This is a genomic window from Campylobacter sp. Cr9, assembly GCF_020138295.1.
Classification (GTDB): Bacteria; Campylobacterota; Campylobacteria; order Campylobacterales; family Campylobacteraceae; genus Campylobacter_E.
The window spans coordinates 1-57671 of record NZ_JACGBH010000005.1 but is presented as its reverse complement, the minus strand read 5'-3'; the positions used below and the strand labels follow the sequence as shown (position 1 = coordinate 57671).

General features: G+C 27.7%; 59 protein-coding genes and 1 pseudogene (1 of these 60 running past the window's edge). 45 read left to right on the top strand and 15 right to left on the bottom strand.

Going from position 1 to position 57671, the window contains the following annotated elements; all coding sequences use genetic code 11:
• The 6 genes from AVANS14531_RS03555 to AVANS14531_RS03530 all read right to left on the bottom strand — a co-directional run.
• Positions 1-1351, bottom strand: partial view of a Ppx/GppA phosphatase family protein gene (locus AVANS14531_RS03555; protein WP_336611349.1) — the 5' portion only. 107 nt of this gene lie to the left of the window's left edge; only the first 1351 of its 1458 coding nucleotides appear in the window; its start codon is at positions 1349-1351; its stop codon lies beyond the left edge, outside the window.
• Positions 1352-1360: 9 nt separating this feature from the next.
• Positions 1361-2500: a sensor histidine kinase gene (locus tag AVANS14531_RS03550; RefSeq protein ID WP_336611348.1), complete on the bottom strand. Its 1140-nt coding sequence runs from the start codon at positions 2498-2500 to the stop codon at positions 1361-1363.
• A 92-nt stretch (positions 2501-2592) separates the two neighbouring features.
• Positions 2593-3264 carry a homeostatic response regulator transcription factor HsrA gene (hsrA, locus tag AVANS14531_RS03545; protein WP_239817975.1) on the bottom strand — a complete coding sequence of 224 codons (672 nt, stop codon included), beginning with the start codon at positions 3262-3264 and terminating at the stop codon, positions 2593-2595.
• 74 nt (positions 3265-3338) lie between these two features.
• Positions 3339-3656 (bottom strand): dihydroneopterin aldolase, encoded by a 318-nt coding sequence (locus tag AVANS14531_RS03540; protein WP_336611347.1) that lies wholly within the window; start codon positions 3654-3656, stop codon positions 3339-3341.
• On the bottom strand, positions 3641-4285 hold the full coding sequence (plsY, locus tag AVANS14531_RS03535) for a glycerol-3-phosphate 1-O-acyltransferase PlsY (protein WP_442862393.1): 645 nt from the start codon (positions 4283-4285) through the stop codon (positions 3641-3643). Before plsY ends, AVANS14531_RS03540 begins: the two co-directional genes overlap by 16 nt.
• Before the next feature lie 2 nt (positions 4286-4287).
• Complete coding sequence (locus AVANS14531_RS03530) at positions 4288-5406, bottom strand: PilZ domain-containing protein (protein ID WP_336611346.1); 1119 nt, start codon at positions 5404-5406, stop codon at positions 4288-4290.
• 173 nt (positions 5407-5579) lie between these two features.
• Here AVANS14531_RS03530 and rplU point away from each other — a divergent pair, with 173 nt between their 5' ends.
• The 25 genes and pseudogenes from rplU (at position 5580) to recO (ending at position 24255) form a co-directional block, all read left to right on the top strand.
• Complete coding sequence (gene rplU / locus AVANS14531_RS03525; RefSeq protein ID WP_239817978.1) at positions 5580-5888, top strand: 50S ribosomal protein L21; 309 nt, start codon at positions 5580-5582, stop codon at positions 5886-5888.
• An 11-nt stretch (positions 5889-5899) separates the two neighbouring features.
• Positions 5900-6157, top strand: a complete 258-nt coding sequence (gene rpmA / locus AVANS14531_RS03520; RefSeq protein ID WP_214117382.1) for a 50S ribosomal protein L27 — start codon at positions 5900-5902, stop codon at positions 6155-6157.
• A 24-nt stretch (positions 6158-6181) separates the two neighbouring features.
• Positions 6182-7174 (top strand): GTPase ObgE, encoded by a 993-nt coding sequence (gene obgE / locus AVANS14531_RS03515; protein ID WP_336611345.1) that lies wholly within the window; start codon positions 6182-6184, stop codon positions 7172-7174.
• Between the two features lie 24 nt (positions 7175-7198).
• Entirely contained in the window at positions 7199-8107 is a 909-nt protein-coding gene (gene fmt / locus AVANS14531_RS03510) for a methionyl-tRNA formyltransferase (protein ID WP_336611344.1), read from the top strand.
• A complete protein-coding gene (locus tag AVANS14531_RS03505; RefSeq protein WP_336611343.1) occupies positions 8100-8837 on the top strand; it encodes a biotin--[acetyl-CoA-carboxylase] ligase in 738 nt (245 codons plus the stop codon). The genes fmt and AVANS14531_RS03505 overlap by 8 nt, the downstream gene beginning before the upstream one ends.
• Positions 8834-9595 (top strand): ParA family protein, encoded by a 762-nt coding sequence (locus tag AVANS14531_RS03500; protein ID WP_336611342.1) that lies wholly within the window; start codon positions 8834-8836, stop codon positions 9593-9595. The genes AVANS14531_RS03505 and AVANS14531_RS03500 overlap by 4 nt, the downstream gene beginning before the upstream one ends.
• Positions 9596-9599: 4 nt before the next feature.
• Complete coding sequence (locus tag AVANS14531_RS03495; RefSeq protein ID WP_336611341.1) at positions 9600-10481, top strand: ParB/RepB/Spo0J family partition protein; 882 nt, start codon at positions 9600-9602, stop codon at positions 10479-10481.
• A 60-nt stretch (positions 10482-10541) separates the two neighbouring features.
• Positions 10542-10967 carry a F0F1 ATP synthase subunit B' gene (locus AVANS14531_RS03490; protein WP_239817984.1) on the top strand — a complete coding sequence of 142 codons (426 nt, stop codon included), beginning with the start codon at positions 10542-10544 and terminating at the stop codon, positions 10965-10967.
• 9 nt (positions 10968-10976) lie between these two features.
• Positions 10977-11465, top strand: coding sequence for a F0F1 ATP synthase subunit B family protein (locus AVANS14531_RS03485; RefSeq protein WP_239817985.1), 489 nt, complete (start codon positions 10977-10979; stop codon positions 11463-11465).
• Entirely contained in the window at positions 11465-11971 is a 507-nt protein-coding gene (locus tag AVANS14531_RS03480; RefSeq protein ID WP_239817986.1) for a F0F1 ATP synthase subunit delta, read from the top strand. Before AVANS14531_RS03485 ends, AVANS14531_RS03480 begins: the two co-directional genes overlap by 1 nt.
• 11 nt (positions 11972-11982) lie before the next feature.
• Positions 11983-13488 (top strand): F0F1 ATP synthase subunit alpha, encoded by a 1506-nt coding sequence (gene atpA, locus AVANS14531_RS03475; RefSeq protein WP_239817987.1) that lies wholly within the window; start codon positions 11983-11985, stop codon positions 13486-13488.
• A gap of 9 nt (positions 13489-13497) precedes the next feature.
• Positions 13498-14376, top strand: a complete 879-nt coding sequence (gene atpG, locus AVANS14531_RS03470; RefSeq protein WP_239817988.1) for an ATP synthase F1 subunit gamma — start codon at positions 13498-13500, stop codon at positions 14374-14376.
• A gap of 8 nt (positions 14377-14384) precedes the next feature.
• Positions 14385-15782 carry a F0F1 ATP synthase subunit beta gene (gene atpD, locus AVANS14531_RS03465; RefSeq protein WP_336611340.1) on the top strand — a complete coding sequence of 466 codons (1398 nt, stop codon included), beginning with the start codon at positions 14385-14387 and terminating at the stop codon, positions 15780-15782.
• Between the two features lies 1 nt (position 15783).
• Complete coding sequence (gene atpC, locus AVANS14531_RS03460; protein ID WP_239817990.1) at positions 15784-16161, top strand: ATP synthase F1 subunit epsilon; 378 nt, start codon at positions 15784-15786, stop codon at positions 16159-16161.
• Positions 16158-16685, top strand: coding sequence for a MotA/TolQ/ExbB proton channel family protein (locus AVANS14531_RS03455; protein ID WP_239817991.1), 528 nt, complete (start codon positions 16158-16160; stop codon positions 16683-16685). Before atpC ends, AVANS14531_RS03455 begins: the two co-directional genes overlap by 4 nt.
• Positions 16675-17067, top strand: a complete 393-nt coding sequence (locus AVANS14531_RS03450; RefSeq protein ID WP_336611339.1) for an ExbD/TolR family protein — start codon at positions 16675-16677, stop codon at positions 17065-17067. The genes AVANS14531_RS03455 and AVANS14531_RS03450 overlap by 11 nt, the downstream gene beginning before the upstream one ends.
• Positions 17064-17852, top strand: a complete 789-nt coding sequence (locus AVANS14531_RS03445; RefSeq protein WP_336611338.1) for a hypothetical protein — start codon at positions 17064-17066, stop codon at positions 17850-17852. Before AVANS14531_RS03450 ends, AVANS14531_RS03445 begins: the two co-directional genes overlap by 4 nt.
• A complete protein-coding gene (tolB, locus tag AVANS14531_RS03440) occupies positions 17849-19018 on the top strand; it encodes a Tol-Pal system protein TolB (RefSeq protein ID WP_336611337.1) in 1170 nt (389 codons plus the stop codon). Before AVANS14531_RS03445 ends, tolB begins: the two co-directional genes overlap by 4 nt.
• Before the next feature lie 62 nt (positions 19019-19080).
• Positions 19081-19569 (top strand): OmpA family protein, encoded by a 489-nt coding sequence (locus tag AVANS14531_RS03435; RefSeq protein ID WP_239817995.1) that lies wholly within the window; start codon positions 19081-19083, stop codon positions 19567-19569.
• A gap of 3 nt (positions 19570-19572) precedes the next feature.
• A complete protein-coding gene (locus tag AVANS14531_RS03430; protein WP_239817996.1) occupies positions 19573-20409 on the top strand; it encodes a tetratricopeptide repeat protein in 837 nt (278 codons plus the stop codon).
• A 15-nt stretch (positions 20410-20424) separates the two neighbouring features.
• Positions 20425-21006, top strand: a complete 582-nt coding sequence (locus AVANS14531_RS03425) for an FKBP-type peptidyl-prolyl cis-trans isomerase (protein ID WP_239817997.1) — start codon at positions 20425-20427, stop codon at positions 21004-21006.
• Between the two features lie 230 nt (positions 21007-21236).
• Positions 21237-22211, top strand: coding sequence for an ACP S-malonyltransferase (locus AVANS14531_RS03420; protein WP_336611336.1), 975 nt, complete (start codon positions 21237-21239; stop codon positions 22209-22211).
• Positions 22208-22888: pseudogene (locus AVANS14531_RS03415) on the top strand (5'-methylthioadenosine/adenosylhomocysteine nucleosidase); the annotation flags it as partial. The gene AVANS14531_RS03420 and the pseudogene AVANS14531_RS03415, both read left to right, overlap by 4 nt.
• Complete coding sequence (locus AVANS14531_RS03410) at positions 22874-23656, top strand: tRNA 2-thiocytidine biosynthesis TtcA family protein (RefSeq protein WP_336611386.1); 783 nt, start codon at positions 22874-22876, stop codon at positions 23654-23656. The pseudogene AVANS14531_RS03415 and the gene AVANS14531_RS03410, both read left to right, overlap by 15 nt.
• Positions 23644-24255 carry a recombination protein RecO gene (gene recO, locus AVANS14531_RS03405; RefSeq protein WP_239817999.1) on the top strand — a complete coding sequence of 204 codons (612 nt, stop codon included), beginning with the start codon at positions 23644-23646 and terminating at the stop codon, positions 24253-24255. The genes AVANS14531_RS03410 and recO overlap by 13 nt, the downstream gene beginning before the upstream one ends.
• 128 nt (positions 24256-24383) lie before the next feature.
• Here recO and AVANS14531_RS03400 read toward each other — a convergent pair whose 3' ends face one another.
• From AVANS14531_RS03400 to fliP, 4 genes are read right to left on the bottom strand one after another with little or no spacing between them, the layout of a single operon-like run.
• The gene (locus tag AVANS14531_RS03400; RefSeq protein ID WP_336611335.1) at positions 24384-27401 is read right to left on the bottom strand and encodes an efflux RND transporter permease subunit; all 3018 of its coding nucleotides are present in this window, start codon (positions 27399-27401) and stop codon (positions 24384-24386) included.
• Positions 27402-28133: an efflux RND transporter periplasmic adaptor subunit gene (locus AVANS14531_RS03395; protein WP_336611334.1), complete on the bottom strand. Its 732-nt coding sequence runs from the start codon at positions 28131-28133 to the stop codon at positions 27402-27404.
• Positions 28134-28141: 8 nt separating this feature from the next.
• Positions 28142-29398 carry a TolC family protein gene (locus AVANS14531_RS03390; protein WP_336611333.1) on the bottom strand — a complete coding sequence of 419 codons (1257 nt, stop codon included), beginning with the start codon at positions 29396-29398 and terminating at the stop codon, positions 28142-28144.
• A gap of 8 nt (positions 29399-29406) precedes the next feature.
• Entirely contained in the window at positions 29407-30141 is a 735-nt protein-coding gene (gene fliP / locus AVANS14531_RS03385; RefSeq protein ID WP_336611332.1) for a flagellar type III secretion system pore protein FliP, read from the bottom strand.
• 73 nt (positions 30142-30214) lie between these two features.
• Here fliP and glmU point away from each other — a divergent pair, with 73 nt between their 5' ends.
• From glmU to AVANS14531_RS03350, 7 genes are read left to right on the top strand one after another with little or no spacing between them, the layout of a single operon-like run.
• The gene (gene glmU, locus AVANS14531_RS03380) at positions 30215-31501 is read left to right on the top strand and encodes a bifunctional UDP-N-acetylglucosamine diphosphorylase/glucosamine-1-phosphate N-acetyltransferase GlmU (RefSeq protein ID WP_336611331.1); all 1287 of its coding nucleotides are present in this window, start codon (positions 30215-30217) and stop codon (positions 31499-31501) included.
• Positions 31501-32664 carry a bifunctional phosphopantothenoylcysteine decarboxylase/phosphopantothenate--cysteine ligase CoaBC gene (gene coaBC / locus AVANS14531_RS03375; RefSeq protein WP_336611330.1) on the top strand — a complete coding sequence of 388 codons (1164 nt, stop codon included), beginning with the start codon at positions 31501-31503 and terminating at the stop codon, positions 32662-32664. The genes glmU and coaBC overlap by 1 nt, the downstream gene beginning before the upstream one ends.
• A complete protein-coding gene (locus AVANS14531_RS03370; protein ID WP_336611329.1) occupies positions 32657-33232 on the top strand; it encodes a hypothetical protein in 576 nt (191 codons plus the stop codon). Before coaBC ends, AVANS14531_RS03370 begins: the two co-directional genes overlap by 8 nt.
• Positions 33229-33900, top strand: a complete 672-nt coding sequence (gene uppS / locus AVANS14531_RS03365; RefSeq protein WP_336611328.1) for a polyprenyl diphosphate synthase — start codon at positions 33229-33231, stop codon at positions 33898-33900. The genes AVANS14531_RS03370 and uppS overlap by 4 nt, the downstream gene beginning before the upstream one ends.
• Entirely contained in the window at positions 33890-34660 is a 771-nt protein-coding gene (locus AVANS14531_RS03360; protein WP_336611327.1) for a prepilin peptidase, read from the top strand. Before uppS ends, AVANS14531_RS03360 begins: the two co-directional genes overlap by 11 nt.
• Positions 34639-35658, top strand: a complete 1020-nt coding sequence (locus AVANS14531_RS03355) for an LptF/LptG family permease (protein WP_336611326.1) — start codon at positions 34639-34641, stop codon at positions 35656-35658. Before AVANS14531_RS03360 ends, AVANS14531_RS03355 begins: the two co-directional genes overlap by 22 nt.
• Positions 35658-36488, top strand: a complete 831-nt coding sequence (locus tag AVANS14531_RS03350) for a 1-aminocyclopropane-1-carboxylate deaminase (protein WP_336611325.1) — start codon at positions 35658-35660, stop codon at positions 36486-36488. The genes AVANS14531_RS03355 and AVANS14531_RS03350 overlap by 1 nt, the downstream gene beginning before the upstream one ends.
• Positions 36489-36562: 74 nt before the next feature.
• Here AVANS14531_RS03350 and AVANS14531_RS03345 read toward each other — a convergent pair whose 3' ends face one another.
• Positions 36563-37900 carry a sodium/glutamate symporter gene (locus AVANS14531_RS03345; protein ID WP_336611324.1) on the bottom strand — a complete coding sequence of 446 codons (1338 nt, stop codon included), beginning with the start codon at positions 37898-37900 and terminating at the stop codon, positions 36563-36565.
• 222 nt (positions 37901-38122) lie between these two features.
• On the opposite strand from AVANS14531_RS03345, the gene AVANS14531_RS03340 reads away from it, so the two are divergent.
• The 8 genes from AVANS14531_RS03340 to AVANS14531_RS03305 are packed head-to-tail and all read left to right on the top strand — an operon-like array spanning position 38123 to position 50070.
• On the top strand, positions 38123-39256 hold the full coding sequence (locus AVANS14531_RS03340; RefSeq protein ID WP_336611323.1) for a metallophosphoesterase: 1134 nt from the start codon (positions 38123-38125) through the stop codon (positions 39254-39256).
• Positions 39257-39302: 46 nt separating this feature from the next.
• Positions 39303-42749: an acyl-[ACP]--phospholipid O-acyltransferase gene (locus AVANS14531_RS03335; RefSeq protein WP_336611322.1), complete on the top strand. Its 3447-nt coding sequence runs from the start codon at positions 39303-39305 to the stop codon at positions 42747-42749.
• A 1-nt stretch (position 42750) separates the two neighbouring features.
• A complete protein-coding gene (locus AVANS14531_RS03330) occupies positions 42751-43707 on the top strand; it encodes a 3-oxoacyl-[acyl-carrier-protein] synthase III C-terminal domain-containing protein (RefSeq protein WP_336611321.1) in 957 nt (318 codons plus the stop codon).
• The gene (locus AVANS14531_RS03325; RefSeq protein ID WP_336611320.1) at positions 43692-44630 is read left to right on the top strand and encodes an NAD-dependent epimerase/dehydratase family protein; all 939 of its coding nucleotides are present in this window, start codon (positions 43692-43694) and stop codon (positions 44628-44630) included. The genes AVANS14531_RS03330 and AVANS14531_RS03325 overlap by 16 nt, the downstream gene beginning before the upstream one ends.
• On the top strand, positions 44615-45445 hold the full coding sequence (locus AVANS14531_RS03320) for an MBL fold metallo-hydrolase (protein WP_336611319.1): 831 nt from the start codon (positions 44615-44617) through the stop codon (positions 45443-45445). Before AVANS14531_RS03325 ends, AVANS14531_RS03320 begins: the two co-directional genes overlap by 16 nt.
• Complete coding sequence (locus AVANS14531_RS03315; RefSeq protein ID WP_336611318.1) at positions 45438-46694, top strand: F390 synthetase-related protein; 1257 nt, start codon at positions 45438-45440, stop codon at positions 46692-46694. The genes AVANS14531_RS03320 and AVANS14531_RS03315 overlap by 8 nt, the downstream gene beginning before the upstream one ends.
• Positions 46694-48865, top strand: coding sequence for a hypothetical protein (locus AVANS14531_RS03310; RefSeq protein WP_336611317.1), 2172 nt, complete (start codon positions 46694-46696; stop codon positions 48863-48865). The genes AVANS14531_RS03315 and AVANS14531_RS03310 overlap by 1 nt, the downstream gene beginning before the upstream one ends.
• Positions 48866-48906: 41 nt before the next feature.
• Positions 48907-50070: a multidrug effflux MFS transporter gene (locus tag AVANS14531_RS03305; protein WP_336611316.1), complete on the top strand. Its 1164-nt coding sequence runs from the start codon at positions 48907-48909 to the stop codon at positions 50068-50070.
• A 38-nt stretch (positions 50071-50108) separates the two neighbouring features.
• Here AVANS14531_RS03305 and AVANS14531_RS03300 read toward each other — a convergent pair whose 3' ends face one another.
• The 3 genes from AVANS14531_RS03300 to AVANS14531_RS03290 are packed head-to-tail and all read right to left on the bottom strand — an operon-like array spanning position 50109 to position 53438.
• Positions 50109-51134: a hypothetical protein gene (locus tag AVANS14531_RS03300; protein ID WP_336611315.1), complete on the bottom strand. Its 1026-nt coding sequence runs from the start codon at positions 51132-51134 to the stop codon at positions 50109-50111.
• A gap of 53 nt (positions 51135-51187) precedes the next feature.
• Positions 51188-52339 carry a hypothetical protein gene (locus AVANS14531_RS03295; RefSeq protein WP_336611314.1) on the bottom strand — a complete coding sequence of 384 codons (1152 nt, stop codon included), beginning with the start codon at positions 52337-52339 and terminating at the stop codon, positions 51188-51190.
• 7 nt (positions 52340-52346) lie between these two features.
• Positions 52347-53438 (bottom strand): amidohydrolase, encoded by a 1092-nt coding sequence (locus AVANS14531_RS03290; protein WP_336611313.1) that lies wholly within the window; start codon positions 53436-53438, stop codon positions 52347-52349.
• Positions 53439-53515: 77 nt separating this feature from the next.
• On the opposite strand from AVANS14531_RS03290, the gene AVANS14531_RS03285 reads away from it, so the two are divergent.
• Both AVANS14531_RS03285 and AVANS14531_RS03280 read left to right on the top strand, forming a co-directional pair.
• Entirely contained in the window at positions 53516-54172 is a 657-nt protein-coding gene (locus AVANS14531_RS03285) for a nucleoside recognition domain-containing protein (protein ID WP_239818023.1), read from the top strand.
• Positions 54169-54636, top strand: a complete 468-nt coding sequence (locus tag AVANS14531_RS03280) for a YjiG family protein (protein ID WP_239818024.1) — start codon at positions 54169-54171, stop codon at positions 54634-54636. Before AVANS14531_RS03285 ends, AVANS14531_RS03280 begins: the two co-directional genes overlap by 4 nt.
• A 29-nt stretch (positions 54637-54665) precedes the next feature.
• Here the strand turns inward: AVANS14531_RS03280 and AVANS14531_RS03275 are convergent, their stop codons facing one another.
• Complete coding sequence (locus tag AVANS14531_RS03275) at positions 54666-54968, bottom strand: c-type cytochrome (protein ID WP_336611312.1); 303 nt, start codon at positions 54966-54968, stop codon at positions 54666-54668.
• A 167-nt stretch (positions 54969-55135) separates the two neighbouring features.
• Here AVANS14531_RS03275 and AVANS14531_RS03270 point away from each other — a divergent pair, with 167 nt between their 5' ends.
• The 3 genes from AVANS14531_RS03270 to AVANS14531_RS03260 all read left to right on the top strand — a co-directional run.
• Entirely contained in the window at positions 55136-55798 is a 663-nt protein-coding gene (locus AVANS14531_RS03270; protein ID WP_336611311.1) for a response regulator transcription factor, read from the top strand.
• The gene (locus AVANS14531_RS03265) at positions 55788-56750 is read left to right on the top strand and encodes a sensor histidine kinase (protein ID WP_239818027.1); all 963 of its coding nucleotides are present in this window, start codon (positions 55788-55790) and stop codon (positions 56748-56750) included. The genes AVANS14531_RS03270 and AVANS14531_RS03265 overlap by 11 nt, the downstream gene beginning before the upstream one ends.
• Before the next feature lie 69 nt (positions 56751-56819).
• Positions 56820-57671: cache domain-containing protein (locus AVANS14531_RS03260; protein ID WP_336611310.1), on the top strand; the 852-nt coding region annotated here is incomplete at its 3' end.

The following is a 57671-nucleotide window of genomic DNA, read 5'->3' as shown; positions in this document are numbered from 1 at the left end:
TTTTGTTTTTGTAAGTAAAGTTGCAAAGTTCGTTTTCTTTGCCTTTGTTTAAAGTATTGCAAAATGCTAATATGAAATTAAGCCAGCTTATTGTGTTTTCGTCTGGTAAGAGCTTGTTTAATTTGAGATTTTCATAATTTATTTTTTTGCCGTGTTGTTCAATAATCGTTGCTATTAATGCCTTATCTTCATGCTTTATGCAAAAATTTAATCCACTCAATATGCAATAGGCACTATGCTTGTGGTTTGAATAAAAGCTTAGCAATAAGCCACTTTCAATGAGTCTTGCAGCATAATTTAGGTGTTTTTGATATTTTTTATCTACATAATGAATATCTTCTAAAACATTAAAAAGTTTATTTACATTACTAACTAATGAGCTTGATTTAAACTTAACTAATCTATCTTCTAAACTCTTTAAACTAGGGTTAAAATTAACAGGAAAGCCCTTGTGATGCTTGAATAAATCCTTTAAAAATACACCTTCTCTTACTCCTGCACCACTTGTTATTATGTTTTTTATTTGAAGTTTTTTAATGATTTTATAAAAGACTAACGCCCCCATTTTTATGGTATCGTGGCGTTCTTTTTTAATACCTAGCGAGCTTAATTCTTGATTTTTACAATTTATAATTTTGTCTATAAAATCAATCTCATCATTAGCTTGATATGAAAAAGCATGAACTTGATTTAATGGATAGTTGTTTTTTTCCATAATTGCATTGCTAATTGCTCTTAAAGAGCCGCCTATTGTAATTAGGGTTGAAGCTTTAAAATCTTGCGGGATTTTATCTAAATACGCATCTATGTGTTTTTCTAGTTTATTAAACTTATCTTTAAACAAATCTTTTAGCCTAACTGTTCCTAAATCAAGCGAGAATGTTTTTATTATTTTTTGATTTTCACAAAGACAAAGCTCAGCACTTCCTCCGCCTATATCAAGGCAGATTGCTTTTTCTTCAAGTTTTGGAAGTAGATTGATTGCACCAAAACCACTTAAATATGCTTCTTCTTCGCCACTAATTGTTTTTATGTTTAACTTTAAATCTTTTTTTAATAGATTTACTAATTCATCTTTATTTACTGCATCTCTTAGGGCTGATGTGCCTATGCAATAAATTTTATTGCATTTAAAATTAAGGGCTTGGTTTTTAAAATATTTTATTATTTCATAAGCTTTTTTGATTTGTTTTTCTAAAAGTATATTATCTTGTTCGTAAGCACCTTGAGCTAGGCGAAATTTTACTTTTTGCTCGTTTAATATATAAAATCCATATCTTGAAGTTTTTTCATAAATCGCCATTCTAATGCCATTTGAACCTAAGTCAATAATTGCTGTTTTTTTTGCCATATTTCTCTCTTAATTTTTTTTGATTTTCATTGAAAAAATAGCTCTTGTTCCTTGCATATCTTTTCTGTTTTCAAGTTTTATTTCAGCTTTTAGGGCTGTTGCTGCTGATTTTGACAAATAAAGCCCTAATCCTACACCTTCTTTATTCCCAAATCGTTTAAAAGGTGCGAAATAATCTTTATCTTCGCTAATTCCACAACCCATATCATCTACATATAAATAAAATGTAGAATCTTTAATAAAAGTCGTAATTGTTATTATTGTATCTTCTCTTGAAAATTTAAAAGCATTTTGTATAAAATTTTGTAAAATTTGTGAAAATAGTGTTTTTTGTATTTTAATGCGAAGCTCGTTTGGGCTTAGATTTAATTCTATGCGTTGGCTTGTTTTTGCGCCTAAAAGACTAAAATTTTTGCTTTCATTTTTTATATACTCAATTAAGTCTATTTCATCAGGTTCTTCAAATTGAGCACCTTCTAATCGTCCTATTTTTAGAATTTCATTTATGATTTTGTTTATATTATCTATGCTTTCATTTGAATTTTTTATTGTATTAATGTAATACTCACTATCTCTTGGCTTTATTAGAGTTACATCATTTTTTGCTTTTATTACTGCTAATGGGGTTTTTAATTCGTGTGCAATTCCTATAAAAAGCTCTTTTTGTGAAGTGTTATAATTTTGTATTCTAGTAATTAGATGATTTATGCTACTAATTATGTCTTTAAATTCTAATGGATAGTTTTTAGTATCAAGTCTATTAGTAAAATTATCATCAAATCTACTTATTTTTACACTTAATTCTTTTAAGTGCATTGAAAGTATTCTTGATAAAAATAAAGAATAAAAAATAATCAAACTAATAGCAATAATAATTATTAAAAACAAGCTTATAAATATAGTATCAAGTATTTTTATTGATTGAGTTATATCTTTTTTTAAGATTATATAATCTCCTAATTCATTATATGGATGAGTAAGAATTAGGATTTTTTTATCATTTTCATTGACTATTTTAAAATTAGGCTTTGCGTTTTTTTTATCTAAATGAATGATTTTATAATCTTTAAATATTATAAAATCAGAATTATTATTTACTTCTATTATACTTATTGCGTTTTTTATGAGATTATCAAATTCATTTTGCATAATATTAATCTTTAGAATCTGATAAGACAAAATTGAAAAAATAACAACTAGCACCGTAATAGTTGATGCTAGTTGTAAGAAAAACTTATTTCTTATGCTTTTTTGGGAAAGCAAAATCTATAGCCTCTTCTTCTAATTGTTTCAATAGTTGAAATCCCTAAAGGCTTATCCATTTTTTGTCTAATTTGATTGATTGCAACTTCAATTACATTAGGGGTTACTAATTCAGGTTCTTCCCAAATAGCGTCTAATAATTGCTCTTTTGAAACTATTTGATCTGAATGTCTTGCAAGGTGAGTTAATACTTCAAAAGGTTTTCCTTTTAGTTCTATTTCTTTACCTTTGTATGTGATTTTTTCTTCATCTGGATCAATTTCAAGATTGTCAATTTTAATTGTATTTGAGCCACCAAATCTAAGTCTAGCTTCAATTCTAGCTAATAAAACATCAAAATCAAATGGCTTTTTAATATAATCATCAGCACCTGCTTTTAATGCTGTTATTTCACTTTCTTTATCATCTTTTGCTGATAGAATGATAACTGAAGTTCTTGAAGATTTTTGTTTTACTATATGAATTAAATCAGTTCCATCTCCATCAGGCAACATCCAATCAGTTAAAACCAAATCATAATTTCTAATTCCTACATAATAAGCAGCATCATTGCAATTCTCACAAGAATCTATTTGATAGCCGTATTCAGTTAAGCCTTCGGCTAAAGTCTTATTTAAAGATATTTCATCTTCTACAACTAAAATACGCATTTTTTTTCCTTAAAGTAAAATTAAGGGAATGCTAACACAATTTAAGCAAACATTCAAGTTTTTTTAAACTTATTTTAATATTTTTTTTTGTATTTAGCACCCAAAGTTGCATTTTTCATAATTTCTAGTTTTTTAATTTTTATTTTAATCTTTTTTAATTGTGGAAATTTATTTTTAATTTTTTTAGCAAGTTTTTTATTTGCCTTTTCTAATGTGTAGAATTTCTTTTCTTTTAGATATTTTTTTGATAATTTTGCTACTTTTGCATAGTCTAAAAAGCTATCAGCCTTAGCATCTATTTCTAGGCTTATTTTTTGTTTTTCTAATCTTTCAAACTCTAATAAGCCTATTATACATTTAAAATCAATTTTGATTATTATATGACTTTGCATTCGTCTTTTAAAATCAATCTTTTAATATTAGGTATGTGTTTATAAAAAATAAAAAATAATATCAAATAAAGCGGTGCATGAGAATTAATACTAAGGTCAGCATATAAAAATTCAGCACTTATTACACCTATGCTAAATCCTATTAATGAAGCTAAACTTGATATTTTAAATACTTTACCTATGATAAGCCAGCAAATTAGTCCTATTATTACAGAATAAGGAACAAGTAATATTAATGCACCTGCTCCACTAGCTACTCCTTTACCGCCATCAAAACCTAGATAAATACTATAACAATGTCCTATAACACTAAGAACTGCCATAGCCCAAATTGTAGCAATATTAACATCATTTATTAGTGCAAAAGCAATAGGTAACATTGCTTTTAAAAAATCGCTTAGCATTGTTGCTATTGCTAATTTTTTAGCTAGTTTAGGATTTACTTGTTTTACCACTCTTAATACATTAGTTGCACCTATACTTTTTGAGCCTGATTCTTTTATATTTACTTTTGCAAATTGCTTTGCGTATATTAATCCAAAAGGAATAGAGCCTATTAAATAGGCGATTAACATATAAATTAAGTTATGGTTAGTAAATAAATCTATTATAAATACATCAAGACCCATTATTAATCTCTTTTATAAAGGCTTAATTGATTTTTTAGTTCCACTAATGTTTCATCTACTCTTCTACTTGCAAATTCTTGAATTTTTTTAGCATCTTCTTGATTTGGTAGAATTTCTAAACAATATCTATAAGCATTTTGATATACGATTAAAACAACAAGTTTAAATTTTAAATTAAATTCAACTGCTTCATTTGAATACGGCATATGTAAGTGTATATAAGATGATAAGATATCTCCACTCTTAAATCCTACATCTTCATTAGATACAACACCAATTCCGCCTTCTGAAATATCAAATAGTTTTCCATTTGCAACTCTTCCATCTTCGTGAGTTAGAGCAATTTTTGTAAATTCATTAGGATGAACCCTAGGATATGCTCTTTTTAAAGCATGCATATATGGTTGGCTTTCAAAATTGTTTAGAGTTACTGTGCAATTTACTATATTTACTGATAGTATGTTTGCTTTGATATTTTTTTGTAAATATTGATTTTGAATAATATAAGCACAATCTTCTTCTTTCATCGCTAGTATTTGCATTAAATCAACTTTTACTACTATACTAGCATCTTCAACTTGTAGTATTTCTCCATAAGTTCTTACAGGAACACCATTGTAAAGATTTAAAAACTCTAGTTTTTCGCCTACCGAAATCATCTTTTTAAATGTATCTATGAAGTTTTCATGGATAAAAAATCCACCTGAGCTACTAGCTGAAAATACATTAATAGAGCTTTGTGCAGTTGATGAATCATGGCAAATTGTGCAAAAAATAGAACCATATCTTTCTAATGCAAAAGCTAAATTTATAACTAGTTTATGATTTAAATTATTGCTTAATACATGTTTTGAGTAATCAATATAAGTTTTTAGTAAGAATTCAAAAAAACAAGCCTTGTTAAAATCTTTAGTTTTAGCAATTTCTTTACCTCTTTCTGTATCAAAATCTTTTGTTAAAAGCATCGAGAAAAGCTCTTCATAGGCTTCTTCGCATTCTTTTGATAAAAATTTGCCTTCGCTTCTATAATGCGTCTGAATATTATTTATAAATTTATGTGTGTATTTTTCAAAATAACTAATACTAGAATTAACTAGTTCATTTCTACCTTCAAAACCCATAACTAATTTCCTTTTTAATTAAAAATTCCTATAAGTGTAGCAAAAAAAATAAAATTTTAAATAAAAATTAATGATTTTTTGATAGTATTCGCTTTTTACAACTCATTTAAGCTTATAAATCTTTAAAATTTTAAAGTGCTTAATGGGACTTACTAAATCAAAAAGGATGAAATATGTATGCTATTTTTAAACATAGCGGTAAGCAGTATAAAGTAAGTGTTGGCGACGAGTTAAAGTTAGATCGCTTTGAAGCAGAAAAAAAGTCTATCGTAGAAGTTACAGAAGTTTTAGCTATTAACGATAAAGAATTAAAAATAGGCACACCTTTTGTTAGTGGAGCTAAAGTTGTTCTTGAAGTTATTAACGAAGGTAAAGATAAAAAAGTTGTAATTTTTAAGAAAAGAAGAAGAAAAGATTCTAAACTAAAAAGAGGTTTTAGAAGACAATTTACTCGTGTAGTAGTAAAAGAAATTAAAGCGTAAGGAGAAATACAATGGCACACAAGAAAGGTCAAGGTTCAACTCAAAATAATAGAGACTCGATAGGTAGACGTCTAGGTGTTAAGAAATTTGGTGGCGAGTTCGTAAGAGCTGGTAATATTATTATTCGCCAAAGAGGAACTGCAACACACGCAGGAGCAAATGTTGGAATGGGAAGAGATCATACAATTTTTGCTTTAGTTGATGGTTTTGTTAAATTTGAAAGAAAAGACAAAAACCGCAAAAAAGTATCTGTATATCCTGCAGTTTAATTAATATAAAAGGAGCTTGGAATAATGTTTGTTGATAGTATAAAAATTAGGCTAAGCTCTGGAAACGGCGGAGCGGGTGCTAGCTCATTTCGCCGTGAAAAACATGTTCCGCTAGGTGGTCCTGATGGTGGAGATGGTGGCCGTGGTGGAGATGTTGTAATAATATGTGATAATAATCTTCATACTTTAGCTCATTTTAAAGGTAAAACTCACTTAAAAGCTGATAATGGTGATGTTGGTTTGCCAAGAAATAAGAATGGTAAAAAAGGTGCTAATTTAGAAATTAAGGTTCCTATTGGAACTCAAATTATTAATTTAGAAAATAATGAAATATTGCATGATTTTACTACTTTAGGAGAGCAAATTGTTTTACTAAAAGGTGGTCTTGGTGGTCTTGGAAATAGACATTTTAAAAGTGCAGTAAATCAAAGACCAACTTATGCACAACCTGGTAAAAAAGGTGAGAGTATAGAAGTAAGACTTGAATTAAAATTAATCGCTGATGTTGGCTTGGTAGGTTATCCAAATGTTGGTAAATCTACTTTAATTAGCATTGTAAGTAATGCAAAGCCTGAGATAGCTGATTATGAATTTACTACCTTAACTCCGAAATTAGGAGTTGTTGATATTAACGACTACTCGTTCGTTATGGCTGATATTCCTGGAATAATAGAAGGTGCTAGCGAAGGTAAAGGGCTTGGTTTTGAGTTTTTAAAACATATTTCAAGATCTAAGTGCTTGTTGTTTATGCTAGATAGTTTTAAGCAAATGAGTGTTAAAGAACAATTTATTAACTTATATAAAGAATTAGAAACTTACGGATTAAATGATTTTAAATTTGCAGTTGCAATTACTAGATGTGATGTTGCAAAAGAGAATTTAGATCAGGAAATTGAACTTTTAAATGAATATTTAAAAAGATATGATAATTTAGTTTTTGTTACAAAAATATCTTCAGTTACAAATGATGGTATAAAAGAATTAAAATTATCTTTATCAAAAATGTTATTTGAATAACAAATCTTAACTTTTAGGTATATCATGAAAAAAAATATTATATTTATGGGAACGCCCGAATTTTCGGCATTTATTTTAGAAGAATTAGCAAAAATTCATAATATAAGTTTAGTTTTAACGCAAACAGATAAAGAAGTTGGAAGAAAAAAAATATTAACTCCTAGCCCTGTAAAAGAAGTTGCTTTAAAACTAGGCTTAGAATTAATTCAACCTAAGACTTTAAAAAATAATGTAGAAGTTTTTGAACTAATTAAAAGCAAAAAACCTGATTTTATAATAGTTGCAGCTTATGGTAAGATACTACCTAAAGATATTTTAGATATAGCACCTTGTATTAATACACATGCTAGTTTATTGCCTTATTATAGAGGAGCTTCTCCAATTCAAAGTGCGATTTTAAATGCAGATGAAATAAGCGGAGTAACTCTTATGAATATGGATGTAGGGCTTGATACAGGTGATATTTTGTATCAGCAAGAATTAAATATCAAAGATTTAACTTCACCTGTTGTATTTGATAAAATGTCAAAATTATCAGCAAAAATGTTGCTTGAATTACTTGAAAATCCAAGTAATTTTAAAGCTATTAAACAAGATGATAGCTTAGCAACTCATACAAAAATTATCAAAAAACAAGATGGGCTTATTGAATTAAAGGATGCAAAAGAAATTTATCAAAAATTTTTAGCATTTTATGATTGGCCTAATGTGTTTTTAGAAAATGGTTTAAAATTTAATGAGTTGATTTTAAATGAATATGAAAGCTTTAATGATGAAGGTATTATTAAAAAAATAGGTAAAAATTATTTTATTTTAACTTGCAAAAAAGGTTCATTAAAAATATTAAAGCTTCAAGAAGCTGGCAAAAAATCCCTAGATGCAAATGTATATTTAAATGGTAAAAGATTAAAAGAAGGGGATAAACTTGTTTAAGTTTGCTCTAGCTAAGACAATAAGCTCAACTCAAACTGAGCTTATTGCAGCAATTAAAAAAGGCTTTAATGAAAATTCTTTTGCTATTGCAGCTCTTATGCAAACAAATGGAATTGGCTCTTGTAATAGGGTTTGGAATAGTGAAGGTGGTTTTGTAATTCCGAATTCAAATTCTAGTGTAAAAAATGATGATTTTTCTAATGTAGATTTTATTTTTTATGATGATTATTCTAAATTTAATTTAGATATTCAAAATAATTTATATATTTCTTTTTATTCTGATAATATTCCTAGCGATTTACCTATTCAATCTGCTAGCATATATTATTCAATGATTATGAAATTAGTTTTACAAGAAAATAATTCTAAAGTTTTTATTAAATGGCCTAATGATTTTTATATAGCTAATAAAAAAATAGGTGGTTTAATAACTTCAAAGGTAAAAGATAAATTAGTATGCGGTTTAGGTTTAAACATTACTAATGCACCAAATGAAGCGATGGTTTTGGATATCAACATAAGTTATTCAAACTTGCTTAAAGCTTTTTTTGATAAAATTAGTTATGGTTATTCTTGGAAAGAAATTTTTGAGTATTATAAAAGAGATTTTGAGTTAAGTAGAGCTTTTTATTTTAAAAGTGATGAATGTGTTCATTCTTTAGAAGATGCGAAATTATATGAAGACGGCTCAATTTTAGTAGATAATAAAAGGATATATAGTTTAAGATGAGTGAGATTATAACGATTGCTAACCAAAAGGGTGGCGTAGGAAAAACAACAACAGCAGTAAATCTAGCAGCATCTTTAGCAGTTGCGGAAAAAAGTGTATTACTTATAGATATGGATCCGCAAGGAAATGCTACAACAGGATGTGGATGTAAAAAGAGCGATTTTAATATTTATCATGTTTTAAGTGGTAAAAAAACTCTTGATGAAATTATTTTAAAGACTAGTTTGCCAAAACTTGATTTAGCTCCATCAAATATTGTTTTAACAAGTTTTGAACAAGAACTTGGCTCTAATCAAAGCAAACAGATTTTATCAAAAGCTTTATCTAGTGTTGTGGATAAATATGATTATGTTATTATTGATTCTCCACCATCATTGGGAAATATTACTATTAATGCACTTGTAGCAAGCACTGATGTTATAATTCCTATTCAATGTGAATATTTAGCTTTAGAAGGTTTGGTATTGATTTTAAGAACTATACAAACAATCAAAAAAACATTCAATTCAAAGCTAAAAATTAGAGGAATTTTACCTACTATGTATAGTCCGCAAAACAATTTATCTAAAGAAATTGTAACGGAATTAAAAAAGCATTTTAGTGAGAAATTATTTAAAAAAGATGGTGAAATTGTAATTATTCCTAGGAATGTAAAATTAGCAGAAAGTCCTAGTTTTGGAAAGCCTATAATTTTATATGATATAAAATCACCAGGCTGTGTGGCTTATCAAAGCTTAGCAACTTCTTTAATAGGATAAAAAAATGGCAAAAAAATCTTTAGGTGCAGATTTTAGTAGTATTTTAGATGATATTTCACTTGTGTATGATGATGAGATGAGTGGAGTATTTCATAATGAGTTGGATACAATAAAAGAAATTGATATAGATGAAATTACTCCAAATCCATATCAACCAAGAAAAAATTTTAATGAAGATAGCATAAACGAGCTTGCAATTTCTATTAAAAATCATGGTTTATTGCAGCCTATTGTTGTAATTGATGCAGATGAGTTGTGTGAAAAAGCAAAAGAAAATGGAGAAGTTTTAGAAAAAACTACTAAATATTTTTTAATAGCAGGGGAAAGAAGATTAAGAGCTTTTAAAACTCTTAAAGAAACAAAAATAAGAGCTATTATTGCAAATATTGACTCAGGCAAAACAAGAGAATTGGCTTTGCTTGAAAACATACAAAGAGAAGATTTAAATCCTATTGAATTAGCTTTAGCTTATAAAGAATTAATGAGAGTAAGAAATATAACTCAAGAAGAACTAGCTCAAAGCATACAAAAAAGTAGAGCAAATATTGCAAATACTTTAAGACTTTTAACTCTTAGTGAAGATACACAAAAATTAATTATTGAAGGTAAATTAAGCGCAGGACATGCAAAGGTTATTGCAGGACAAAAAGAAGATGAAAAAATTTTAGTAAATACTATAATAGGTCAAAAGCTTAATGTAAGAGATTGTGAAAAATTAGCAAATAAATTAAAAGGCAAAAGTTTAAATCATTTACTAGATGAACAATTGTTAAATAAATTAAAAGAATTTGAAATAGACTTTAAACTACAAAATGGTAAGCTTATATTAAATTTAAGTCAAGAAAAGACCAAAAATTTTATTGAAAAAGCTATAAAAAACTTATAATTTAAATATTGTTTGATTTTTTTATGTTAATATAAACTTTTATCAAAATAAGGAGAATGTATGTTTGATGACTTAGATCTTAAAATGATGTTATTAACAGCTACTTTGTTTATAATATTGTTTTGGATTTTAGATTCAATCTTATATAAACCATTACTCACTTTTATGAAAAATAGAGATGATGGAATAAGAGAAGATGAAGCAAAAATCCAGCAAAATAACACAGATGCTAGTAATAATGAAACATTAATTGCTAAGATTTATGCTGATGCAAGAGCTAAAGCTCAAGCCATCAAAAGCGAGCAGGTTGCTATAGCTAAAGAAAAAGCTTCTAAAGCTATAGAAGAAAAAAAGGTTAGTTTTGATTTAGAATATCAAAAATTTTTAAGCGAACTTGAAGTTAAAAAAACTCAATTTAAAAATGAATTAAGAGCTGATTTAACTCAATATGAAAATGCTTTAAAAACTAGCATTGAGAAAATTTAAGGTTGTTTTATGAATAGATTGATTTTTATTTTATTACCAACTTTTTTATTAGCTAGTGAGAGTGATATTTTTCCTAGAACAATAAACTTTATAATATTCGTAGTAATTATGTATTTTTTACTTGCAAAACATGTAAAAAAAATATATAACGATAGAATTGACAACATTAAAAATAGACTAGTTAGTATAGAAAAAAGTTTAGATGAAGCTAAGAAAAATAAAGAAGATGCTATTAAAAGAATTGAAATAGCAAATAATGAAGCAGATAAATTAATAGTATTAGCTAAAGAGCAAGCTGTTAAATTAAGTGAAAATATTTTAAAAGATGCAGAAAATGAGATTGAAAATATGAAAAAATCTTATGAAGAGCAAAAAATATTTGAAGAGAAAAAAGCTAAAGCTGAAGTTGTAAATGAGCTTTTAGATGAGCTTTTAAACTCTAATATTAATTTAAAACAAAATGATTTATTAGATATTGTTTCAAGGAAAGTTAGCTAATGGAAAAGTATGTAGATATTATAATGCAAAGAAATGATAGAGAAGATTTCGTAAAAGCACTTGAGATTTTAGCTAAAGCTTTTGAAGACAAAAATACATTAGTAATTATTAATGCAGTAGGTATTAGCTTGGATAAAAAAGTTGAATTTTTAGCTAGTATTTGCAATACTAATAAAAAAGAAATAATTAATTTGTTAAAAGTATTAGGTATCAATTCAAAATTAGATAAAATTCCTAGTCTTTATAGTAGATTAGTTAAAAAAATAGCTTTAGAAAACAATATTTATTATGCTGATATATATTCTAAAGATAAAATGAGTGATAGTGATATTTCAAAACATGAAAAAGAATTATCAAATTATTTCAAAAAAGATATTAAATTAAGAAATATTATTCATGATAAAAATGAAATCAAAATTTATATTGAAGATTTAGGTTATGAAATAATAGTTTCTGAATTGTCTTTAAAAGAAAAAATCAAACAACATATAATGAAAGCAATTTAAGAGGAGTAACAGTGAGTTTTAACGCAAATGAAATTAGCTCAATTATTAAAGAAAGAATTGAGAATTTTAATTTAAATTTAGAAATTGAAGAAACTGGTAAAGTTATTTCAATAGCTGATGGTGTTGCTAATGTTTTTGGATTAAAAAATGTTATGGCAGGAGAAATGGTAGAATTTGAAAACGGCGAAAAAGGTATGGCATTAAACCTTGAAGAAAGTAGTGTTGGTGTCGTTGTTTTAGGAAGTTTTTCAAATATTAAAGAAGGAAGCTCTGTTAAGAGATTAAAGCAATTATTAAAAGTTCCTGTTGGAGAAGAATTAATAGGTCGTGTTGTTAATGCTTTAGGTGAGCCAATTGATGCAAAAGGTCCTATTAATACTACTAAATCAGCTTTTGTTGAAGAAAAAGCTAAAGGTATTATGGCAAGAAAAAGCGTTCATGAGCCATTACAAACAGGTATTAAAGCAATCGATGCTCTTGTTCCAATTGGTCGTGGTCAAAGAGAATTAATCATCGGAGATAGACAAACAGGAAAAACAACGGTAGCAGTAGATACAATAATCAATCAAAAAGGTCAAAATGTTGTATGTATTTATGTTGCAATCGGACAAAAACAAAGCACAGTTGCTCAAGTTGTTAAAAAATTAGAAGAGCATGGAGCAATGGAATATACCATAGTAGTAAGTGCAACAGCAAGTGATTCGGCTGCACTTCAATATCTTGCACCATATACTGGTGTTACTATGGGTGAATATTTTAGAGATAATAGTAAGCATGCTTTAATTGTATATGATGATTTAAGTAAGCACGCAGTAGCTTATCGTGAAATGAGCTTGATTTTACGCAGACCTCCAGGACGCGAAGCATATCCGGGCGATGTATTCTACCTACATTCAAGATTATTAGAAAGAGCTTCAAAATTAAGTGATGCTTTAGGTGCAGGTTCTCTAACAGCTTTACCTATTATTGAAACTCAAGCTGGCGACGTTTCAGCTTATATTCCAACAAACGTTATTTCAATCACAGATGGACAAATCTTCTTAGAGACAGATTTATTTAACTCAGGTATTCGTCCAGCTATTAACGTAGGTTTATCAGTATCAAGGGTAGGTGGTTCAGCTCAAATTAAAGCTACTAAGCAAGTTTCAGGAACATTAAGACTAGACCTTGCACAATATCGTGAATTACAAGCGTTCGCACAATTTGCAAGTGATTTAGATGAGAGTTCAAGAAAACAATTAGAGCGTGGTCAAAGAATGGTTGAAGTATTAAAACAACCTCCATATAGCCCATTAGCTATTGAAAAACAAATTGTTTTAATTTATGCAGGAACAAGAGGTTTCTTAGATGATGTTTCAGTAGATAAGATTAATAAATTTGAAAATGATTTATATGCTTATATTGAAACAAAATCTCCAGAAATTTTTGAACAAATTAGAACTAAAAAAGCTTTAGATAGTGATTTAGAAGATAAGATTAAAAATTTATTAAATGAGTTTAAAGCAGCACAAGCGTAGGTTTTAATAATGGCAAATTTAAAAGAGATAAAAAGAAAGATAAAAAGCGTTCATAACACACAAAAGACTACAAATGCTATGAAGCTTGTTTCAACTGCTAAATTAAAAAAAGCAGAAGAATTAGCAAAAAAGTCTAAGGTGTATGCTAATAAATTACAAGAAGTTATGCATGAGATTTCATACAAGCTTAATCAGTTTGATATGGCAAGAGACAGCAGATTTTTTGGTAAGCATGAAATAAAAGTTGTGGATGTTATTTTTATTACTTCGGATAAAGGTTTATGTGGTGGTTTTAATATAAAAACTTTAAAAGAAGTTAGTAAAATTATTAAAGAAAATAAAGAAAAAGGTATTAAAACTAGATTAAGAGCGATAGGAAAAGTAGGTATTGAATTTTTTAATTTCCAAAAAATTGAAATTCTTGATAAATACACAGGTGTAAGCTCATCACCTGATTACGAAAAGGCAAGAGAAATTATAAACCTAGCAATAAATGATTTTGTTGCTTGCGAAACTGATAAGATAGTTTTAGTTCATAATGGTTATAAAAATATGATTTCTCAAGAATTATCAGTATGTAATTTATTGCCAGTAGAATCAGACAATTTTGAAATTCCGAATTCAAATTCTTTATTAGAAATTGAGCCGGAAGAAAAAGAAGTTTTAGAAGAACTACTAAAACGCTATATTGAGTATAGTATGTTTTATTCATTAATTGATAGTCTAGCTGCAGAACATAGTGCTAGAATGCAAGCAATGGATAATGCAACTAATAATGCTAAAGCAAGAGTAAAAGAACTTAATTTAGCATACAATAAAGCAAGACAAGAAAGCATAACCACTGAATTAATTGAGATTATTAGTGGTGTTGAATCAATGAAAGAATAGGAGAATAGATGCAAGGATTTATATCTCAGGTATTAGGACCTGTTGTAGATGTTGAATTTAGCGACTACTTACCGCAAATTAACGAAGCAATTGAAGTAAATTATGAGGTAGAAGGTAAGCAAATTCGTTTAATATTAGAAGTTGCTGCTCATTTAGGCGATGGTCGTGTAAGAACTATTGCTATGGATATGACAGATGGTTTAGTAAGAGGAACAAAAGCTACTAGTTTAGGTGCTCCTATTAGTGTTCCTGTAGGCGAAAAAGTATTAGGTAGAATTTTCAACGTTGTTGGAGATTTAATTGATGAAGGTGCTCCTGAAAATTATGAAACAAAATGGGCAATCCATAGAGAACCACCTAAATTTGAAGAACAAAGCACAAAAAGTGAAATTTTTGAAACAGGTATTAAAGTAGTTGATTTACTTGCTCCTTATGCAAAAGGTGGTAAAGTAGGATTATTCGGTGGTGCTGGTGTTGGTAAAACCGTTATTATTATGGAATTAATTCACAACGTTGCATTTAAACATAGTGGTTATTCAGTATTTGCTGGTGTTGGTGAGAGAACTCGTGAAGGTAATGACCTTTATAATGAAATGAAAGAAAGTAATGTTTTAGACAAAGTTGCCTTATGCTATGGTCAAATGAATGAACCACCAGGGGCAAGAAACCGTATTGCTTTAACCGGTCTTACAATGGCTGAATACTTTAGAGATGAAATGGGACTTGATGTTTTAATGTTTATTGATAATATCTTTAGATTTTCTCAATCAGGTTCAGAAATGTCAGCTCTACTAGGTCGTATTCCATCAGCTGTTGGTTATCAACCGACTTTAGCAAGTGAAATGGGTAAATTCCAAGAAAGAATTACATCAACTAAAAAAGGTTCAATTACTTCAGTTCAAGCGGTATATGTTCCAGCAGACGACTTAACTGACCCTGCACCTGCGACTGTTTTTGCTCACTTAGATGCAACAACGGTTTTAAATAGAAGTATTGCAGAAAAAGGAATTTATCCTGCGGTTGACCCACTTGATTCAACTTCTAGAATGCTTGACCCACAAATTATCGGTGAAGAGCATTATAAAGTAGCTCGTGGAGTTCAAAGTGTATTACAAAAGTATAAAGACCTGCAAGATATTATTGCTATTTTAGGTATGGATGAGCTTAGTGAAGAAGATAAATTAATTGTTGAAAGAGCAAGAAAAATTGAAAAATTCCTATCTCAACCATTCTTTGTTGCAGAAGTTTTCACAGGAAGCCCTGGAAAATATATAAGCCTTGAAGAAACAATAGCAGGATTTAAAGGTATATTAGAAGGTAAATACGATGATTTACCAGAAAATGCGTTCTATATGGTAGGAAATATTGAAGAGGCTATACAGAAAGCAGAAAAATTAAAGGCTTAATATGGATAAATTAACTTTAGAAATAGTTACTCCGCACGGAGAAATTTTTAATTCAGAAGTTAAGTCGGTTTTAGTTCCAGGAAGCGAAGGCGAGTTTGGTGTATTACCAAACCACGCTTCTATTATTTCTTTATTACAAGCTGGAGTAATTAGCGTTGAAAATTGCGATGGTTCAAAAGAATTAATTGCTATTGATTCAGGCCATGTAAAAGTTGATGAAAATGGGGTTGTTATTTTAGCTCAAGGTGCTGTATATCTAGGTGGAAAAGAAAACTCTATTAGTAAGAAAAAACTAGAAGAAGCACAAGAATTATTAAAATCAGCTGGTGCTAATTCAGCCACTTTAGCAGCCACTTTAGGGAGATTGGATTCTAAATGAATTTGATTTTAGATTTTGACTTAGCTACTTTATTAGCGGTTGGGATTTTAGCTTTTTATTCTATTATTGCTTTAGCGATTTTTATTTATCGCTTAAGCAATATTTCAAAGTTTTATCAAGAAGAATTAAAATCATTAGATAGGTTATTAAAAAACCAAGATTTATCTTTTGAATCTTATTTTAAACCTTGTGAAGGTTCAAAAACAAAGCTAGAAATATATTATAACGAAGCAGGTAAAAACCTTAGCGAAGGTCTTACTTGGCTTAGTATTATAGCTACCACTTCGCCTTTCATAGGATTATTTGGAACTGTTGTTTCAATATACTTTACTTTAATTTCTTTAAATGGTAATGCAGATATAAATCAAATTGCATCTCCAATAGGTCATGCCTTAATAGCAACTGCAAGCGGTATTATATCGGCGATTTTAGCTTATACTTTTCACTTAATTGTTAAAAGAAAAGTATTTGAATGTTTAAATATTTTAGAGAGTGAAATAAAGATTTTAAACAATGAAAAATAATTTTTTAAACGAAGAGCCAGAATTAAACATAACACCTTTAGTTGATGTTATGCTTGTTTTGATTGTAATTTTAATGTTAGTAATACCTAATTTAAAATATGATGAAAGCATAAATCTTCCAAATGGCTCTAAAACAAATGTAAGCAAAGCAAAAAAAGAAGATATATTTGTAAGTATCACAAATAATGAAATTGTATTAAATAAAAAGAAATATTCATATACTAGCTTTTTTGATAATTTTGCTTTAATTAAAAATCAATTAGATAAAGAAAAAATAATTTATATAGCAGGCGATAAAGACATTAGTTATGATAAGCTAATGCAAGTTTTAACTACTTTTAGCAAAGCAGGTTTTGTAAAAATTTCTCTACAAACAAAATGAGTAAAACAAAAGCATTTTTATTATCTTGTTTGATTTATATATTAAGCATATTGATTGTAATTTTATTACTTAAATTATTTGCTTCAAATGATGAAATTGTAAAATATGGAAATAGCGATATAAATATTTTATTCGTTCAAGAAGATACTAATATAAACGAAGAAATAAAACAAGATTACACAAAAGAAGTTTCAAACAAAATAAATGAAAATATTGCAAATAATAGCAATGAAAATTCGGCAAAAGAAACACAAAAAGAAGAAGAAAAAAAAGAGAATTTGAATTCGGATTTTAGCGATTTGTTTAGTGATTTAAATGTAGCTAAAACAGAAACTAAAAAAGAAGTAAAAAAACAAGAAAATACTTTTAACGATGAACAATTAGCAGCCTTAAAAAAATTACAAAATCAATTATCAAACACAACAATTAAATCAAATAATAATTCAAAAAATACAACAACTTCAGCAAAAGTTTCAGGGATTTATGATGAATATTTTGGCAAAGTGAATGCTTATTTAAAAAATGTGTGGAGTTTAGTTACTGCAAATAGTAGTGGTATAAATGATAAAGAATTTTTTGAAGTAGCATTTACAATATCAAAAAATGGTATAATCAAACTTCATGATAATGGTTTTAATGAAAGTTCGGTATTAAGACAATACGCAAGAGTTTTTATAAAAACAATTAATCAACAAAATAAAAATTTAGGTATCCCACCAAATCAGCAAGATTATAGTGGCAATTTAAGACTTTCAGTCGTATTAAGTATCAAGGAGATAAAATGAAAAAGATAGTTTTATTATTTTTTAGTTTAGTTTGCTTAAGCGCCGATATTATTATGGATGTAGTAAGCGAACAACAGGTTTTACCTAAGATTAGAATTACAACTAGTAGTTTAGTTAATTTTGATTTTGATAAGGTGATTAAAAATGATGTTTTAGTAAGTTCTAAATTTGAAGTTACAGATAGCACAGATGCTAATTATGAGTTAAATTATACTTTAGTTCCTAGTGGAAATAATTATGATTTAACTATTGTCTTAAAAGGTGAAAATAATATAAGCAAATATGAAAATAAATTTTCTTATCCAAAAAATGCTTATGTGTTTTTATCTCATAAAGCAATATCAACTATGCTAAAAGATTTAAAGATAGCAGATATTGATTGGATGAATAGAAAGATTTTAATAACAAGAAAAATAGCTGCAAAGCAAAGCCAAATTTTAATCGCTGATTATACTCTTAATTATCAAAAGATAATTATGCAAGGCGGACTTAATTTATTTGCAAAATGGGCTAATGAAGAGCAAAATGCTTTTTATTACACAGACTATAATAAAGATACTTTAAGTATTTATAAATATAACTTATTAAACAATCAAAAAACATTGATTACTCAAGGCGTTGGAATGCTTGCTTTAAGTGATATTAGTAAAGATGGAAGTAAGGCATTAATTACTAAAACCATAGAAGATCAGCCAGAAGTATTTTTATTTGATTTAAATACAAAAGCTAGTAAAAGACTAACAAGCTATAAAGGAATTGATGTTAGTGCTAAGTTTTTAGGAGATAATTCATTTGCTTTTGTTAGTGATAGAAGTTCATATCCTAATTTATATATGCAAGGACTTGATAAAAATAATGCTACTCAATTAGTTTATCATGGTAAAAACAATTCAGCATTTAGTGTATTTAATAATTATATAGTTTATTCAAGTCGTGAAAAATCAGGGGATTTTAATCTATATGTAATGGCAACTGATTCTCAATACGTAAGACAACTTACATTAAATGGAAGAAATATATTCCCCAATTTTAGCAATGATGGAAAGACAATTATGTTTATAAAATTACTAGGAATGCAAAGTTCTTTAGGGATATTAAGACTTGATGAGAATAAAGTGTATCATTTCCCTTTAAAAGTTGGCAAAATTTCAACTTTAGACTGGTAATTAAATAAATTTAAAGTTTTTAGAACTATAATTTACTTTACTTTTAATTGAAAGGAATAATAATGAAAAAATTAGCTTATGCGGTTGCTTTAGCAGCTTTAGTTGTTGGTTGTAGTCAAAAGGCTACAGTTGAGGCTCCAAAAAAAGTTGAGCCAGCTCCAGAAATCAATGTAGATGTAAAAGAAGATATTAATACTAAGATAGATAGAATTAATAATTCTTTAGGTAAAGTTTATTTTGATTTTGACAAATACGATATTCGTTCAGATATGTATGGCGTAGTATCAAACAATGCTGGTTTATTAAATGGCGATGGTAAAGATTTAAATATCGTTGTTGAAGGTAACTGCGATGAGTGGGGTAGTGAAGAATATAACCAAGCTCTAGGTTTAAAAAGAGCAAAAGCTGTTAAAGATGGCTTAGAAGCTCAAGGCGTAAATAGCTCAAGAATTACAATTAAGAGCTATGGCGAAAACAACCCAGTTTGCAATGATAAAACTAAAGAATGTGATGCTCAAAATCGTAGAGCTGAAACAAAAGTTCAGTTTTAATAAATGATAAAAAAAATAATATTTTTAGGGGCTTTAGCCCCTATTATTTATGCTGAAACTTCAGCCTTTAATGCAGGCAATATAAATCTTAAAGAACCTTATGGACTTACAGAAAACGAAAAAGTATTGTTAGAAAATAAAAAAAAGGTTGAAACTCTTAGTAAAGATTACACTGGCGTTGATTTTAAAACAAACAAAGCTTTAGAGAGAATTGAAGGAATTCAAAGCGTAATAGATGATTTAAACAATAAAACTTACAATTTTGAAGGTAAGTTATTAGAAGTTGAGAAATTCTCAAAAGAAAAATCAGAAAGTTATGATAAAGAACTTGCAGATATAAAACAAGAATTAAAAAATCAAAGATATGCGATTAATCAATTAAAAAAGGCTTTAAGTGAACTAACTAATTTAGTGGGTAGTTTAGGAGAGAGTAAAGCTGCAAAAATCTCAAATATAGAGCTTAATACAAATAATGTAACAGCTCAAACTCCAGCACAAAAAATGGATAATGCTATAAGTTTATTTAATAGCAAAAACTATGATGCTGCTGCTAAAATATTTGAAGAATTAGCAAACTCAAGACATAAACCTGCTCAATGTAATTTTTATTTAGGTCAAATAGCTTATGCAAAAAAAGATTATAATAACGCAATTTATTATTATAAAACAAGTTCGGATTTATATAACGCACAAGGGGTAAAAGCTCCTAATATGCCTTTAATTTTATTAAACACAGCTAATTCATTAAAAGCAATTAATGAGCTAGATAAGGCAAATAATTTTTATGCTGCACTTAAAAAACAATTTCCAAATTCAAGTGAAGCAAAAAGTATAAATTAATAGAAAGGATAAAGTATGGCTATACAAAAAGATAGTGTTGTATCACTTAATTTTATATTGCGTGATGCTAAAACTAACGAAGTGTTGGAAAACAATACTGATTTTCATCCTATTTCATTTTTATTAGGAAGAAATCAAGTATTAGAAGCTTTAGAAGAAGAAATCGCTAAATTAAATGAAGGCGATGAAAGTGATATCTTAATTACAAAAGATAAAGCATGGCAAGAATATGATGAGAATTTGATTCAGGAATTACCAAAAGAACAATTTGCTGGAATCGAGCTTAAAGTTGGATTAGAATTATTCGGCGAGAATGAAGATGGTTCAACCGTAAGAGTTGTTGTAAAAGAAATCAAAAATGATACAGTAGTAATTGATTATAATCATCCTTATGCAGGAAAAGATTTATTATTTACAGTAAGCATTAAAGAAGTAAGAGAGGCAACAGAAGATGAGCTAGCAAGTGGTGTAGTAGCACAAGCTGGTGGTTGTGGTTGTGGAAATCACGGACACGGCGGATGCAAAGGCGATGGAAGTTGCGGACATCATGATCATGATGAAGAAGAACACCATCACCACCACGGCGGCGGTTGCTGAAGAAGTTAATTAGGGCTAAGGTTTAGCTAAACTATAACTTTTTAAGGCGACCAAGTCGCCTTAGCTTAATAAGACAAGGATTATTATAAATCTTCATTATTAGTTTTGATTATTGTTTGTAATAATCGTTTTCTTGTTAAATCAGATTTTAGTATTGTTATTAATATTTATAAGATTTTTAATTAGAAAATTTTAGTCATTTAGCTTAGAATAAATTAAAAGGAAAAAATATGAATTACGCTTTTATTTACCCAGGACAAGGCTCACAAAGTGCTTTTATGGGGAAGGATTTGTATGATAATTTTGAGTTTGTAAGAAAAACTTATGATGAAGTTAGCGAATTTTGTGGTATTGATTTTAAAGAATTAATTTTTAGTGAAAATGAAAGATTAAATATAAGCGAATTTACTCAACCTGCAATATTGCTAAATAGCATGATGTATTATAAGGTTTTTGAAAAACTATTAGATGAAAATAGAATTTCTTTAAGAGAGAGTAATCACGCAGCATTTATAAGTAAGAAAAATACCCCTTCACTAGGTCATTCTTTAGGAGAGTTTTCAGCTCTTTGTGCAAATAAAGCAATTGATTTAAAAAATGCTTTAAAATTAGTTAATATGCGTGGTAAATTTATGCAAGAGTGTGCAAGTAGTGAAAATCCAGCTTCAATGATGGTAATACTTGGCTTAAATGATAGTGATGTTGAGATGATTTGCAATAAAGCAAATGCAGAAAACAAACAAATCTATGCAGCAAATTATAATTGCGATGGACAAATTGTAGTTGCAGGGATTAAAAAAGACTTAGAAGAGAGTGCTGAGCTTTTTAAAAGTGCTGGTGCAAAAAGAGCAATGATGCTTAATATGAGTGTTGCAAGTCATTGTCCTTTAATGCAAAGTGCAGCTAATAAACTTGAAGAGTTTTTAATATTTAATGATAATTTTACTCCTGTTATTTCAAATGCTACAAAACTTGCTTATAGTACACAAAATGAAGCAAAACAAGCAATAAAAGAGCAATTAATTAAGCCTGTTTTATACAAGCAAAGTATTTTAGAGCTTGAAAGTAGTGTTGATGGCTTTATAGAATTTGGTAGCAATGTATTATGCGGTTTAAACAAAAAAATCACACAAAAAGAAAGCGTAAGCATAAAAAGCTTAGATGATATAAATAATTTTATAAAAGCAATTAAGGAAAAATTATGAAAATAGCAATTTTAGGTGCTATGCGTGAAGAAATTGAACCGATTTTAAAAGAGTATTCATATAAAGAAAGCAAATACGCAAATAATAATTATTATTTTATTGATTATGCAGGGCATGAGCTAATTGTTGCAAACTCAAAAATAGGTAAAGTAAATGCAGCTATTAGTGCAAGTGTTATGATAGAAAAATATAAGGCTGATTGTTTATTATTTACAGGTGTTGCTGGTTCGCTAAATCCTGAGTTAAAAATCGGAGATTTATTAATAGCTAATGAATTAGTTCAGCATGATGTTGATATTACTGCATTTGGTCATAAGCCTGGCTTTGTGCCTGATACAAGCGTTTATATTAAAACAAACGAAAAGCTAAATAATATCGCTAAAAAAGTTGCAAAAGAATTAAATCTTAGTGTAAAAGAAGGAATTATTGCAACAGCTGATCAATTTATTTGCGATGAAAATAAAAAAACTTGGATAAGAGATACATTTAACGCAGATGCTGTGGAGATGGAAGGAGCTAGTGTTGCTTTAGTTTGTGAAAGCCTTAATGTGCCTTGTATGATTTTAAGAGCGATTAGTGATGATGCTAGTGGAAATGCTGATGTGAGTTTTGATGAGTTTTTAGAACTAGCTGCAAAAAATAGTGCTAATTTTGTTTTAAAAATGTGCGAACATTTGTTTAAAAACGAGCTTAGTAAAAGACTTATAAAAGAAGTTGCAAGAGCTTGTGATAAGTTTGACTTAATAGAAGAAGGCGATAAGGTTTTAGTAGGTCTTAGTGGCGGAAAAGATAGTTTAAGCTTATTAATGCTACTAAAACATATGCAAAGAGCTGTTCCTTTTAAATTTGATCTTGAAGCTGTAACGCTTAGCTATGGAATGGGCGAAGATTATAAATATTTAAGTAATTATTGCAAGATTTTAGGCATTAAACACACTATAATTGATAGTAATATTTACGAGATTTCAAGTGAGAAAATCCGTAAAAATTCAAGCTTTTGTTCGTTCTTTTCTCGTATGAGAAGAGGGTATTTATATACTTACGCAAAAGAAAATGGCTTTAATAAATTAGCTCTAGGTCATCATTTAGATGATGCTATTGAGAGCTTTTTTATGAACTTTACTTATAACGGCGCTTTAAGAACACTTGCAGCGAAATTTACTTCAGCTCAAGGAATTACCGTAATTCGTCCTTTAATTTTCGTTCGTGAAAGAATGCTAAGAGAAAATGCTATAAAAAATGGGCTTAAAACAATAGGCGATGAAGCGTGTCCTGCTATGAGATTTGATGTGAAAATGCCACACGCAAGAGCAGAAACAAAAGAGCTTTTAGCAAGTCTTGAAGCACAAAATCCAAAATTATTCAAAAGCCTTGAAAACGCATTTTTTAATATTCATTATGATACATTCTTTGCAAACGAAGGTGCTAATTATTGCAAGGAATAATCTTAAATACAATAAGTGTAAGGGATAAGGATTTAATAGTCTTTATCCTTGATAATAACGAGCTTATTAAATGTTATAGATTTTATGGAGTTAGACATTCTCATTTAATAATCGGAAATATGATTGATTATGAGCTTGATATTAGACCTTTGTTTTTACCTAAACTTCATTCTACAATGCAACTTGCTTTGCCTTTAAAATCTGTTGAAATCATTAAAGCTTGGCAGGACTTTTGCTTTCTTTTATACGAGCATTTAAAGGATAATCAAGAGTGCGGAGAGTTTTATTATAATTTATGCCTTAGAATACTCAAAAGACTTGAAATTCAAGATTATAAAAGGGTTTTTCTTGACGCTTATTCGCTTATGATTGAGCATGAAGGAAGGCTTAATTTTAGTCAAAATTGCGTTGAATGTGGCAAGGAGCTGAGTGATTATTTTTTACTTGGAGAAGGCTTTTTGATGTATTGCAATGGCTGTAAAAATAGTGTAAAAATCAATAAATTTAAAATGAAAGATTATTTACAGCATAAAACCTCATCTATTTTTGAAGATGATGAGATTGATTTGCTTTATAAGGTATTTTCTAAAAAACTTTAATTTATATTTTTTAAGAAGTTTCCAAGAATTTGAAATAGGAATTTGATAAAAATAATTTTTAAATTCCTAATTCAAATTCCTTGATTTAAAAGCTTAAAATGTTTAAGAATTTGATTTAGGAATTAGATCTAAATCAAATCTCTTTTATAAATGCTTTTTAGTTTTCTATCTAGTTTATAGCAAACTTCATAAATTGCTGGAATTGCAAATAAAGTAAGTATTGTAGAGCTTATTAGACCACTAATTACTGCTACTGCCATAGGAGAGTTACTCTCATATCCTGCTCCATGAGAAATAGCTAGTGGAAGCATTGCAAAAATCATTGCTATTGTTGTCATTAAAATAGCTCTTATTCTGCTTTTACCTGCTATTTTTAGAGCATGTTTAACTTCCATTCCATTATCGCATAGTTTGTTAGCAACATCAATTAATAAAATAGCGTTTTTACCAACCATTCCAAATAATAATATTAATGCAACCAACACAAACAATGAGAATGTATTTCCTGTAATAAATAATCCCACGCAAGCTCCAGCAAAAGCAAGTGGCATAGTAATCATAATAACAAGTGGAACGATAAGGCTTTCATAAAGTGCAGCAAGAACTAAATAAATCAAAGTAAATGCCAAAATCATAACAATAGCAAAGCCTATTATTGTTTCTTTTAATAAATCAATAAAGCCTGTAAAGGTATAGCTTACATTTGAATTACCCAAAATCTTATCCATATTACTCTCAAGCTTAGCTTTAACTTCGCCTAAAGAGATTTTATCAGCACCTGCTGTAATTCTTACAGAACGAGTTTTATTAAGTCTATTTATGCTACTACTATCTTTTATAAGCTTAACATTTGCTATGCTTAATAGACTTATTATCCTACCATCCATTGTTTTAATTTGGATTTTTTCTAAGCTTTTTAAATCTTCTTTTTGTGGTTTGCTAAGTTGTAAATAAATATCTTTACTTCCCTTAACATCATCTAAAACTCCAGCATTTACATTCGCAAAAGAAGTTTGAATTACTTGGGCAAGTTCTTGGGTATTTACATTTAGTTTTCTTGCCTTTTCTTTATCTACAAAAACAGCTAAAACATCAGCATAAGCATCAATATCATCAGTAATATCAACAACGCCTTGCAATTCGCTTAAAACATTTTTTGCTCTTCTACTAGCACTAATTAATGAAGCAAAATCATCGCCTAATAATACAAATTGTATAGGCTCATCAACTCCTGCTCCTTCAAATTTAGGTATTTCTAAAACTTTTATTTTTAAATCATCAAATACTAAATCTTTTCTTAGATTTGCTACAACTTCTTTTTGTCTTATATCTCTTTGATTAAGTGGTTTTAGTTTTACATAAATTTTTGCTTTTTTTCTATCTTTTGCATCATCGTATCCTATTAAAACATAAGCAAATTCTACATTTTTATTCTCTTTAATTTTTTTAAGGATATTTAATGATGATTCTTCCATAGCTTCTATTGATAGGTCTTTTTTTGATTCAATTTGCACTTGCAATTCGCTATCATCTTCCATAGGTAAAAAATCAAGTCCTATTTTTGGTGCTAAAGAAAACGAAACAGCACATAAAACAAGGATTATTCCTATAAAAATCTTTTTATAATCTAAAATAGTATCAAGAGTATTTTCATACCAAAGTTCAAGTTTTTGAAAATATATTTCTGTTTTATCGTGGAATTTGCTTTCGTTTGTATTTAAAAATCTAGCACTTATAGTAGGGACTAAAAACACACAAACTAAAAACGAAATAATTACACCAAAAGCAACGCTCATTCCTAAAGCGTTAAAAAATAAGCCCGAAATACTATTCATAAATGAAATCGGAATAAATACGCAAAGTAAAACAACACTAATGCTAAATACCGAAAAGGCAATTTCTTTAATACCAACATAACTAGCCATTAAAGCGTTTTTTTCTGTTTTGATTTTTTTGCTTATGTTTTCTATAACAACGATAGCATCATCTACGAAAATACCTATTGATAGGGTTAAAGCGATTAAAGTTAAACGATTTAAATCATAGCCAAATAAATATATTAAGAAAAAGCTTGATATGATTGAAGTAGGTATTGCAATACTTGCAATGATAGTTGCACTAATATTTCTTAAAAATAAAAATACAATAAAAATTGTTAAAACTACACCCAAACACATATCAAAAACAACTTGCTTTATGTGTTTTAAGATATTTTCTGATTTATCATATACGATTTCAAATTCTATATCTTTATGAAATTCTTTTATACCAACCAAAGCTTTTTTGATATTTTTTACTGCTTCTAAGCTGTTTTGACCTGCTATTTTTTTAAGTTCAAATAATACCCCATTATCGCCTTTAAAATAAGCAAAGCTTTCTTTTGTATTGTAGTCTGTATTAATCTTAGCAACATCTTTTAAAAATACACCTGGACTAACCCTTAATTCTTCTAATTCTTTTATGTTATTTGAATCAAAATATCCTTTTAGAGTTATATTTCTTGATTTATTTTCAATATTGCCTAAATAGCTTTTAAAATTTTGCATTTTGATAAGTTTTAAAATATCTAAAGAATTCAAATGATATTTATTTAACTCATCTAAGTCTAAATCTATTTTTATATTATTTTTTAAAAAACCTATCATTTTAACTTCACCAACGCCTTTTATGCGTTGAAAGTCGTTTTCTAAATCATCTTCAATTATTTGCATTAAAGCATTATCATCTAGCTCTTTTGAAGATACGAAAATACTCATAACAGCACCAGCATCACTTGATACTTTTTCTACACTTGGAGTAAATTCTAATTTCATTTTTGATATTTTTTCACGAATATCATTTACTGCTATTTCAAGGTCTTTTCCTAATTCAAATTCCACAGCAATAACGCTTAAATTATTAAAGCTTTTTGAAGTAATTCTTTTTATTTGGCTAACGCCTGAGATTTGATTTTCTATCTTTTTTGTAACTTGAGATTCTACATAGCTTAAATCAGCATTTGCAAATGTAGTGATTTTTACTAAAGGAATATCTACACTAGGATATAAGTTAATTGGCATTGTAAAAATTGAAATAACTCCAAATATTAACAAGCCTAAAAACGCCATTAATATCGTAATCGGTCTATTTATCGCTAACTTTAACATTTATTTACCTGTAATTATATAGCCTTCACCAAATGAGCCTATTTTTAAATCTTTTGCTAAAACCTCAGCATAAACCTTTCTAGTTTTTACATCTATGCTAGGATAAACTTTACTTATTTTTCCGCTTGTTTTTAATCCATCAATTATATACTCGTAAGTATCTCCTACTTTTACTTCATTTATATATTTTTCATCAAAACTTAAAAGTAATTTAACATCAGGATAAGAATCAAGTATAAAAAGTGCTTGAACAGGACTTGCTACACCTTCGCCTAATTCTATTAGTTTTGCAGTTATTAAGCCATTAAATGGAGCTTTAAGCTTTTTTTGAGAGATTATAGTTTCATATTTTTTACTAGCCATATTAGCTGATTTTAATCTTTGTTCTGCTTCGTTTTGCTTAAAGTTAATCTCATCTAAGGTTTGTTCGTTTAGAACTGATTTTACTTGCTGGTATCTTTGCTGTGTGCTTGTAGCTAGTTTTAATGCTTTGCTTGCTAGGGTTTGTTGCACTCTTGCTTCTTCTAAACCAACTAATTCTAAGTTATGATCTAGCTCTAATAAAACATCTCCTTTTTTTACATATTGTCCAATTTCTACATTTATTTTATTTACAATACCAAGTGCTTGCATTGATAATTTTGCACTTTTTTGAGCTACTACATCAAAACTTGCATAAATTTGTTCAGCATATAAATTAAAAGCTATAAATAAAAATAATAATTTTTTCAAATTAACTCCTATAAATCAATAACAAAATCGCTAATTTTTAAACCTTTATTATACAAAAGTTCTGCTTTTGTTATTTCTAATTTTGCCTTAACAAAGCTAAGCTTTGCTAAAGCACCTTGAGAACTCTCTAAAGCGTTTAAATATTCTACATAACCAACAAGTCCAGCTTCATATTTTTTAGCAATACTGCTAAAAGCAAGTTCGCTAGCTTGCAATACTTTTTCATTTGCAATTATTTCTTCTTTTAAATTATCAATTTTTAAATTTAATAATTTTTCTTTTTCACTAGCATTTTTTTTACTAAACATATAAAGCTCTTTAGCAGAAAGCGAAGCAAGTTTAGCGCTCTCATAAGCTTTTTTATCAGCTCCAAAAGCAAAAATATTCCAAGAAAATCCTATAAATAATACATTTGAAAACATTTTATCTTTTACTCTTGAAGTAAATGTGCTATTAAAAGGTGTATAAAATGTATATCCTATATTATTTTTGCTAAGTCCTGTGATATTTTTAGCAAAAATTATAGGCTTAAAACCCGCTAAAGATAATTCCTTATTTAATTCCCCCATTTCATCTTTTAAGGCACTAATTCTTACATCGTAAGAATTGTTTTCTTTATCATTTAAAAGAACTGCACTTCCTTTTAAAGGTTTATAATGTTCGTTTGTAATTAGATAAATATTACTTAAAATTTCATCTTTTTGATAATTTAAATTTTGTAATTCGTTTTTTACCAATTCAAGTTTTGCTCTAAAAATTTCTAATTCATCATCAGGTCTTAAGCCTACTTGATTTAATTTTTCTAATCTATTTAAACTAGCTTTTAAATATTCAATATGCTTATTTTTATATTCAATATTTTGAGCTAGTGCTAAGTAAGAATAATATAAACTTACTAATTTTAATTCTAGTTCATTTTTTATTTTTTCTTCTTCTAATTTGTTTAACTCATAATCTTTTTTGCTTAATTTTATATTTTGCTCTCTTTTGCCATCATATATTAAAGCATCAATGGCAACACTAGCACTTAATATATTGTTTGGATTTACTAAGTATTTATCCAAATCAAAAGAAACAAAGCCACCTTGTAAGCTAACGCTTGGGTAATATTTGTATTTTATGCTCTCAAAGGTTTTTTCTTTGCTTTGTGTTTCGTAATTTTTAGCTTTTAGTTGCTCGTTGTTTTCTATGCTTTTTAGCATAAGTTGTAAATTACCAGCACAAAGTGCGCAAGACATTAGTAAAGATAAAGATAATTTTTTCATATTTTTTCCTAAGTAAAACTTTTAACCAAATTGCCTATTAATAGATTCCAACCATCAACTAATACAAATATTAGTATTTTAAATGGTAAGGATATCATTACAGGTGGCAACATCATCATACCCATAGCCATAAGAACTGATGATACAACCATATCAATCACTAAAAACGGCAAGTATAATAAAAACCCTATCTCAAATGCAGTTTTTAACTCACTTATCATAAAAGCAGGAACTAAAGTAACCAAGCTTACATCATCTATGCTTTTAGGATTTTCTAGATTTCTTAAGCGATAAAATAGTGCTAAATCTTTTTCCCTTGTATTTTTTAGCATAAATTCTTTAAATGGTTTTACGCTAAGAGCAAATGCTTCTTCATATCCAATTTGCTCTTCTAAATAAGGCTTTATTCCTATTTCATAAGACTTACTTGCTGCTGGTTGCATTATAAAAAATGTAATAACAAGTGCAAGCGAGATTAAAATCGTATTTGGTGGCATAGCTTGAGTTCCCATTGCCTGTCTCATAAATGAAAACACGATAATAAGCCTTAAAAACGAAGTGCAAACAAATATTATGCTAGGTGCAAGTGCTAGTATCGTTAGAACTATTACTACATTTAGCGTTGTTACTAGTTGGCTTGGGCTTTCGGGTGCGCTTAGATTTAGATTTAGCGTTGGCACACTAAGTGGTGCTTCAGCATAAATTAACACTGAAAATAAGCATAATAGCAGTAATTTTTTCACCGATTTCCTTAAAGAGTTTTTAAAAATATTATCCAAAACTTGCTAACATTTTCTTAAAATCAAAAGGAAAAATATGAAAAAAAGTGTTGTTATTTTAGCAGCTGGGTTTGGAACTAGAATGAATTCAAATCTTGCAAAGCCTTTGCATACAATTTGTGGAAAATCTTTAATAAAAATCATCGTTGAAAATGCTTTAAAATTAGCAGATGATGTAACGCTAATACTTCATCATCAAGCCAAAAATTTAAAAGAGCATTTAAAAGACTTTAATAATCTAAATTACATCTATCAAGATATGACAAATCATAAAGGAACAGGCGGAGCTTTAATTTCTTATGAGCCAAAAAATGATGAGGTTTTAATCTTAAATGCTGATATGCCATTAATTACACTAAAAAGCTTAGAAATAATAGCTAATACAAAAGCAGATATTGTTCTTAGCACTTTTAATAAATTTGAAAAAAATGCTTATGGAAGAGTAATTAAAGAAAATAACAAAATCACAAAAATAGTAGAGACAAAAGACGCAAATGATGAAGAGCTAAAATGCACATTATGTAATGCAGGAATATATAAAATGAGTAAAAATGTATTAAAAACATATATTCCAAAGCTAAATAATAACAACGCTCAAAAAGAATACTACATAACAGATGTTATAAAAATGGCAATTGATGATGGCTTAATGCTTAGTGAATGTGTATTTGATGAGCTTGAGTTTTTAGGAATTAATAATAAGCTAGATTTAGAACTAGCTGAGAGTATTATGCAAGATAGAATTAAAAATGAGCTTTTAATAAATGGCGTTATTATGCATAATAAATCAAGTATTTTTATTGAACTTGATTGTGAGATTAGTAATGATTGTGAGATTGAAAGCAGTGTTGTTATTAAAGCTAATTCTAAGATTAAAAACTCAAAAATATTAGCAAATAGTGTTATAGAAAATAGCATAATAGAAAACTCAAGCATAGGACCAATGGCAAGAATTCGTCCAAAATGCGTTATAAAAGAAAGCAAAATCGGTAATTTCGTAGAATGTAAAAATGCAAAACTTGAAGATGTAAAAGCAGGGCATTTAGCGTATTTAGGTGATTGCGAGATTAGTAGTGGGGTAAATATTGGCTGTGGTGTAATTATTTGTAATTACGATGGAAAGGCTAAGCATATAAGCAAAATCGGTAAAAATGTTTTCGTAGGCTCAAATGCAAATCTAATAGCGCCTATTAATATTCCTGATGATACTTTAATTGCAGCAGGTAGCACAATAAGTAATAAAGATGCTAAGAAATTAGTGGCAAAAGATTTATTTTTAGAGCGTAGCAAGGGCGTGATTTTTAATAATTTTAAGGATTTTTAATGAGAGTATTATTATGCGTTAGTGGTAGCATTAGCTTTTATAAAAGCTTTGAGCTTATTTCAATGTTTAAAGAAGCCGATATTAAAGTAAAAGTTTTATTAAGCGATGGGGCTTTAAAGTTTGTAAATCCTATATCTTATGAAGCTTTATGCGAAAGCGTTTTGACAAGTGATAATGAAAGCTGGGAAAATGATAAAAATCATATAGCTTTTTCTAAAGATTGTGATGTTGTGGTTTTTGCACCTGCTAGCGTAAATAGTATAAACAAACTTGCAAATGGTATTTGTGATAATGTATTTTTAAGCACATTGATTGCATCAAATAAACCTTTAATAATAGCACCAGCAGCAAATACTAATATGTATTTATCAAGCCAAACTCAAAAAAGCTTAGAATACCTTAAAAGTTGTGGAGCTAAGATAATTAAGCCTATTTCTAAGACTTTAGCGTGTGGGGAATTTGGAATAGGAGCTTTAGCTAATACAAAAGATATTTTCTTAGCTACTTTAAAAGAGATTTATAAAGATAAATTCTATATAGGAAAAAATATATTAATTACAGGTGGTGGCACTAGAGAAAGCATAGATTTAGTTAGAAATGTAGGAAACTATTCAAGTGGAACTATGTCTGATGCGCTTGCTAAACAAGCTTATTTAAGGGGTGCTAATGTTGTTTATTTAAAAGCTAGATGTGAAGCTATTAATAAAGAAAACTTCACACAATTAAGCTATGATACTAGTGCTGAGCTTTGGGAATTAATGCAAGAATATAAAGAATTTGATTATTTATTTATGTGTGCTGCTGTTAGTGATTTTATTCCGATTAAGCAAGAAACAAAACTAAAAAGAGATGAGTTTAGCGATGAGCTTTGCATTAAAATTAAGCCTAATATAGATTTAGTTGCTAATTATAATTTCACAGGTAAAAAAATAGGCTTTAAGCTTGAATGCGATGAAAAAATAGCTTATGAGAATGCAAAAAAAGCTCTTGTAAATAAGGGTTTAAGTTTGCTATGCCTTAATATTTTAGGAGAACATACTCAATTTGGCTCAAGTAAAAATGAGATATTTTTCTGCGATTATTCGGGCATTAGCGAAGGATTTTATGATACTAAAGAAAACTTATCAAAAATTATCTTTGATAGAGTAAAAGCTGATGTTTAATGATGTTTTGCCGATTAAATTTAAAGTCTTAGACAAGATGATGTTTAATCGCTATAAATTATTAATCGGTAAAAAAGAATTAACAACAAAATCAAGCATAGAGCTTGAGCCAAATACTTATTATTTGGCTGAAATTTATGATAAATTAGTTTTTAAAAATCTTCAAGCTGATAAGGTTTTTGCTTATATTGATTATGATTGTTTTGAGTTATTAAAAATCGCTTTTAGAGATGATTTTAAATATACTCTTATTAATTCTTTACTTCAAACTAATAAAAAAGCTGATTATGATTGCTATAAAACCATGCTTTTTGCATTAAATGAAGATATTTTGTATCTTCCATGCTTACTTGAAAATAAGCCTATTTTAATTGAGTATAGGAAGAAAAAGAATGAATTAGTGATTTATTATGATGTTTTTGCTAAATTAAGTTTAAATTTAAATACCAATAAAATAATAACTAGTTTTTCTAAAGTTAAAGAAATCTGCTTAAATTATTCAAACAATGTGGAAATTTCACCTTATAAAGACGATTTTTTTAGCCTTAGTTTTAAAGGAAAATTATGAATAATTTAAATCATTTAGCCATTATCATGGATGGTAATGGAAGATGGGCTAAAAATCAAGGATTATTAAGAAGTTTCGGTCACAAAGCAGGTGCTAAAACAATAGAAAAATTAGCAAAAGTTTGTATAGAAGAAAATATCAAATCACTTAGCTTGTTTGCATTTTCTACTGAAAACTGGAAAAGACCTAAAGAAGAAGTTGATTTTATTTTTAAACTTTTAAAAGAATACTTAAGCAGTGAATTAAATAATTTTATAGAAAATCAAATTAAATTCGTAAGCTTTGGAGATATTAGCGTTTTAGATGAAGTTACTAAGGAATTGATTTTAGAATTTGAAGAAAAAACTAAAAATAATTCAAGATTAGTTTTTAATCTAGGTATTAATTATGGTGGAAAAGACGAATTAATAAGAGCTTTTAAAAAGCTTAACAATTCTAATGAAGAAATTAATGAAGAAAATTTAACTAAGCATTTAGATATTAAAGAAGATGTTGATTTGCTCATTAGAACAGGTGGGCATTTTAGGATTTCAAATTTCTTGCTTTGGCAATGTGCTTATGCTGAGTTTGTTTTTACCCCTACGCTTTTTCCTGATTTTAGCGATACAGAATTAAGAAAAATAATAAATGATTTTAGAATTTGTAAAAGGAATTTCGGTGGAGTTTGATATATTAATATTTGTTTTTGGGCTTGTTTTTGGCTCGTTTTTAAATGTGCTTATTTTAAGATTACCAGAAAATAAAAGCTTATTTTATCCGCCAAGCTCTTGTAGCACTTGCAATAATAAACTTAAGTTTTATCATAATATTCCTGTTATTTCTTGGCTTGTGCTTGGTGGCAAATGTGGATTTTGCAAAAGTAAAATTAGTATTCAATATCCATTAATTGAGCTTATTGTTGGCTTTATTTTTTTATATACTATTGATGTTTATTCGCTTGAAGCTTTTATTTATTCAATATTTTTAGCACTTAGCTTTTCTTTACTTTTTGCACTTTGTATTATTGATGTTCGTTATTTAGCAGTTCCTAGCTTTACGCTTATGCTTACGCTTATTTTTGCATTAATTTATACTCATTCACTAGATAGCTTTAAAAATGCATTGTTGTTTGCAGGTGGAGCGTATTTGTTAAAAGCTTTAATTGAAAGTATTATGAATATCAAGGCAAAAAGTGAAGAAGAATGCGTTCAAGTAATGGGAGAAGCTGATATTGAGATAATGGCTTTAATAGGTGCTTTATTAGGCGTTTTAGAAGGCTTTGTTGCGATATTTTTAGGAGCTTTAGTATCTTTGCCCGTGTTTATGTATTTAAGACTTAAAGGCAAAGAAAACATTCAAGTTCCATTTATTCCGTTTTTAAGCATTGGACTTGCTATTGCTTGGTTTTTCCCAACTATAAGTGAATTTTGCTTAGATTATGTAAGATGATTAAGAAGTATTTATTTAGACAATTTATAGGTTCGTTTTTATCAATATTTTTAACTTTATTTTTAGTAAGTTCAATTATTGTTCTTTTTCAAATAGCAAAAATTACTTCATATATTGAATTAAGCCTTTATGAATTGTTTAAATTATATTCTTTAATGAGCGTAAAACTCATTCTTTTTACAATACCTATAAGCTTTTTTATAACCTGCTTTATGTGTGTTTTAAGACTATCTAAAGAAAATGAAATAATTATGCTTTTTTCTTTAGGATATTCGCCTAGAAAAATCTCTAATTTTTTTAGTATTTTAGCTCTTTTTGTAAGCTCTGTTTTATTAGTAATTAGCATTGTTTTTATGCCACTTAGCTTTTCATTGTATGATAATTTTATTGATTATAAAAGAGCTTTTTCTAAGATAAATCTTAAAAATAATAATTTCGGACAAAAGATAGGAAATTATATTTATTTTGCTAATGAGTCTAAAGATGGCGGATATGAAGATATTATTTTGTATTCTTATAAGGGTGCTAACGAGCAAATCCTAATCGCAAAAAATGGCAAAATCACAAACGAAGATAATAAAATATCATTTTTATTAGAAAATGTAACTTTATATAATTTTAAGCAAAATTTAGAAATTGCAAAGATAAAAAACCTTAATTTTAGCACCTTAATTAATTCAACGATTACTGATATAAAATCTTTTAAAGAATACTGGAAAGATTACAAAAGCCCTTCAAAATCAAAAGAATTAGTAATTTATGTAATGCTTAGCTTACTACCGATTGCAAGCGTTCATTTTGCCTTAGCATTTAGCATAATTAGCTCAAGATATGAAAAAAGTCATGAATATTTGGCTATGCTTGTGTTTTTGATAATTTATCTTGTTCCTATGATGCTGTTTTTAAATTATCATTTTTATACGATTGTTATTACATTTAGCATAGCGTTTTTTATCTCAAAACTTTGTTTTAGAAAGAAAATCCTTAGTAGGTATTAATGTATTCAAGCTTAAAATTATTTAATAAAAATTTCATAGTTTTAAGAGATGATTTATTAGGCGAAATTAATGGGAATAAAGCTAGAAAATTAGATTTTTTAAAAGATGTTCGCTTACCATATAAGCATTTAATCTCTTATGGTTCAAGTCAATCAAACGCAATGCAAGCAATAGCCCTTTTTGCTAATAAAAACAATTATAAATTTTCTTTTGTAGTTGCTAGAAAATGTGAAATTACCGGTAATTTAAAAGATGCCATAGATAATAATGCAATAATTTATTATGCTAATAATCCTTTAGAATTCGCAAGAACTTTGCATAAAAATGATAATGAAAGCTTTTTAATTAGCGAAGGTGTTTGTGAAGATTATGCAAGATTTGGTTTTCATAAAATGGCAAAAGAAATAAATGCCTTAGCAAAAGATATTGATTTTGATGTATTTTTGCCTAGCGGAACATATACAAGTGCAATTTATCTTGAAAAATATCTAAATAAGCTTAATCCTAATATTAGAGTTTTTACTACAAGTTGCGTTAGTGCAGATGAATATTTTATAAAGCAAATTAATAAATTAAATCCTAATTCAAATCTAAAATTATTAAAAACTGCTAAAAAATATCATTTTGCGCATTTATACGAAGAGCTTTTTATTATGCTTATGAATATTGATGAGCTTAAGTTTGATTTGCTTTATGATGGGGTTGGGCTTAAGGCTATTTATGAAAATCTTGATGATTTTAAAGAAAATATTTTATATATTCATCAAGGCGGTTTAATAGGTTCAAATACTCTAAAAGAACGCTATTTAAGAAAATATAAATTGACATAATTCCTATTTCAAATTCTCATAATTTTTCAAAGAATTTGAAATAGGAATTTCAAAAAAGAAATTCCTAAAAATTATTATAAAAACTTCACAAAGCCGTTAATTATAATAGCATTTACAATATCTACTAAAAATCCACCCATAATAGGCACTACAATGAATGCGATTTTGCAAGGTCCGAAGTGATTAGTTACAGCTTGTAAGTTTGCAATCGCTGTTGGAGTTGCTCCCATACCAAAGCCACAATGCCCTGCAACAAGACAAGCAGCTGCGTAGTTTTTGCCACATATTACAAAGGTTACATATCTTACATAAATAATAATTGCTATTGTTTGAATTATTAATAACACGCTAATCGGAACTGCTAGTTTTATAAGCTCAACGATATTTAAAGTCATAATTGACATTGCTAAAAATAATGATAAAGCAACGTTTCCGATAACGCCTACTTCTCTATCAAAAACTTTATGAATATTAAGCGAGCTAAAGCCGTTTCTAATAATAATTCCAGCAAATAAGCACCAAACGAAAGTTGGCATACTATCTAAGAAGCTTAATACACTATTAGACTCCATAGTTACTGCACCAGTTACTTTATCAACTACTTCATGTATAGTGATTTTATTTAAAAAATTACATAAATAATCAATAGTATTTCCTATTACTAAAGCAAGTGCGATTAGGCTTAAGCTTGTAATAAAACTATCACTTGTTATTAATCTTACTTTTTGTGGGCTTGTGAACGCTTCATCGCTTGAGGTTTCACTGCTTTCTATTTCATCGCTTTTTAGATTAAATTTCTTTACCAAATAGTTTGCCATAGGACCACCTATAAGACCACCAGCAATAAGTCCATATGTTGCACATGCCATTGCTATATCGGTTGCTTGAGAGAAATTATAAGGGCTTGCTTGAAATGTAGCACCCCATGCTGCACCTGTTCCATGCCCACCACTTAGAGTAATTGAGCCACCTAGTAAGCCTATTAAAGGATTTTCACCCATAGCTTTCATTACAGCTACTCCGATACCATTTTGAACTATTAGTAAAACAAAAACAGCAATAGCAAAAGTGATTAATAAACTACCACCTTTTTTAATGCTATTAAAATCAGCACTAAGCCCAACCGTAGCATAAAACGCTAGTAAAAGCGGAGTTTTGATATCTTCTGCAAACTTAATAGTAAAATTAGCATAATAGCTAGACAAAAATAAGATAAATGCAACGATAATACCGCCAGTTACAGGCTCAGGAATATCGTAGTTTTTTAAGAATTTTGAGTATTTAGTAATCACTCTTCCTAAAATTAAAACTAGCATAATACAAATAAATGTGCTATAAAAATTAAGCTCAAGTATGCTAGAACCATTATCATTGCTAATAAGTTTAGCAATGCCATAATTTATTGTGTTCATAAGCTCTCCTTTTTATTAAGTTTTTTATTTTGTCTTAAAAGATTAAATTTGTTACAAATATAAGCAAAGTAATTTATTAAAATGTGTAAATTTGTAATCAAAACTATTTTAATCTTAAGGATATTATAAATTTCAAAGAATTTGAAATAGGAATTACAAATTTTGATTTAGTTTAAAAACACTATAAATCTTTATAATAATAAAAACTAAAAAGGATTAAAAATGAATATTGTTTTTAGTATTTTGTATTTTTTGGCTATATTTTTTACTAATGCAAACATTCTTTTAAGAGTAATAAAATTAAATACTTTTAATAAAATTAGAAAATTAATTGTAGCTTTGTTTTCTTTGATATTTGCACTTGAGATAAATATTTTAAGTGATATAAATTTAGTAAAAGAGCTTTTGTTTTATACTTTGATTTTGCTTATTTTTAGCACTTTGGTTTTTTTAATTTTAATGAGTTTTCAATATCTTAAAAATAAGCAGATTTATTCAATAGATTTTGCTAAAAATATTGATATTTGGGAGATTGTAATATTTATTCCGTTATTTTGCATATTTTTAAGCAAGATTAGTTTTGAGCTTTCTATCGTTTATACTTTTTTAGCCTTTTTCTTCTTTTATAAAGTATGCAAAAATGCTATCAAAACTCCTAAAATTAAGAATATTACACTAAGCAATAATAAGCTTAAAAATAATCTTAAAATAGCCCTAATAGCAGATATTCATCTAAAAAGAAATCTAAATGATGATTTTTTTAAAAAAATCGTAGATAGAATAAACGAACAAAAGCCTGATTTAGTAGCAATTTCTGGGGATTTAATTGATGGCTCTATTAAAGATATTAAATGCCTTCATTATTTAAATGATTTAAGCTCAACTTATGGCACTTTTTATGTCTTAGGCAATCATGAATATTATCACGGAGTTGCAAGCATAGTAGAAGAATTAAAAAAATATAATATAAATATTTTAGATAATAAAAGCATAGAATTTAATGATTTTGTAATCTCAGGTGTAAATGATTTGATGGGAAATAAGCTAAATACCTTTAAGCCTGATATAAACGCCTTAAAGCCAAACTCTTTAAAGGCAAATATTTTGCTAACTCATCAGCCAAAATTCGTAAAATTGCATGATGTAAGCTCGTATGATTTGATTCTAGCAGGTCATACTCATGCAGGGCAGATTTTCCCATTTAGCTTAGCTGTAAAGCTTGAGCAAGGATTTTTATATGGATATTATGAAAAATACAAAATATATGTAACAAGTGGAGCAGGTTTTTGGGGAGTTGTTGCAAGACTAATTGCAAAAAGTGAGATAGTGATGATTAATTTAACGAGCAAAGAGTAATCATTATTACACTTTAGGTAATATTAGCTAAATTAAGGGGGTTTTGATGGACTTTTTTAAAATTAAAGGCATAATTGCTTTTTTAACAATAGGGTTTTTAAATGCCTTTGTAGATTTAGGGCATAAAATTATAATTCAAAATACGATTTATAAGGTTTATGAAGGAAGCACGCAATTATTACTTACAGCTATCATAAATGCTTTGATATTATTACCTTATATTTTCGCATTTTCACTTTCAGGCTTTTTAGCAGATAGATTTTCAAAAAATAAAGTTATGAAAATCTCAGCTTTAATTAATGTATTTTTACTCTTAATAATTTGCTTTTCATATTATTTAGGTAATTTTTATTTAGCATTTATAATGACTTTAATTCTAGGCATACAATCAGCCTTTTATTCTCCTGCAAAATACGGCTATATTAAAGAATTAGTTGGTGTTAAAAAACTTGCTATCGGTAATGCTAGTATTAATGCTGTTAGCATAATAGCTATTTTACTTGGAATGCTAGTGTTTTCGCTTGGTTTTGAAATGCTTTTAGATATTTTTATTAGTAAAGAAGATATTTTAATGCAGGTTGCTCCTTTAGGAATTATCTTAGTTCTTTTTGCATTTTGTGAATATTTATTAGCAAGAACTTTACCAGAAACTAGAGCAGATAATAAAGATTTAGCCTTTAATAAAGCAGATTATTTAAGAGCAAAATTGCTTAAAAACAACCTTAGCCTAATCTTTAAAAACAATACAATTTGGCTTAGCATAATAGGTATTTCATTATTTTGGGCAATTTCACAGCTTTATTTAGTATCTTTTCCTGTATTTGCTAAAAATCATCTAAACGAAAGCAATACATTTTATGTGCAATTAGTATTAGCAGCAAGTGCAATAGGCGTAATCGTTGGCTCAATAATAGCAGGAAGATTTTCTAAAAACTACATTGAATTAGGGCTTATTCCACTTGGTGCATTAGGCATATTAATATGCTCAATTTTAATTAGTTTTATAAATAGCTTAAGTTTATTTGCCTTAGTATTTTTTATATTTGGAGTTAGTGGAAGTTGCTTTGTGGTTGCGCTTAGCTCTTTAGTGCAATTTAATGCTAAAGAAAATGAATTAGGCGTAGTTTTAGCAGGAAATAACTTTATTCAAAATATTTTTATGCTAAGTTTTGTAATTATTGCAACCTTGTTTGCGTATTTACAAATTGATGTTTTATATTTGTTTTATTTCATTGTTTTAGTTGCTCTTTGTGGTTCTTTATATGTTGTTTTAAAACTACCTTTTTCTTTGGTAAGAATATTAGTAAGCTTAGCGTTTTTGCAAAAATATAGATTATTTGTAAATGGCTTTGAAAATATCCCACAAAGTGGCGGAGTGTTGTTATTAGGAAATCATATTTCTTTTATTGATTGGGCTATTATACAAATGGCTATTCCTAAAAAAGTTCATTTTGTAATGGAGAGAAAATACTATCAAAAATGGTATATTAGAATGTTTGTAAAGCATTTTGGAGTAATTCCTGTAAATCAAGCTGCAAGTAAAGAAGCCTTAGAATTAATAGCTAGTTTTATTAAAAAAGGCGAAATAGTATGTTTGTTTCCTGAAGGCACACTCTCAAGACACGGACATTTGAATGAATTTAAAAGTGGATATGAATTAGCTTGTAAAAATCTTAGTGAAAATGATGGAGTTATCATTGCTTTTTATATTTATGGGCTTTGGGGAAGTTCGTTTTCAAGAAGTAAAGAAGAATATAATTTAAGTAATAAAAAAATATCAAAAAGACAAATTTCTCTAGCATTTAGCAAGCCTTTAAGTATTCATACAAGTAAAGAAAAATTAAAGCAAAAGGTATTTGAATTATCTTTTATTGCTACAAAACTTCAATGCGATAATCTTACTAGCATAGAAAAATCATTCATTGATACAGCTAAAAAGAATTCATCAAATATAGCTATAAGCGATCCTTTAGCAGGAGAAATAAGTTATAAAAAACTTTTAGCTTTAAGCCTAATGCTTAGCAAAAAAATCCCTAATAATGATAATATCGGAATAATTTTACCAGCTTCTTTTGCTTCAAGTTTAGTAAATCTAGCAAGTTTAATCGCTGGAAAGTGCGTTGTAAATCTAAACTATACAGCAGGAATTACTGCTATTAAAAAAGCCATTTTAAATGCAAATATAAAGCATATTTATACATCTAAAAAATTCTTAGAAAAGCTTGAAAACAAAGGCTTTAAGCTTGAGTTAGATAATGTTAAATTAATTTATTTAGAAGATATAGTTAGTCGCTTTAAAAAAGAAAAAGTAAAAGTTTTAAGCTATATATTTATAAGCACAATTTTGCCAAGTTTTATGCTAAAGGCAATATTTACAAAAAATTATAGCAATGAAAAAACAGCAGCAATATTATTTAGCAGTGGAAGTGAAGGCACGCCAAAAGGTGTAATGCTAAGTCATAAAAATATTTTAAGCAATATTAGTTCAATCTCAAATGTAATTTGTGCTAGAAATAATGATGTAATTCTTGCATCTTTACCACCATTTCACGCATTTGGTCTAACGGTTACAACTTTTATGCCATTAATTGAAGGAATTAAGAGTGCAACCTATGCTGATCCAACCGATGCTTTAGGCATTGCAAAAGTTATTGTAAAAAATGAAGTTAGTATTATGTGCGCAACTTCAACATTTTTAGGAATATATGCAAGAAATAAAAAGCTTGATGAAATTATGTTTGAAAGTCTTAGAATTGTAGTTGCAGGGGCTGAGAAATTAAAGCCTGAGATTAAAACAGCATTTGAACTAAAGTTTAAAAAGAATATTTATGAAGGTTACGGAGCTACTGAGACAACGCCAGTTGCTAGTGTGAATTTGCCAAATCAATTTGATAGCACTTATTGGACTTTACATAGAGCAAATAAAGTTGGAAGTGTTGGAATGCCACTAATTGGCACGGCTATTAGAATAGTTGATCCAAATAGCCTTAAAGAGCTTGGAGTAAATGAAGACGGGCTTATTTTAATAGGCGGACATCAAGTAATGCAAGGATATTTAAACGATACTAATAAAACTAATGAAGTAATAGTAGAAATTGATGGCATTAGATGGTATAAAACAGGCGATAAAGGACATTTAGATGAAGATGGATTTTTATATATCGTAGATAGATATTCAAGGTTTGCAAAAATCGGCGGAGAGATGATTTCGCTTGGATTAGTTGAAGAAATGGTAGCAAAAATTACAGGGGATTTAAAAGTATGTGCAACTTCACTTGAAGATAGCAAAAAAGGAGAATTAATAGCACTTGTAATTGAATGTGATGAGAGCGAGTTTAATAATCTTGTAGATTTAATAAAGCAAAGCGAAATGCTTGCAATTTATAAGCCAAGTTTATATATTCATACAAATGCTATGCCTATTTTAGGAAGTGGCAAGGTAGATTATTCTAAAGTAAAGGCTTTAGCAAAAGAATTTGAATTAGGAATTTAAAATGAGAAATATTGATATAGCAGGAATAGGAGTAGCTTTACCTAGAGAAGTTAGCAATAATGAGCTTGAGAAGAAGTTTAATCTATCAAGTATAGAGAAGGTTACAAAGCTAAAATCAAGACATTTTTTTGATGATGTAAAGGATATTGATGAATATATTTTAAAAGCCGTTGATGAAGCTTTAAAAAATGCAAATATTACTAAAGATAAAATTGCTTGTATTATAAGTTCTGGTGCAGTAAATAAAATGGCGATTCCATACAATGCTTCAAATATTCATAGATTATTAAAGCTTTCAAGTAATGTTGGAAGTTTTGATGTGAATATGACTTGTTTATCATTTTTAAGAGCATTTGATATTGCTAGTAGAATGATTGAAGAATTCGAATATATTTTATTTGTTAGCGTTGATGTAGCAAGCGTTGGGCTTGATTGGGAAAATCTTGGCACAGCAGGATTGTTTGGAGATGGCATTAGTGCAGTTATTTTTAAAAAATCATCAAGTGGGGGATTAATTAAAAGTAATTTTTACACTTGCTCAAGTGGTTATGAAATTTGTACTTTAAAATCAGGTGGGTATTTGTATAATCCAAGAGATTATAAAGACCAAAGCAAATTAGGGCAATTTTGTATGAATGGCAAGGAATTATTTAGGCTTGTAATGAATGAAATGCCTGCATTTTTAGCAGATTGTAATATAAATTATGATGAAATTTCTTATATTATTCCACATCAAGCAAGTTTTAGTTCTTTAAAAAACGCTATAAAATATTTAAAATTGCCTAGCGAAAAAATTATAAATATTTTTGAAAACCACGGAAATCAAATAGCATCATCACTTCCAATTGCACTTAATTTCGTAATTAAAACCAAAGACTTAAAAAGTGGCGAAAAATTATTATTTTTAGGCACTGGTGCAGGAGTTTCGCTAGGATGTGTATTATGGCAAAAACCTTAGATTATATTTTAACAGGTGCAACTGGTGGCTTAGGAAGGGCTTTTATTGATTATATTAATGATAAAGATAGTATTTTAGCTCTTGGTAGAAATGAAGTAATCGGAGCTAGTCTAAATGCTAATTTTAAAAAATGCGATTTAAGTAATTTAGATGAGGTTTTAAATGTATTTTCAAAGGCAAATTGTCTTATACATTCAGCTGCTTTAAGCTCTGCTTGGGGTAGTTTAGATGAGTTTTATAAGCATAATGTTTTAGCAACTTCAAATATTATAAAAGCAGCAAAAGAACATTGTATAGAAAAAATAATTTTTATTTCAAGTCCTAGCATTTATTTTGATTATACAAATCGCTTTAATATTAAAGAAGATTTAGTGATTAAAAAATTTGCAAGTTTATATACATATACAAAGTTTTTAGCGGAGCATTTAGTTTTAGCTTCAGGTTTAAAATATGTGATTTTAAGACCTAGAGGGATATTTGGAGAATATGATAATGTATTGCTTCCAAGGCTTAAAAAGCTTAATTTTATGCCTTTAGTAAATGATGAGGTAATTTGCGATATAACATATTCAGCAAATGTAGCTCATGCTATTTATTTAGCTAGTAAATATGATGAAAATTTAGTTTTTAATATAACAAATGATGAGAGCTTAAAATTAAAAGATATTTATACTTTAATACAAGATATTTTAGAGCCAAATTTAAAGATAAAAAAAGTAAATCAAAAAGCTTTAAAAATATTTGCAAATACTAGCGAACTTTTAGCTAAAGCAAAGCTTATAAAAGAGCCTTTGATTACAAACTATACCTTAGGCTTAATATCTTATTCTCAAACGCTAGATATTAGCAAGGCAAAAGAAATTTTAGGATATGAGCCAATTTACTCTATAAAAGATGGGCTTTTAAAATGCAAAGCAAAATAATAAAAGCAAAGGTTTATATAACAGGCTCTTGTAAAAGTTATAAAAATATAGCCTTAAGTAGTGAGAAATTGCAAAAGACTAATTTTTTAGCCTTGAGTGTTTATTTTGAAGTGCTTTTTAAGGGCAAGGTTTTAAATGTTTTATTTGATAGTGGATATTCTAAGCATTTTTTTAATGCAACTGCAAAATTTCCAAATAAATTATATGCACTAATAACCCCTGTAAAGCTTAAAAAAAGCCTAAAAGAATTGCTTGAAATTGATGGAATAAACAAGATTGATTATATTTTTATATCTCATTTTCATGCCGATCATATAGGTGGTTTGCTTGATTTTAAGGATAGTTTTTTTGTAAGTTCTAGGAGTGAATTTGAAAAATTATTTAATAAAAATAATTTATTAGCACTAAAAAACGGCTTTTTAAAAGAGCTAATTCCAGATGATTTTTTAGAAAAGTTAGTTGATATTGAAAGTTTAACAAAGATAAAAAATGAATTATTTGATGAGTTTTTATGGCTTGATGTTTTTAGGATTTTTAGACTAGATGGACATGCAAAGGCTCAATTTGGTTTAGCTTTTAAATATAATGATTTAGAAGTATTATTAGTTTCTGATGCAGTGTGGGATATAAAAAGTATTGAAGAAAATATAAAGCCTTCTAAGATAGCTAATTTGCTTTTTGATGATAGTAAAAAATTTTATGAAACTTTAGAAAAATTACAGATTTTTTCTAAGCAAAATCCTAATGTTTTAATAGTTCCAAGTCATTGCGAAAGCAGTATAAATAAACTTATAAAAGGGCTAAAAAATGCTTAAAAAACTTTATTTATTTTTAAAGACTTTTATACTTACAAAAGATTATAAATCAAGGCAAAAACTAAATAAACATCAAGCAAATTCCTTATTCAAATTCTTAAAAAATTTAAATAGTGATTTTTATCCAAAATCATTAGATTTAAAGGATTTTAATATTATTGATAAAAAGATTTTTATGGATAATTTTTCTAAAATAAATACTTTAAATATTGATGAAAAAACAGCGTTTAATATAGCTATAAAAGCAGAAGATAGTAGGGATTTTTCTTCTAAATTAAAGATAAAAAAGAAAAACATTACAATAGGACTTAGCTCAGGAACTTCACAAAATCGTGGAGTGTTTTTGCTAAGCGATGAAGAAATAGCTATTTGGAGTGGCTATATGCTTAAAAAAATGCTACCAAAACCATATTTTAAAAAAAGAAAAATAGCATTTTTCTTAAGAGCAAATAGTAATTTATACGAAAGCACTAATAAAAGCTTTTTAGAATTTAGATTTTTTGACCTTTATAAAAATATAAAAGAGCATATAACTAGCTTAAATGCTTATAAGCCTGATATTTTAATAGCACCAGCAAGTGTTTTAAGCTATCTTGCAAATGCTAATAATTTGGATATAAAACCTTGCAAAATTATTTCAGTTGCTGAAACACTTGAGCCACATATAAAAGATAAATTAAAAGCTAGATTTAATCAAACAATACACGAGATTTATCAATGCACTGAAGGATTTTTGGCTCATACTTGTAGTTTTGGACATTTGCATTTAAATGAAGATATTGTGTATTTTGAAAAAGAATGGCTTGATGAAACTAGATTTGTTCCGATTATTACGGATTTTAAAAGACAAACTCAACCTATTATAAGATATAGATTAAATGATATTTTGCATATTGATAATAGCCCTTGTGAATGTGGCTCAGCTAGAATTAAAATTAGTAGAATTGAAGGAAGATGTGATGAGATAATTTATCTTAAAGATAAATTTAATAAGGATTTTTTGCTTTTTCCTGATTTTTTAAGAAGAGCTGTTTTAAGAACAAAAGAAATTAATGAATATTGCTTTGTTTTTAATAAGCAAAATTATGAATTATTTGCTTATATAGACAATTTAGAATACGAACTTGAACTTAAGAATAATTTAGAATTTTTATTTAAAGACTTAAATATTATTAGTCCAAAAATTGTGATTAAGCAATATGAAAGATTTGAATTTATGAATAAAAGAATTAGAATAAAGGTCATTTAATGCGTGTATTAATCACTGGTGCAAGAGCTCCTGTTAGCTTTGAATGGTTAAAGATTTTAAAAAATGATGAATTAATTTTCGCTGATTCAATTGATTTTATTTTGCTAAATAAAAATATAAATTATATAAAAATGCCTAGCCCTAGATTTGATTTTTATAATTTTTGTAATGAGTATTTTAAGCTTTTTAAACAAGTTGATAAGATTATTTGTAATTGCGAAGAGATTTTTTATATAGCACAGGCAAGGGATTTGTATTTAAAGATAAATCCTAATGAAGAATATAAATTCTTTATACCTAAAACTTCTTTTTTGCTTACTTTTCATAATAAATTTAGTATTTTTTCAGCCTTAAAAGATATGAGAAATTTAAGTTATAAAAATGTAAGCATTAAATATCCAAAAAGTTATTATATAAATAATGTTAGTTTGCTTAAAAAGTATGATTTAAGTAAGTTTATTTTAAAGCCTATTTATTCAAGATTTGGCTTAAATGTGATTAGAAATATTGATATAAATAAGCTTAATATTAGTCTAAATAATCCTTATGTTTTACAAGAAAAAATAAATGCTAATCAAATTTGTAATTACGCAATATTTGAAAATGGTATTTTAAAAGAGCATATTGTCTATGATAGTAGGTATTTAATCAATAATTCAGCAGGCTCTTATTTTGTAAGAATAGATGATGAAAATATTAATAAATGTATTTTTAATTTTATGCAAGAATTAGGAATTAATTTTAAGCTAAATGGGCAAATTGCCTTTGATTTTTTAATGCAAAAAAATGATGAAAAAATCAGCTTATATCTAATAGAATGTAATCCTAGAGCAACAAGCGGTCTTCATTTTATAAATAATACTAATTCTCATTTAAGAGTTGGAAAAAGTATTTTATATATGTTTTTTATAAAATCCTTAAAAGAATTAAAGCTTGCAAAATTATTTAAAGATTACTATAAAGCAAGTGATGTTTTAAAGGAATTTGAAATAGGAATTAGAGATTTTATTTTTTATGTTTATGGGCTTTTTAAAATATCTTATAATTTAAGTGATGCAAGCACAAAAGATATAAAATTTAACGCTTTAAATGATTATTATTTAGATGATATTAAAGAAGATGATTTTAAAACTAGATTTTTAAATGCTTTTTATGAGCCAACGAATGAGCTTATAAAAAATGTAAATGTAAATATCAAAAAACTTGATAATATTTTTTATACGGACATTATTTATACTAATGATAATCAGTGTTTTACAGCGTCTTTAAGAGGGCTTATTTATATTGCAAAAGATGAATTAATAAAGCTAGAAAATCCTTTTATAAGGCAGGTTTGCAAGGTTTTAATTAGTATTTTTGAAAAAATAATTAAATATATTGATGATATTATTTTTATAAATAATCATTGTTTTAGCACTAATTTATATGAAAAACATTGGGAAAATTATGAGTTTTTAAACACTAAATTTTTAAACGATTTTTCTAAACTAAAAAATACTAAAAAAATCCTAGCTTTAAGATGTGTAAATGAAGTGCAAAATCCACATTTGTTTAACTTTTTAAAAAATAATGATTTTGTAATGTTAGCTACTAGGCAAGTGTATTTGATGAATGATTATGAATTATTAGAGCTTTCAAGAGATTTTAAAGATGATAAAAAGCTCTTAAAAGACTTTAGTTTTATAAAAGTAAATGATGATTTTGCTAAGGCTTTAAAGCTTTATAATGAATTGTATTTAGAAAAATATTCTTATTTTAATCCACAATTTTCTAGCGTTTATTTATGTAATTTAGAAAAAAATAATATTTTAGACTCTTATTATATGCTTGATAAATCGCAAGAAATTGTAGGATTTGTAAGCTTTATGCAAAATAATGATTATATAAGCGTTCCTTTGCTTGGCTATAAAATGAGTAAGCAAAAAGAACTTGGCACTCTTTATAGAGCCTTGCAATGCTTTATATTAGAGTATTGCAAAAATACTAAAAAATTTTTAAATCTAAGCTCAGGTGCTCCTATTTTTAAGACAAATCGTAAATTAAGTCCTTGTATTGAATATAGCTTTTTATACATAAAACATTTGCCGTTTTTAAAAAGATTTATTGTTTTAATACTAAGTAAAATTTCTACTAAGTTTTATGCAAAAATTTTGAAAAAATACAAATTATAAATTACCAAATTAAGGCAATATCAGTAATTAAGGAGTATTTTATGAAAGAAAAATTTTTTATTTTAATTTTAGCATTTTTAAGTGCTATTGCACCCTTAGCAACTGATATGTATTTACCAGCCTTAAGTTTGGTTCAAGATAGTTTTAAAACAAGTGAATATTTTATCCAGCTTAGCATTGCAAGTTTTTTCGTAGCATTTGCTTTGGGACAATTAATTTATGGTCCTTTAAGCGATGTTTATGGTAGAAAAATACCTTTAATTATAGGTCTTAGTATTTTTATAATTTCAAGTTTTTTATGCTTTTTAGTTGATGATATTTATACTTTTATAACTTTAAGATTTATGCAAGCTCTTGGCGGTTGTGCTGGAGTTGTAATAGCTAGAGCCATAGTAAATGATTGCTTTTCTAAACAAAAGGCTGTTGCAGTATTTTCATTAATGATGATTAGCTCAAGCATAGCTCCTATGATTTCTCCTAGCATTGGTGGATTATTGCTTAAATATTTTTCTTGGCAAAGTATTTTTATAACTCTTTTTGCTTTAGGAATAGTTTTATTATTGCTAAGTATTTTTTATCTTAAAGAAAGCAATAATAATAAAATCGCTTTTTCAATCTTTAATATTTGCTCAGCTTATAAGAGTGTTTTATCTAAAAAAAGCTTTATAATTTATGTTTTAAGCTCAAGTTTAATTATGTGTTCTTTATTTGCTTATATTAGTGGTTCTAGCTTTATTTTTACTAAGGTTTTTAATATTAGTTTGCAAGAATATGGGCTAATTTTTGGTATTAATTCTTTAGGTTTTATGATTGCTGCTAGGCTTAATATTTATTTTACAAATAAATTTAGCGTTGCTAAAGTGATATTTTTTGCTTATTTAATAATGTTTATTAATTCTATACTTTTAATAATTTTTTCTAATAATTTTTACACTTTTAGCGTGTTTTTATTCTTAACTTTATGTATGCTAGGCTTTATTACCCCAAATCTAGTTACAAAAGCAATGAGTAAATCAAAACGCTTCTCAGGAAGTGCTTCGGCGATTTTAGGTGCTTCGCAATTTATTTTCGCAGGATTTGCGGCGTTTTTAGTAGGGATTATGAATGCTAATACAAGCTTTACTTTAGCCTGTGTTATTAGTGTATTTTGCTTATTATCTAGTATTTTATATCTTTTAAAAATAAGAATAATTAAATTGTTTTAAGTTTAAAATTATGAAATAGGAAGTAATTTCCTATTTCTTTAAGCAAGTTTATCTATTAATTTATTATCAAGCAATTCTTTTGCAAAAGCAGCACTATCATGAGTAAAATCTCCTAAAAAATCATCGCTTTTTGCCATATTTTTATCAATAAATTCCTTGCTAACATGCAAAAACTCTGCGTAATGTTCGTTAGCTTTATCGCTAGCTTTGTTTAATTGCTCTAGTTTTTGTGGATTTTCTAAGGAATTTGGATCAATATTTAAAATTTCAAGCTTATCTAAATCAGCCTTGCTAAGTGCTTTTACTCCATTTGTATTTATTGTATTTTTAATTCTTGTAAGGCTTGAGAGTGCGTTTGCTATTTCTTGTTTTTTCTTAGCTTCTTCATCATCTACATTTATGCTTTTTATTTCATTTGATGAGATATTCACATTTAAAGAAGTTTGTAAATTATCATTATTTGCAAATTCTTCGCTCTCGCCTAGAGTTATAGTATCATCAAAATCGCTATTTGATAATATTGTTTGATTTAAGGCTTCATCAATGTTTTTAGGAACAGAATCTAAAATCGTAGTATTATCAGCCAAAAAACGCTCAATTTTTTGATAAGCTTTATAATCTTTAGCATTTGTACCATCTAAGCTAAATTTTGCTACTACATTAAGCTCTAATAATTCATCTTTATTTAAAAATTCATTATTGTTTTTATTAGCAGCTGCATATCCTCTAGCATAAGCAATATCGCTAAACCAACCACTTACATATTTTTCGGCATTACCATTTAATATAATACTCCCATCTTCACGCTTATAAAAGTCTTTACTATCAAAATGGCTTTGCAATTTTGCTAAACTTTCATCGCTAATACTTGCAGAGCTTATGCCATTTTTGTTTTCAAAATAGATTTTATTACCACTATTATCGCCTGTTTTTAGATTGTCTATTTTATTGTTTTTGATGTTTTCATCAATTTGTTTTAGTTCGTTTTCGCTCTTTACTCCGCCAAAACTCTCACCCATCTTATGATAAGTATTGTTGTAGATGTTGCTTAAATTAACTTGCATTAAATCTCCTTTAATTGATAAAGGATTTTATTTTACTTTTTCTTAAATATTAATTAATCTTCATTTCTTAAACAAAAAGAAAATTCTTTAGCAAAAAAGTTTATATTTATATTTCCTTTTTCGCAAGGAGTTACGATTTTGCAATTTTGATAGCAAGGTTTTAAGCCATAAAATTCTAAGATTTTGTAATTTTGACTATGTATGCTAATTTCATTAATTCCACGAGATTTAAGCTCTTTTGCTAGTTCTTTATTTAGATGATAGCTTTTAGCAAAATGTTCGTTTTCATCAATAAATCTATATAAAAATGGATTAAATATTAAAAACAAAAAGCTAATTACTAAAGAAGTTAATATAAAAAATAAAATAACATTATGTTTAGCTCTAAATTGTGGTAAATGCACTTTAAAAGAGTTTAAAAAATTAGCAATAATCAAAGGTATTGCAGGTAATAAAAATGGTAAAAAATCAGCAATTTCAGGCTTTTGTCTAAATGATAAAATAAGGCAAATTATAAAAGCACTTGCACTTATGCAATAAAGTAAATCTTTTTTACCTTTAAAGCTAATATAATAAATCGTATAGAAAAAATACAAAAATAATGGCGGAGAAAAAACAGCCGACATAATCGCAAGTGAATCTAAAAAATATCCTTTAGGCTTACCAGAAAAGTCATATCCATAGATTATAAAAGTTGCAAACATTAATAAAATTGATAAGACTAATAATTTTGATAATCTATTAAAATATGCATAAAATATACAAGCAATAAACAATGAAATCATTGCTTTATCAATATAAACACAAGCTATTAAAACCCCATAAAATATATAAAATTTCTTATTTAACGCAAGATAAGTAAGAAGCAATGAAACAAATATAATAAGCCCAGCAGGGTTTATTAGCAATGCAGAAGCTAGGCTTCCTGGAGTAAGATTAAAAATAATATTAGCTAAATAGGCATTATTTTTAAGGTATTTAATTGAGATTTTATATAGTAAAATATTGCTTAAAATATGCAAAATAATATAAGCATATCTTATATATTCCGTGCCAAAAACACTTAAGGCAAAGTTAGCAAATAAGCCATTTAAACTACTTGAACTAAGCTCATTTAGTTCATAAATACTAATGCTTAAAAAACTATTTTGCCATAGTAAAATACATATATCAATTAATAAAATAATGCCTAATTTATAATTCATCTAATTCCTATTTCAAATTCTCTAATTTTTTGATTAAATTTAGCCATAGATTTACTCCGTTTTCTAAAGCGTTTTTATTAAGTTGCATTTGTGGATGATGAAGCCCTGGTGAGCAATCAACTCCAAGCCCCATAAATGCCGATGGAATGCCTAGTTTTATAGGATAGAAGAAAAAGTCTTCTCCACCAGGTGTGAATTGCTCTTTTATTAAATTGTCTTCTCCTAAAGTATCCACAATCACTTCTTCACAGATTTTTGCAAGTTTTTTGTCAATTATAGCTGCAGGAATATTGATTAGGTATTCATAATTTATTTTAGCATCGTATGTATTAGCCATATTTATGATGATTTTTTCAAGCTTTTCTTTCATTTCTTGCATGCTTTCATTATGCTGAGCCCTTAAATCAAATACTAAAGTAGCCTCACTAGGAATTGAATTAGTTACTCCACTATCACAAATAAATCTTGTAGCCTTTATGCTGCTAGGTTTATTTGGATCTATATAAATCTTTCTTGCTAAATCAATTATGCTAACTCCTATATCAATTGCATTAATTCCAAGATGTGGCCTTGCTCCATGAGCAGCCTTGCCTACTATATCTATTTTAATCGCTGCACTTGCTGCATAATACATTGAAGCGATTGCTTTAGGGCTTGGGCATTCTTGAATAGGGCGAATATGCATTCCAAAAATTGCACTAAGATTATCGCAAGCTCCTAATTCAATCATTTTTAAAGCTCCACTTCCAAGTTCTTCTGCAGGTTGGAAGATAAATCTTATTTTTTTATTTTTAACGATATTTTGCTCTTTTGCTTTTAAGGCTGCACAAAGTAGCATTGACATGTGAGCGTCGTGTCCGCAAGTGTGTTTTGCACAGGCAATATTATCTATAATATGCCCTAAAGCATCAATATCAGCTCTAAGACCTATGATTTCATCACCACTGCCAAGCTCTGTATAAAAGCCAGTTTTGTCTAATTCTTGTATTTTAAATCCTGCGTTTTTAAGTGTGGTTTTTAAATATTCACTTGTTTTAAATTCATTAAATCCAAGCTCTGGAATCTCGTGTAAATATTCATAATGTTTTATAACTTCCATATTAACTCCTTTATTTTTATTACTAATCTTAAAAATTATTGTAGAATAGAATTCTTAATCTTTTTAAAGGAGAAAGTATGCAAAAAGCTACGGAATTTGAAGTAGGAAAGGTAAAGCCAGGTGCTTATCTTGCTTTAATCTTTTTGGTTTTGTTCTTTTCAGGACTTTTAGCAGGCCATGATATGTTAAAAGCATTTGATTTTAACACCTTAACAGGTAATTTTGGTGCTGTTGTAAAAGGAGTTGATGGTGCTAAAGGCACAACATTTGTTGGTAGTGGTGGATTTGGTGCTAGAGCTGGATTTTTATTCGCTTTTAGTTTAATTCCTGCTGTAATGCTTGCGCTTGGAGTTATTGAAGTAATGGAGCATTATGGTGCTATAAAAGCTGCTCAAAAATTATTAAATCCTATTTTAAAGCCGATTTTAGGAGTTCCAGGTCTATGTGGGCTTATACTAATTACTGATTTACAAAGCACTGATGCAGGAGCTGCTATGAGTAAAGAAGCAAGGGAGAAAAACTATATAAATGATAAAGATTTAATAGTAATTGCTGCTTGGCAATATAGTGGTGCTGGAATGATTAATAACTTTTTTGCAATAGGTTCAGCGCTTTTAGGTCAATTAGTTTGCATTAATTTAATACCACTTGTTGTTATGTTTATACTCAAATTCGTTGGAGCAATTTTTGTAAGAATTGTGCTAAATACATTTTATAGAAAGGATTTTGAATGAATAACGAGAGCAAAAATCCATTAGATATTTTTATAGTTGGAGCTAAAAAAGGCTTTAATATCGCTATTTATAGTTTAATTCCTAATGTTTTAATGGCTTATATAATTGCAGAAATGCTAAAGATTTTAGGAATTATGAAAATTTTGGGTGATTATTGTGGTGTGATTATGAATGTTTTTGGCTTACCAGGAGAATCAATCACCGTTTTATTATCAGCTTGGCTTAGTTCATCAGCTGGTGTTGGAGTTGCTGCTAATTTATATAAAAGTGGGATTTTAAATGAAGTTCAAGTTACTATCATACTACCTGCAATATTTTTAATGGGAGCTCAGCTTCAGTATTTAGGAAGATTACTAGGAGTTGCTGGAGTTGCTAAAAAATATTGGCCTTTACTTATTTTAACAAGTATTCTGAATGCTTTTATTTGTATGTTTGTAATGAATATAATTTTAAAGTTTGTATAAGAGTTCAGGATTACTCCTGAACTTAAGAATTATTTTAAAGTTACGATATAAGCAGCTAAAGCTTTCATATCTTCATCGCTAAGATTTTTAACTTGTAATTCCATATTTTTCTTAGCTTTACCACCAAATGTTCCAGCTTTATAACCTTGTAATGCTTCTAAAATTGTTTTTTCATCTAAAGTATTGATGATAACTTCTGCACCTGGAGCTTTTTTCTCAGCTGCTTTTCCATGACAGGCAACGCATTTTTTATATAAAGCTGCTCCATCACTTGCCATTGCTGCAGTGCTTAATAAAGATAACGCTGCTAAACTTAATAATACTTTTTTCATTTTGTCTCCTTTGTTAAAAAAGTGGAAGAATTGTAATTTTTTTTGATAAACAAACCAAAATTTAAATAATATTTAAAATTTATTTAAATTAATAATGAATCTCAAGTTAGAAAACTAACTTATTTTATGTAAGATTTTTAAAAAGAATTTGAATTAGGAATTAGCTTATGCTTGTTTATATTTTAGAAGATGATTCTAGCATTAATGACTTAGTAAAATATGCACTTGAGAGCTCAAATATTAAAGCAAAAGGTTTTAAAAATGCTAAAGAACTTTATGAAGCTTTGAGAATACAAATACCAAATATTTTAATCCTTGATATTATGTTGCCTTGTGAAGATGGCTTTAGTGTTTTAAAAAATATTAAAAGCAATGAAAAAACAAAAAATATAGAAGTTATTTTATTAAGTGCTTTAAATAATGAAAGCGATAAGGTAAAAGGTCTTGATATGGGGGCAAGTGATTATATTTGCAAGCCTTTTTCTATTTTAGAATTTTTAGCAAGAATTAGAAATGTTTTAAGAAGAATTGACTTTGGTAGCGAGATTGTTTTTAAAAATCTAAAGATTAATCTAAAAACAAGAAATGTAAGTATTGATGATTTAGAAATTAATTTAACTTTAAAAGAATTTGAATTACTCACTCATCTTGTAAAAAATCAAAATATATGCCTTAAAAAAGAGGATATTTTAAAAGAGATTTGGGGAGCTAATATTTCTAGTAGAACGCTAGATATTCATATTAATACTTTAAGAAATAAATTAAAAGATTATGCAAAATATATAATAACAATTCGTGGAGTAGGGTATAAATTAAGCGATGAGAACTAGGATATTTTTTGCTATTTTTTTGATTTCATCTTTTTTACTTATTTTATTACAAGCTTTTGTTTTATATATCGTTCATAATAGTGAATTTGTATTAGAAAGTATTTTTATTGCGTTTTTATGTGTTGTTGTATTTGGTTTAATTTTAGCTTTTTATATTAGTAAAATAATAGTAAAGCCTTTGTTAGAATTAGATATTAACGAGCTTGATAAGGATTTTAATTGTAGTGAATTAAAAACATTTTTAACTCAGGTAAAAGAGCATAATAAACAATTTAAAAAGATAAGAGCTGAGTTTAGTGCTAATGTAACTCATGAGTTAAAAACACCGCTTACTTCAATAATGTTAAGTTCTGAAATGCTTAAGAATAATTTAGTAAAAAAAGAAGATGAAAAGCAATTCATTGATACTATTTATAATCAATCAAGTGCTTTGCTTGAAATGATAGATGAGATTATTAAGCTTTCTTTTTTAGATGAAGTAAATAATTTTGATATGAAAAGTGTAAATATTAAAGATATTTTAGAGCAAATCATAAAAGAATTAGAGTTTAAATTAAAAGAAAAGAATATTAAAATTAATTTAGATTTTAACGATTTTGCTTTCTTTGCTAACGAAAAGCTAATAAAGACAATGTTTTATAATATCATTGACAATGCTATTAAATACAATATTGATAATGGATTAATTTTTATAAGTTCAAAATTTCAAAAAAAGCGAATTATTGTATCTATAAAAGATACAGGTATAGGGATTTCTAAAGATATTCAAAATAGAATATATGAAAGATTCTTTAGACAAGATACAAGTCGTAATAAAGCCATAAAAGGCACAGGTTTAGGGCTTTCAATAGTTAAAAAAATCGCAAGAATTCATAAAGTTAAAATAATGCTTAATTCAGAACCAAACAAAGGAAGCGAATTTATTTTAGTATTTAAAAACACAAATAAATAATATAATTAAGATTAAATTAATACATTGATTTTATAATCAATTTTAAATAATTTTGATGAAAGGACTATCATGAAATTAACAAACAAAATTCCAATGCTAGTGAGTGTGCCGCTAGTAATATGTTTTATTTTTCTTGGTGTTATGAACTATAATAGTTCAAAGTTTGATGCGATTGAGTATTCAAACAATGGCAAGCAAAAAACTCTTGAAGCTACTATGCTTTATATTGATGCTTATTTTGCAGGTAAAATGAATTTTACAACTAAGTTTGCTCAAGCTATTGAAGAAATAGATATAGATGCAAATGAAGATATGATTTTAAGAAGAATTAATTTATTATATTCTGCTTCAGGTCTTAATGCTTTATATTTTGCAAAAGTAAAAGATGGAAAGACTTTTTATAAAGCTGATGTAAAAACTCCAGCTAATATAATTGATGGTTTTGATGCTAGAGGTCGTGGTTGGTTTAAAGAAGCTTTAAATGCTAAGGAAGTAGGTTTAAGCGATGATATTTATTTTGATGATAGATTAAAAACAGTTGTAGCTACAATTTATGCACCTGTTAAAAAAGATGGAAAAATAATAGGTGTAGTTGGTGGAGATTTAACTTTAAAACCATTAAAAGATAATATTTTAAAACTTAAATATTCAGCTACAAATGCGATTTTTGCGTTTGATAAACATAATCAATTCACAATACATTCAAATCCAGATTATGAATTAAAGAAAAATCCAGTTATAGAAACAATTAAAGAAGAATTAAATAAAGCAAAAGATAAAAATGGCTTTAAAACTATTCAATATACTTTTGAAAATCACGATAAAAATGCAATTTGTGTAGTGTATGATAAGTTAGGTTGGGTAATTTGCAGCACAAATGAAAATAAAGATTTTGATGAAAATTTAGGAGATTTATTAAAA

What these genes read in the sequence shown, in the direction of transcription:
- AVANS14531_RS03455 (WP_239817991.1), top strand. Translation starts at nt 16,158, where the DNA reads ATGAATTTGATTTTAGATTTTGACTTAGCTACTTTATTAGCGGTTGGG.
- plsY (WP_442862393.1), bottom strand. Translation starts at nt 4,285, where the DNA reads ATGGGTCTTGATGTATTTATAATAGATTTATTTACTAACCATAACTTA.
- obgE (WP_336611345.1), top strand. Translation starts at nt 6,182, where the DNA reads ATGTTTGTTGATAGTATAAAAATTAGGCTAAGCTCTGGAAACGGCGGA.
- AVANS14531_RS03345 (WP_336611324.1), bottom strand. Translation starts at nt 37,900, where the DNA reads ATGAACACAATAAATTATGGCATTGCTAAACTTATTAGCAATGATAAT.
- AVANS14531_RS03315 (WP_336611318.1), top strand. Translation starts at nt 45,438, where the DNA reads ATGCTTAAAAAACTTTATTTATTTTTAAAGACTTTTATACTTACAAAA.
- AVANS14531_RS03495 (WP_336611341.1), top strand. Translation starts at nt 9,600, where the DNA reads ATGGCAAAAAAATCTTTAGGTGCAGATTTTAGTAGTATTTTAGATGAT.
- AVANS14531_RS03350 (WP_336611325.1), top strand. Translation starts at nt 35,658, where the DNA reads ATGTATTCAAGCTTAAAATTATTTAATAAAAATTTCATAGTTTTAAGA.
- AVANS14531_RS03290 (WP_336611313.1), bottom strand. Translation starts at nt 53,438, where the DNA reads ATGGAAGTTATAAAACATTATGAATATTTACACGAGATTCCAGAGCTT.
- AVANS14531_RS03485 (WP_239817985.1), top strand. Translation starts at nt 10,977, where the DNA reads ATGAATAGATTGATTTTTATTTTATTACCAACTTTTTTATTAGCTAGT.
- glmU (WP_336611331.1), top strand. Translation starts at nt 30,215, where the DNA reads ATGAAAAAAAGTGTTGTTATTTTAGCAGCTGGGTTTGGAACTAGAATG.
- AVANS14531_RS03450 (WP_336611339.1), top strand. Translation starts at nt 16,675, where the DNA reads ATGAAAAATAATTTTTTAAACGAAGAGCCAGAATTAAACATAACACCT.
- AVANS14531_RS03480 (WP_239817986.1), top strand. Translation starts at nt 11,465, where the DNA reads ATGGAAAAGTATGTAGATATTATAATGCAAAGAAATGATAGAGAAGAT.
- tolB (WP_336611337.1), top strand. Translation starts at nt 17,849, where the DNA reads ATGAAAAAGATAGTTTTATTATTTTTTAGTTTAGTTTGCTTAAGCGCC.
- AVANS14531_RS03420 (WP_336611336.1), top strand. Translation starts at nt 21,237, where the DNA reads ATGAATTACGCTTTTATTTACCCAGGACAAGGCTCACAAAGTGCTTTT.
- AVANS14531_RS03295 (WP_336611314.1), bottom strand. Translation starts at nt 52,339, where the DNA reads ATGAATTATAAATTAGGCATTATTTTATTAATTGATATATGTATTTTA.
- AVANS14531_RS03280 (WP_239818024.1), top strand. Translation starts at nt 54,169, where the DNA reads ATGAATAACGAGAGCAAAAATCCATTAGATATTTTTATAGTTGGAGCT.
- AVANS14531_RS03410 (WP_336611386.1), top strand. Translation starts at nt 22,874, where the DNA reads ATGTGCGAACATTTGTTTAAAAACGAGCTTAGTAAAAGACTTATAAAA.
- AVANS14531_RS03530 (WP_336611346.1), bottom strand. Translation starts at nt 5,406, where the DNA reads ATGGGTTTTGAAGGTAGAAATGAACTAGTTAATTCTAGTATTAGTTAT.
- AVANS14531_RS03400 (WP_336611335.1), bottom strand. Translation starts at nt 27,401, where the DNA reads ATGTTAAAGTTAGCGATAAATAGACCGATTACGATATTAATGGCGTTT.
- AVANS14531_RS03540 (WP_336611347.1), bottom strand. Translation starts at nt 3,656, where the DNA reads ATGCAAAGTCATATAATAATCAAAATTGATTTTAAATGTATAATAGGC.
- AVANS14531_RS03300 (WP_336611315.1), bottom strand. Translation starts at nt 51,134, where the DNA reads ATGCAAGTTAATTTAAGCAACATCTACAACAATACTTATCATAAGATG.
- atpD (WP_336611340.1), top strand. Translation starts at nt 14,385, where the DNA reads ATGCAAGGATTTATATCTCAGGTATTAGGACCTGTTGTAGATGTTGAA.
- atpC (WP_239817990.1), top strand. Translation starts at nt 15,784, where the DNA reads ATGGATAAATTAACTTTAGAAATAGTTACTCCGCACGGAGAAATTTTT.
- atpG (WP_239817988.1), top strand. Translation starts at nt 13,498, where the DNA reads ATGGCAAATTTAAAAGAGATAAAAAGAAAGATAAAAAGCGTTCATAAC.
- AVANS14531_RS03550 (WP_336611348.1), bottom strand. Translation starts at nt 2,500, where the DNA reads ATGCAAAATGAATTTGATAATCTCATAAAAAACGCAATAAGTATAATA.
- AVANS14531_RS03425 (WP_239817997.1), top strand. Translation starts at nt 20,425, where the DNA reads ATGGCTATACAAAAAGATAGTGTTGTATCACTTAATTTTATATTGCGT.
- AVANS14531_RS03325 (WP_336611320.1), top strand. Translation starts at nt 43,692, where the DNA reads ATGGCAAAAACCTTAGATTATATTTTAACAGGTGCAACTGGTGGCTTA.
- AVANS14531_RS03335 (WP_336611322.1), top strand. Translation starts at nt 39,303, where the DNA reads ATGGACTTTTTTAAAATTAAAGGCATAATTGCTTTTTTAACAATAGGG.
- AVANS14531_RS03435 (WP_239817995.1), top strand. Translation starts at nt 19,081, where the DNA reads ATGAAAAAATTAGCTTATGCGGTTGCTTTAGCAGCTTTAGTTGTTGGT.
- coaBC (WP_336611330.1), top strand. Translation starts at nt 31,501, where the DNA reads ATGAGAGTATTATTATGCGTTAGTGGTAGCATTAGCTTTTATAAAAGC.
- AVANS14531_RS03500 (WP_336611342.1), top strand. Translation starts at nt 8,834, where the DNA reads ATGAGTGAGATTATAACGATTGCTAACCAAAAGGGTGGCGTAGGAAAA.
- AVANS14531_RS03490 (WP_239817984.1), top strand. Translation starts at nt 10,542, where the DNA reads ATGTTTGATGACTTAGATCTTAAAATGATGTTATTAACAGCTACTTTG.
- AVANS14531_RS03265 (WP_239818027.1), top strand. Translation starts at nt 55,788, where the DNA reads ATGAGAACTAGGATATTTTTTGCTATTTTTTTGATTTCATCTTTTTTA.
- rplU (WP_239817978.1), top strand. Translation starts at nt 5,580, where the DNA reads ATGTATGCTATTTTTAAACATAGCGGTAAGCAGTATAAAGTAAGTGTT.
- AVANS14531_RS03445 (WP_336611338.1), top strand. Translation starts at nt 17,064, where the DNA reads ATGAGTAAAACAAAAGCATTTTTATTATCTTGTTTGATTTATATATTA.
- rpmA (WP_214117382.1), top strand. Translation starts at nt 5,900, where the DNA reads ATGGCACACAAGAAAGGTCAAGGTTCAACTCAAAATAATAGAGACTCG.
- hsrA (WP_239817975.1), bottom strand. Translation starts at nt 3,264, where the DNA reads ATGCGTATTTTAGTTGTAGAAGATGAAATATCTTTAAATAAGACTTTA.
- uppS (WP_336611328.1), top strand. Translation starts at nt 33,229, where the DNA reads ATGAATAATTTAAATCATTTAGCCATTATCATGGATGGTAATGGAAGA.
- AVANS14531_RS03330 (WP_336611321.1), top strand. Translation starts at nt 42,751, where the DNA reads ATGAGAAATATTGATATAGCAGGAATAGGAGTAGCTTTACCTAGAGAA.
- AVANS14531_RS03320 (WP_336611319.1), top strand. Translation starts at nt 44,615, where the DNA reads ATGCAAAGCAAAATAATAAAAGCAAAGGTTTATATAACAGGCTCTTGT.
- AVANS14531_RS03390 (WP_336611333.1), bottom strand. Translation starts at nt 29,398, where the DNA reads ATGAAAAAATTATCTTTATCTTTACTAATGTCTTGCGCACTTTGTGCT.
- AVANS14531_RS03310 (WP_336611317.1), top strand. Translation starts at nt 46,694, where the DNA reads ATGCGTGTATTAATCACTGGTGCAAGAGCTCCTGTTAGCTTTGAATGG.
- AVANS14531_RS03270 (WP_336611311.1), top strand. Translation starts at nt 55,136, where the DNA reads ATGCTTGTTTATATTTTAGAAGATGATTCTAGCATTAATGACTTAGTA.
- AVANS14531_RS03370 (WP_336611329.1), top strand. Translation starts at nt 32,657, where the DNA reads ATGTTTAATGATGTTTTGCCGATTAAATTTAAAGTCTTAGACAAGATG.
- AVANS14531_RS03430 (WP_239817996.1), top strand. Translation starts at nt 19,573, where the DNA reads ATGATAAAAAAAATAATATTTTTAGGGGCTTTAGCCCCTATTATTTAT.
- AVANS14531_RS03285 (WP_239818023.1), top strand. Translation starts at nt 53,516, where the DNA reads ATGCAAAAAGCTACGGAATTTGAAGTAGGAAAGGTAAAGCCAGGTGCT.
- AVANS14531_RS03275 (WP_336611312.1), bottom strand. Translation starts at nt 54,968, where the DNA reads ATGAAAAAAGTATTATTAAGTTTAGCAGCGTTATCTTTATTAAGCACT.
- AVANS14531_RS03305 (WP_336611316.1), top strand. Translation starts at nt 48,907, where the DNA reads ATGAAAGAAAAATTTTTTATTTTAATTTTAGCATTTTTAAGTGCTATT.
- fmt (WP_336611344.1), top strand. Translation starts at nt 7,199, where the DNA reads ATGAAAAAAAATATTATATTTATGGGAACGCCCGAATTTTCGGCATTT.
- AVANS14531_RS03340 (WP_336611323.1), top strand. Translation starts at nt 38,123, where the DNA reads ATGAATATTGTTTTTAGTATTTTGTATTTTTTGGCTATATTTTTTACT.